Raw genomic sequence first — 57,384 nt, forward strand, 5'->3', positions numbered from 1 at the left:
AGCCCTCCAGCGCCGATGGTACTTGGACCGAAGGGTCCTGGGAGAGTAGGACGCCGCCAAGCAAAGAAGAAAGAGCACTGCCGTTTATTCGGCGGTGCTTTTTTGTGTGCGAAGAAAAAACTGCAAAAGTGCAGGCTTTTTGGGGGCGTGGGGGCATAATGAGCCAAAACCTGCAAAAGCGCAGGTATTTTTAGGGTTATGGGGCTAAAGTGAGAAATGGGCTCCCAAAGCCTACCTTTTTGCAGGTTTTTGCTCAAAGGCCCTTGAATTAGGCGCTCGCTTTAAGAACCAGGTAAGCACGGATTGTAATTTCCGTCCATCCTATCTCCATTAAGGGCATCCATAGGGTAAATACAGGGCCTTCAGTTCTACTGTCCGAGTAGAATTGAAGGCCCTTGCCCTTGATGCGCATCAAATACTTTGGCTTATTCTTATTGACTGTAAGCCCTTACAGTATTGCCGATGGCCTGCAGTAAGCTTTTGCCGGAATCCGTAGTATCCTGAGTCAACTCCCAGGCCATAATGCCTCCAAGTTGCTCTAGCGCATATTGTGTCTTTTTCTGAATGGTTGGAATTCCGTTATAATAGGCTTCCATCCCGTTGATCATAGAAATGTCAGTGTTATAGGCATTGGGATTGGCTTGCAAAATGGCAGCATAGGAAGCCCAGGAAGGTCTGCCGTAGAAAGGAACGCCCAAAACGACTTTATCCGCTGGCATTTTTCTCGTTTCCTTCCAATACTTGCCGCAAAGCACAGCGAAGTCATAGGTGGAGTGCCTATTCCCGTCGCCTCCGTCATAGGCCATGACATTAAACCAGTCCACGGCACGGATAACCTTATCGGTGTGGGCCGCCGAATCCCAATAAACCACTCCTTCCGGCGTTACACCGCTGAGGACGGCTGAGGTTAGGAGCATATTTTGCTTTTTAAGCTCCGTGCTTAAATACACCATAAGATCCTCATACTGCTGCTTGCTTGAGCCGTCGGTTCTTGGGTGCTCCCAGTCCATATCTACGCCGTCAAACCCGTATTGCTTGGCCATCGCGATGATGGCATTGCCGAATTTCTTAATCTTTTCCGGCGAATTGGTCGCCGCCATGAAGGTGTTCTCCAGAGGAGTTCCGTTGTAAGACCAGCCGCCTACCGCAAGCAGCACTTTCACGCCATTGGCATGAGCCGTCTGAATAATTTGACTGGCGGCATCGGTATTCTCCAGCGGAAGAAGCGAGCCTTCACTGGTTGGAATGGCAAACGCATAATTAATATGAGTCAGGTTATGATATTGAATCATGTTAATCTTGCCAGGCTCCCAGCTAGGGTAGTATCCCACAACTTTGAAGCCGCTTGGGATGGGATCGGTTGGATCTGTGGGGTCCGTCGGATTGGTTGGATCGGTCGGGTTTGGATTGCCCGCCAGCAGCTCCCAAACGGCAGCCACACCAGGTATTTCCCCCAAAGTCCACCATTTGGCTTTGTACAGTTGACCATTGTAAGCAACGGTGTCTCCGCCAATGTAGGCTTTAGCGCTGTCCCATGCCGGATAGGTGCCATCGGATGGCGTAATCAATTCCCAGACCACTGATGTACCGGGGGCATCCCCCTGTGTCCACCATTTGGCCTTATAATCCTGACCGTTATAGGATACGATGTCTCCGCCAATATAGGCTTTAGCGCTATCCCATGCAGGATAGGTGCTGGCCAGTACGACCCGGCTAGTGTCCAGTTCAATCGCAGGATCGCCGGCAGCCGCCTGGGATGATTGCACATCAAACAAAAATGGAGTGAAAAGGGTAATCAATAGTGCCAATACAGCCAGAAAAGAAAATTTCTTCCTATGATTTTGCATTATGATTCAGTCCTCTCTTAGAAATAGAATAATCTAACGATAGTTCCTTCGGATCTCCAACATCCGGTAAGCGGCTTGTCCGTTCACGCCATCGTAGCAAAAGCCAGTGGCCACCCGTCACTCCATTGTCCGTTAGCCGAGTTTATGCCGATAACTCCCCATCATGTCAAACAAAGGGGAATGGACGGTTCACTCCTTTCTGTCGGATTGTATAATTTGCCTTAAAATCTAGTGAATTTATTTTTGCTATTTTGTAAAATACAGGCAAAATATACACTTTATACTTTGCTTAGAATGTTAGGTATTGTCAATGGCATTTGGTTATTTATCATATATTTGTAAAAGTTTAGACTATGAATATTCGCACAGTATCCCAGTCACTTCATATATGGGGGCCGATGGCGTCTTTGAGCTAATGGTCTAGGGTAGAATCAGGATGAGCAGAGATGCTTATCCTTTTTTTTGCAAGGAATTAGAGCACACAGTGCCGAATAAAAATAGGTGTAAAGGCGGCAAACATCAAAATAGGAGGATTTGTATGAGCGGTATTGCCCAAACGCCAGAACCACCTTACTATGCGGTGATTTTCTCTTCCGAACGGACGGAAGGGGATCATGGTTATGCTGAAATGGCTGATGAACTGGTGAAGCTTGCCTCAATCCAACCCGGATTTTTGGGAGTAGAAAGCGCGAGGGAAGGTTTAGGCATCACGGTGTCTTATTGGGATTCTCTCGAAGCTATTCAAAAATGGAAACAAAACGAGAGACATCTCATTGCCCAACGCAAGGGAATGTCGGAATGGTATCTCCAGTATAAAACGAGAGTGTGCAAAGTCGAGCGGGATTACGGATATGAAGCAGCAAGTAAGATTTGAATCCTTACTTCAGGCAGGAAGTTATAAATCGAATCTATGAATGAAAGGGGAACCGGCATGGAAAAACGGCACGAAGTACTGTTCGAACAGCTGAGAACATACAGGAACGAATTGCTTGAAACGGTGGAGGGGATCTCGGAAGAGGAGGCGGACTTCATCCCCGAGGGGTTCAACAACAATATCCGCTGCCGGCACATTTCACCCCGGGAACCCCTACGCTGCAGGAATTGATTTCGTTTCTGAAACAACAACCCGACATCATTTTCGAACAAAACCGGTATCGCTTGGAACAGGAGTTCCCGCCAACCGAAATGGGCATGCATACGATCGAACAAGTGCTGGTCAGAACGATTTTTCATGAAGGATTGCATATTGGGGCAATTCAGGCCATCAAGCGCCAGCTTCGCGCTAACGCTGTTCATCGGATTCCTTCCGCCCCTCCACTTTGAAAATGCCGCGCCACAAAAATACTGTCTCCCCACGGCGTACGATTTCCGTCACGCATATTCCCCTCTATTTCATGTACAATAAGAATTGAAATTTTCAATAGGATTTCCATATGAGTTGCAAGAATGAGATGGCTGGAGGTAGCTAACGGGAATGAAGCCGATTATAGAGGTGGCCGAATCGTTTGGTATTGCGGAAAAATATGTGGAGTTGTACGGCCGTTACAAGAGCAAGCTGGATTTAAGCCTGCGCCAGGATTTGCAGGACCGGCCCGACGGCAAACTGGTGCTGGTGACGGCGATGAATCCGACGCCGGCCGGGGAAGGCAAAACGTTAACGACGATCGGGCTGGCTCAGGCGCTGAACGCGATCGGCGTACCGACGATCGCCGCGCTGAGGGAGCCGTCGCTAGGGCCGTGCTTCGGCATGAAGGGCGGTGCGACGGGCGGCAATAAGGCGCAACTTATGCCGTCCGAGGACATTAATTTACATTTTACCGGGGATTTGCACGCGATTACCTCGGCGCATAACCTGCTTGCCGCGATGATCGACAATCATATTTTTCAAGGGAACGCATTGCAAATAGACACCAACCGGATATTGTGGAAACGCGCGATGGACATGAACGACCGGAGCTTGCGGCAAATCGTCGTCGGACTCGGCGAAGGGAACGGGAGCGTGCATGAATCCGGGTTTATGATCACGACGGCCTCCGAGGTGATGGCGGTGCTGTGCCTCAGCGAAGATGCGCGGGATCTCAAGGAGCGTTTGGGGCGCATGGTCGTGGCTTACAGTATGACCGGCGAGGCGGTGACCGCGTCGCAAATCGGTGCCGTGGACGCGATGACCGTACTCCTGAAGGAGGCGCTCAAGCCGAACCTGGTGCAAACGGCAGAGGGAACGCCGGCGATGGTGCACGGCGGGCCGTTCGCCAATATCGCCCACGGCTGCAGCAGCGTCATCGGCACGAAAACCGCGCTGAAGCTGGCCGATATCGTCGTCACCGAAGCGGGATTCGGGGCCGACCTTGGCGCCGAGAAGTTCTTCGACATCAAATGCCGGCAAGCCGGGTTAAAACCGGATGCGGCCGTCCTGGTCGTCACGATCAAGGCTTTGAAATATAACGGCGGAATCCGGAAAACGGAGCTGGACAAGCCGAATCCCGGGGCGCTTCAGGCCGGAATGGCCAACATGAGGCGCCATCTGGAGAACCTCCGCAAATTCGGGGTGCCGGCGATGGTGGCGATCAACCATTTTACCGGCGATGCGGAAGAGGAAATCTCGCTGGTGAAAGAGGAGTGCGGCCGGTTGGGCGTGAAGGCGGAGCTTTCCGACGTGTGGGCCAGGGGCAGCGAAGGCGGGATCGAGATGGCGACTACGCTGCGCAGCATGCTGCAGCAGGAAACCTCCCGCTATGCGCCGCTGTATGCCGACGAGTTGGACGTGAAGTCGAAGATCGAAACGGTCGTGCGGGAAATCTACCGCGGCGCCGGCATTAAGCTGAACGCCAAAGCGGAAGCTAAAATGCTGGAACTTGAGCGTCAGGGCTTCGGCCGCCTGCCGGTTTGCATGGCGAAGACGCCGTACTCTTTTTCCGATCAAGCGGGCTTGCTGGGAGCGCCCGAGGATTTCATCGTGCAGGTCAAGGACATTGCCTTGTCCGCGGGAGCCGGCTTCATCGTCGTGCAGACCGGCAATATCGTCACGATGCCCGGACTTCCGAAAACCCCGGCGGCGGAGCGGATCCATCTCGACGAAAGCGGCGAAGTGGCCGGTTTGCTCTAAGTCGTTCCAATTGACACCTCAGGTAATTTCTGACACACTCTTCATAGAAATTCCGCATCAACCGCGGAAGCGAATTCTATGAAAAAGAGGTGGACTTGTGGATATCAGACAATTAACGCCCGGGGAGTATGACGTCAGCCTAAATTTATCCGAATATGCGTTTCAGTATAAGCTTTCGCCGGAAGACCGCGAGAAAAATCGGGCTTCGTTCAAGCCCGAACGGTTCTGGGGAGCGTTCGAGGACGGCGAGCTGCTGGCGAAGCTGACGTTGCTGCCGCTGCAGCTGTACGTCCAGGGGCGTTCCTTTCAGATGGGAGGCATTGCCGGCGTGGCGACCTGGCCGGAGAAGCGGCGGAGCGGACTCGTCGGCCGGCTGCTGGCGACGGCGCTGAACCGCATGAATGAGCAAGGGCAAATCCTGTCTTGTTTGCATCCCTTCTCCATCCCTTTTTACCGGAAATTCGGCTGGGAAGTATACACGGATTATAAGAAGTACACCCTCAACGTGGATAATTTCCCTTCCAAAACTCGGGTTCCCGGCACCGTCAAACGGGACGTGAAGGACATCGAGCTGCTGGACGGCATCTATCATGCGTTTGCTCGGCGCTACAACGGGACCCTTGTCCGGGACGCGGATTGGTGGAAGCAGAGCGTGCTCGGCGACGAGGACCATACCGCCGTGTATTTTTCCGAGGCCGGGGAACCGGAGGGCTACGTTCTCTATCAGGTGAAAAATGGCGAGCTCCTGGTCGACGAATTCGTCTTCTTGAACGAAACGGCGCGCCAAGGCTTATGGACGTATCTGGCCAACCACGACTCGATGGTGAAACAGGCGATTATCAATCATGTGCCGGCCGACGATCTGCTGCCGTACATGCTGCGCGACCCGCGCTGCAAGCAGGAGACCGTGCCTTACTTCATGGCCCGGATCGTGAATGCGGCGGCGTTTGTCCGCGAATATCCGTTTAACGCTGCGGCGGCGCAAACAACCCGCATCAACCTGCAAATCCAAGATGGATTCGCCCCTTGGAACGAGGGCCAATGGCTGCTTGAGGTCTCCCCGGAAGGAGCAGGGATGCTGAATCCCGCGGAGTCTGCTCCAGGGGAAGGCATCCCCGGGCTGACCTGTGACATTCAAACGCTGACGGCCATGCTGCTGGGATACAAACGGCCGCGGGAGATGTTCGCATACGGCAAGCTAAGCGGTTCGGAAGCCGACGCAGAGACGCTAGAGCGGCTGATTCCCGTTAGCAAAACGGCTTTGCTGGACTTTTTCTGAACCTTATATAACCGGACGCTAATGGCCGATCCTTCGCTTGCTTAAGCGGAGGACCGGCTTTTTTTGTGCTAGGGGCAGGCGTGATGATCGTATTGCGGCTGTGGCTCTAACGAACCGTGGAAATGCTGAACAGCTCCAAATAAGCACTCCGGAATTTGTGACGAACTGTGGTAACCTTATTAACCGAAAAACGGCTCCCAAAGCACCGTATTTGAGCCAATTAGCGATATCAGGATTCGTTACATCAAGACACGTCCGGAAAATGAGAGATTAGCAATATCGGAATAATTCCAACCACAAATCGCAAGTTTGCCTCCTCAAAAAATGTATCCGTTTTCGTTAGACTGAAAATGTAAAATACGGAATACGGAAAGGGGTACATTTTGCAATGAAGAGAACAAAACCGTGGGCTCTCGTGCTGGTTGCTGCCATGATGATTTCTTTATTGGCTGCTTGCGGCGGGGGCAACAATGCGGCAAATAACGGCGGAGCGGGCGCTCCGGCCACAACCAACGAAAGCGAAGGCGCCTCCAACGCCGGAACCGAACCGGCCGAGAAGGTCGAGCTGACGTTCTGGTCGCTGGGCACGACCAACTATGAAGACCTCGCCAAGGAATATACGGCGGAGCATCCGAACATTACGTTCAAGTTCCAAAACACGTCGGACCAAACGGCGCATCACAACAACCTGACGACGGCTTTGTCCGCAGGCTCGGGCGCGCCAGACATCTTCATGTTGGAAATCGCCTTCATGGAACGGTTCATTAACGCGCAAGACAAGTTTTACAACCTGTACGATCTTGGCGCAAAAGATATCGAGAGCAACTATCTCGATTGGAAATGGAAACAAGCGACTTCGATCGACGGCTCCTTCCAGCTCGGCCTGCCTACCGATATCGGCCCGACGGTTGTCTACTACCGCACGGACCTGGCGGAACAAGCCGGACTCCCTACCGATCCGGACGGCTTCAGCGCCGCGATCGATACATGGGATAAATTCGCTACGGTAGCGAAGCAGTTCAAAGACAAAACCGGCAAACCGTTTGCCGATTTGACGGACCTGGTTTACAACGGTTTGCGCGACCAATCGCCTGACCAAATCTACTTCAACAAAGAGGACGGCGCTTTCATCGGCGATACGAATCCTCAAGTGAAGAAAGCTTACGACTTTACGGTAAGAGGCATTCAAGAAGGCTGGATCGGCAACTGGATCCTGTGGTCTCCCGAATGGCAAAACGCGATCAACCAAGGCGATTTCGGCGTAATGCTCGGCCCGGCTTGGATCGCAGGTACGATTCGCAACGCCAAAGACTCCGCAGGGAAATGGCAAATCGCCCAGCTTCCCGAAGGTGCCGGCAACTGGGGCGGTTCCTTCCTGACGCTGCCGAAAGAAGGCAAACATTCGAAAGAAGCTTTTGAATTCATCTCCTGGCTCGTGAACAAAGAGAACCAGTTGAAATCGTTCAAAGACAGCGGCTTGTTCCCATCGATTCCGGCCGTGTACGACGAACCGGCATTCAGCGAAACCAAGGACGAATTCTTCAGCGGCCAAGTCATTGCCGAGGCGTACGCCAAATCGGCGGAACGCGTTAAACCGGTCTACTACGGACCGCTGCATGACCAAGTCGATACGATCATCAAAAACGCGCTCAAAAACGTGCTTGAGAAAAAAGCGGATCCGCAAAAAGAATGGGACGACGCTATGAAACAAGCCAAAACATTGGTTGAGCGCAGCTAAGGCTGGCTTGACATAAATCCGCTCGAATGGAGCGGGCATGATATCCATTTACCTATCCGGATTCGCAAGGAGAAGCCATTCTTCTTGCGAATTTGGATTTGCCTTAGCATGCTTAGCATGAATATTCAAAAAGTCAGGTTTGAAGCACTGAATGACTTTTTGAATTACCTATATCTTGGAGGTGCGTCCATGGCGGACACAGCAGCTACAACAAGCCCGTTCCAGCCCGTTCCAAAGAAAAAGCCGTACTGGAACGAGACGAGGCGGAGCCGGCTTACGGCGTACACATTCATTTCGCCTTTCTTTATATTGTTTGCCATTTTCGGCTTGTATCCGATCCTGTTTACGATTTACTTGTCTTTCTTCAAATGGGACGCGCTCGGCCCGATGAAGTACGTCGGTTTCAAAAACTATGAGCTGATCACGACCGATCCGACGTTTTGGATCTCTTTCAGCAATACGCTGATAATGGGCCTTATGGGCACGCTGCCGCAGTTGATCGTGGCGCTGTTCGTGGCGGTTATGCTCAACTCGGCCCTGAACAAATACAAGAATACGTTTCGCGTTTTGTATTTCATGCCTAACATCACCTCGATCGTCGCCGTAACGCTCGTGTTCAGCACGATGTTCGGCAACAACGGGATGGTGAACTGGGTCCTGAACAGCTTCGGCCTCGAAAGCGTGCCGTTCAACTCGGGCTGGTGGGGCGTGAAAATCGCCATCTCCACGATGGTCATGTGGCGTTGGATGGGGTACAACGCGATCATCTTCCTGTCCGGCCTGCAAAGCATTCCGACCGATATTTACGAGGCTGCCCGCATCGACGGTGCCAACCGCCGGCAGCAGTTGATCTACATTACGCTGCCGCTTCTCCGGCCATTTATCCTCTTCGTTACGCTGGTATCCACCATCGGTGCCCTGCAGCTGTTTACTGAACCGTATGTGTTCCTCGGCCAATCGGGTACGGGCTCCACGCGTCAGGAAGGGGTCACCATGGTTACGTATCTGTACAATGAGGCGTTCAAGAACGGATTCTTCGGAACGGCTGCCGCAACAGCGGTGTTGTTGTTTGCCGCCACGATTATTTTTTCGCTCCTTAATATGCTGCTGTCAAGCCGTATGGGCGGAGATACAGGAGGGAAGAAGGCATGAGTACCGCTGTCATGAAAAAAAGAAAACCCGACGACCCGGGCGTCGTAGCCAAAACTTTGTTCTATCTAGCCATGATCGTTGGCGCTATTCTTTCTGTGTTCCCGTTCTACTGGATGTTTGTCGTAGCGACGAACGAGAAGGATGCGGCTTTCCATATTCCGCCGCTCTTGACGCCGGGACTGGAGTTCTTCAACAACTTCGAACGCGTGCTGGAACGGACGGAATTTTTCCGGGCGATGTTCAACTCGATCGTCGTCTCGTCGGCGGTAACCGTGTCCGTCGTATTCTTAAGTACGCTGGCGGGTTATGCTTTCGCCAAATACGAATTTCCGTTGAAAAAGACGCTGTTCGTATTCGTTATCGCCACGATGCTCGTCCCTGCGCAGCTTAGCGTGCTGCCCCAGTATGTGATTATGGCCAAGCTGCATTGGATCGACAGCTATAAAGCGCTCATCGTTCCGGCGATGGTGAACGCGTTCGGTATTTTCTGGATGCGGCAGTACATTACTTCGGCCGTCCATTCGGAACTGATCGAGGCGGGGCGGATCGACGGAGGCGGGCATTTCCGCATTTTCTGGAGCATCGCGATGCCGGTCGTTACGCCGGCGATGGCTACGCTGGGCATTTTGAACTTCATGAACGTATGGAACGACTTCTTCTGGCCGCTGGTCGTGTTGAAAAACAAGGAGAACTATACGCTTCAGTTGGCCCTGCAGCAGTTGTTCACCAACAAGGACGGCCTCGACTTCGGGATGATCATGTCGGCAACCTTTACGGCGACTTTGCCGTTATTGATCGTGTTCCTGCTGTTCAGCCGCTGGGTCATCGCCGGTCTGACCTCGGGCGCGATCAAGAGTTAAATACGAATACGATCTTTATATCAATAGCAAAGGAATATCCAACATGACGAAGAATAATAGAGTGAGGAGATGCTTAGGAGGACGCCCGTTATGAAGCTCCGTCGAAAAATCTTGCTGGCTATTATTCTTCTTGTGTTTATTCCCGTTATCTTGATGGGTTCCATATCGTATTACAGTTTCTCGAACGCGATGGAGAATAAGTCGAGCAATTTCTATTGGGTTTCGCTGCTCGAAACCGATCGCAAGCTGAAGTTTGCGCTAAACGAAGTCACGACGGTGTCCAATTCGGCGATTACGCAGCCGCTGATTCAGAAGCTGGTCAAGCAGCCGAATTTTTCCGTGACTTATGAGCAAAGGCAAGACATCAACAACCTGATCAATCATCCGATGATTACTTCCTTCGGGTTGTACTCCAAGGAGAAATTGCAATACCAATTCAATGAGGCGATGTCCTTTGAGGACTTGGGGAAGCAAAGCTGGTATGGAGCGATGAAAGCCGCCGAAGGACGCCCGGTCTGGGTAGGTCCCGGCGAGAACGGGTCCGCTTCCATGGGGAAACCGGTTTTGATTCAAGCCCGCCTGATTAAGGACTATTACTCGCTGGAGGATATCGGCGCTTTGGTGATCTCGGTGAAGCCCGATATTTTGGATCAAGTGTTTTGGGACGCCGCCACGTTGAAACAGGGGGATATTCTGCTCGTTAACAAACAGGGGAATATCGTATTCGACAAGTCCGGCGAGCATATTGGGGAACGGACGGAGTTTCCTTTCTTGACCGACGAGGATTCGGGCGGCAAAGGATACTACACCGACAAATACCAAGGCGAAAAGTCGCTGATTACCTATTTACCCTCGCACAACAAGGATTGGTATCTGGTGGCCATCACGCCGAGCAAGCTGATCGCTTCGGAATCGCTGTCGATCCGCAACATCGCGGTCGTGCTGGTGCTCGTGTCTTTAATATCGGCCTTTCTGTTCGACCGCTTCTTCGTGCGCCGGCTGGTTCGAAGCATTATCAGCGCGGTGAACGGGATGAAGCGGGTGCAGCAAGGGATTTTCGTGCCGATTACGTCCACCGTGCGGAGCGAAGACGAAACGGATTTGCTGGTTGACGGCTTTAACCGGATGAGCACGCAAATCACCGAGCTGATCGAGCAGGTGCAAACGGAGCAGGCGCGAAAGAAAGAAGTCGAGCTGCAGGCGCTGGTAGCCCAGATCAATCCGCATTTCATCTACAATTCATTGGAGTCGATCAATTCATTGGCGGTGCTCCAGGGCAATAAAGATATCAGCAAAATGGTCATATCCCTGGGCAAGCTGCTGCGGATCAGCATCAGCGAAAACCAGCAGTTGATCCCGCTATCCATGGAGATGGAGCATGTGCGGCATTATCTGGATATTCAGAAATTCCGCTTTGAAGATAAATTCGCCTATCATATTGAAATTCCCGAGTCGCTCAAGTATTTCAAAACCCAGAAGCTGATCGTCCAACCGATCGTGGAAAATGCGCTATACCATGCGATCGAGCCGATGGAGGATAGCGGGTTCATTTCCATTACGGCCAAAGAGGACGACCGGGATATTCTGATCGACGTCATGGATAACGGCCCGGGCTTCGATTCGGATAAGCTCATGCATTTGTGGAGCAAGGATTGGGGCAATTTGAAAAAGTACCGGGAGAACGGCGTGGGGCTCAAAAACGTGCACGAGCGGCTCCGTATCCGGTTTGGCGGCTATTACGGCATCATGATTTGTTCCTCCCCCGGCTACGGATCGATTATCCGCATCCGTATTCCGAAAATCCTACATGAGACCGCAACGGCCAAACGATAAGGGGGAGCATGCATGAAAAAGTGGTTTCTGAACTGGGGATGGATCGCCGTTTATGCGCTCGTGCTTGCCATCTCGGTACTGATTATCGCCGCGGACGGACATGAGCCGATCGAGGACAGCCAAACCGAGAAGATTACGCTCACGTTCCGCCATTTCTGGATCAAGGAGCATGACAGCCAGATGCTCGACATCGTCGAGGATGTCGTGGAGGAATTCCAGAAGTCGCACCCGAACGTCAAGGTGAATTTTGAAGGAATGGACCAAACCGTCCACCGCGAACAGAAGTTGAAAAGCGAAATGGTGACCGGTACGCCGCCGGATATGTTCGTGTTGTTCGGCGGGGCCGAAATCGAACCGTATGTCCGCTCCAACCGGCTGATGGATTTGACCGAATTCGTGGAGCAAAACGGACTCAAGGAAGAATTTCAGGATCTTCATTTGTGGACGTACGACGATCATATCTACGGCCTGCCGATCGAAGGAAATGCGGAGCCGCTTTATTACAATAAGGAAATCTTCCGCGAGCTTGGCCTTGAACCGCCGCAGACGCTGGAGGATTTGAACCGCGTCGTGCGCGTGCTCGGCGCGAGCAGAATCACGCCGTTTGCGCTGGGCAATGAGGAACGGTGGCCGGCGGCCATTTTCGCCCATTACCTGATGGACCGGTATGCCGGACCGGCGCTGATCAATGCGTTGGTGCAGGGCGAAGAGTCCCGGAACTTTCGAAACCCCGGCTATTTGCAAGCGTTCAAGCAGCTGGAATCTTGGATCGGGCAAGATGCCTTCAGCCTGCCGGCCAACGATCTGTCGACCGAAGAGGCCATCGAGCTGTTTACGGGCGGCAAAGCGGCGATGTACCTGAACGGGAACTGGGATATCAATTTGTTTCACAACGAGAAAGCTCCGGCCGATTTTCAGAATCAGGTCGGGGTCATCCCGTTTCCTTCCCTGGCGGAAGGCGGGAGCCAATCGATCGCCGGAGGATACACGATCGGGATCGGCTTGTCCTCCAATTTGGAGGAGGCCAAATGGGAAGCCGCCCAGGATTTGCTGAAGGTTTTTTACACGGAGGATATCCAGCGGCGCATCGTATATGAAGCATTACGGATTCCTTCGATGAAGATTACCTATGACTCGGATAAAACGGGGCCGGTGTTCGCCCAAGTCGTGGAATTGATGGAGCAAAGCCCCCAAAGTTTCGTACCTTACGATAACGTGCTCTCTCCGGAAGTCAACAAGACCTTTCTGAAGGTGCTGGAGGAAATGATCGGAGGGCGGGTCTCGCCCGAACAAGCGCTCGACCAGATTCAGCAAACGTCGGAGCAATATTGGCAGCTGCGAAGAAGCTCTCTGCCCAATTAATCGCCTGGAGGTGTCAATATGGTAGCTAAGGAGGAGAAATACCGGGTTATTCTCGTCGATGACGAGCCGGTCATTTTGCGGAGCCTGAAAGTTGCGGTTCCCTGGGAGGATTTGAACCTGGAGATCGTCGGGGAGGCGCGGAACGGCGAGAAGGCGCTGCAGCTCGTCCGCGAGCTGTCGCCGCATATGATCATCAGCGATATCCGCATGCCGGGCATCGACGGGATCACGCTGATGAAGGAAGTGCTGGCCGAAGACGCCAAAAGGCTGTTTATTTTTATCAGCGGGTACGGGGAATTCGAATACGCTCGCGAAGCGCTGCGGGAAGGCGCCTTCGACTATCTGCTGAAGCCGATCGACCATGACGAGCTGATCGAAATGATCCGGCGGGCCAAGAAGACGCTTGAGAAGCAGACGGAGAACGACAAGCTGCTGCATTCCGTGCAGGTGCTGTCGGTGCTGGCTAGAGAGCGGATGTTCGCCGAGTTCATCGAAGGCAATCAGAGCCAAAGCCCGATGCAGCATATGCGCTGGCTGGAGAACAGCGAGCTGTCGCAGGAATATTTCATGGCGGTGATCCAATTGGATCATTACCTGAAGCTGAACGAGCAGTGGACGCCGGAAGAGCGGCGTTTATGGCTGTTTGCGATTCGCAATATTCTGGGCGAATGGTCGGTGGCGCATGGCGCGCTGACCGTATTTCCTTTTCACGGCGGAGAATGGGTGCTGCTGTTCCCGAGTACGCTGAGCGATCAGAGGGAAGAGCTCGGGAATGACGTGATTCGCCAAGTCAAGCTGAACACGAAATTGTCCTGCTCCATCGGATTCAGCCAAACGGCGGCCGGCATGGAACAGTTAAGCGAGGCGTACCAAAGCGCGGCCAAAGCTTTATATCAACGGTTTTACAGCGACCGGGAAGGCGTGTTCGTCGACGATTCCGGCCTGGAGCCGGGCGCCCGCGAACTGAAATATCCGAAGCACCTGGAGGCGGCGCTGCTGGACAGCATACGGACGTTGAACCGGGAGCGGATGCTGGCCGCTTTTGACGAGACGAAGCTGTATATCGAGGGGCAGGCCTTTACCAAGGAGATTGCCGAGCGGATCATCGTGGAATTGACGGTGGTGCTGTACCGGCAATACGAGCATATGAATTTGCTGCTCGAATGGTCCTTGGAGGGATTGCTGCAGGAGCTGCACTCCATCGGCACGCTGAACGAAATGATCGGAACGTTGAAAGCCAATTTCGGCAAATGGATCAGCGAAAGCCGGGAGAACCAGTCCAAGGAGAACGTCCAAACGGTGATCGCCAAAACGCAGGAATACATTTTGAACAACTACCACAAGGACCTCAGCATCGAGGAGGTTTCCGAGCTGGCCGATCTGAGCATCAGCCATTTTTGCCTGCTGTTCAAGCAGGTGTCCGGGTATACGTTCCTCGAGTACCTGACCCAATGCCGGATCGAAAAGGCCAAATACATCCTGATGAACAGCCACGTCAAGGTATATCAAGTGGCTCCGATGGTCGGATATCAGGACCCGCGCTACTTCACCCAGGTGTTCAAGAAGGTCACCGGCATGACGCCGACCGAGTTCCGGGAGGAAGGGGCGTGAAGAACTAAATTACTTCAGGCCGGCAGTGGCTTCAATTGGAACCTAGAGAGATAATTGTCTCAATATTTGCAACTCAAAGTGAGGAGACATAGGTTGGCGGGTGTTTTAATCGATGAATTATCGTTTTCAAGTACTTTATTAGCGAACTATAATTATGGAGTATTTGCTGAATTGATGGATTTCAGCAATTTATACACAAAATTTGGATATAATAGGTATAACGTGGTAATATATGTATAGTGAAAATCACAGGTACTAAAGTAACTCTCTTCTATACTACTTCCAGCAACATTTTGTTGCCTAATTTATATGTAGTGAGGAGGTAGGCCATTTTCATATTCTATAGTATTGGATATAATGTAGTTTTTTCATTTTGTGCGAAATCCTATAGACTTAATTAATTATGAGTATTTAATAGTGTTAGAATCTTACTGTAGGATAGAGAGGTGTTCTATGAAAAAACGTTATAAATATATTACTTTGGGAATAATTTTAATTATATTAGTTGGTGTTGCCGCATTCTTTTATCAAAATTCAAAACATACTACATTTAACAAGGTGGTTCTTAATAAATTCAATGTAGAAGAAATAAGCTCATTGAATATTATTAGTCGATTATATGACTCTGTAGATGAAGATGAAATATCTTTATCTGACCAGAATCAAATCAATAAAATTGTAGATTATTTTTCACATCTTGATTTAAAAGAATCAAATTTATCAAACATCAGTTATACTGAGTCCTACTGGATAACCATAAGAGTTAATGAGAAGTTAGCGTTTGGATTAACCCTCTACGGTAACAGTTATATCAGTATTTTTGATTATAATAGAAATATAACTTCATCATACCAAATAACAAACAAGGTTGATCCCCCAGTAGTTATTCGGGAGTTATTCAAAAAGTAAGTTCTTTCAGGAGAGTAGGAAACGCAGCCCTTTACCCATTAAAGGGCTGCGTTTTCTCTATGAATATTACAATATTTGCCAACCTCCACTCTTTGAATGAACCCGAGTTACTACACCGTTGCCTGTGATGAATCGAACACCTGCTGTTTCGTACTCAATAAAAGGAAAGTTAACTTCTAGTAAATCAAAGTTTGGATTGTCAACTAAAAAGTCTTCGAGGTATCCCAAATGCCAATATCCATCATATACCATATCTTTGAGAATCTCTTTTTCGTTTGGAATCAAATCGGTAACAATGCCAAGCACAGCTGTTGCTAAACCAGTTGCCGTACTTTGAAGAAAAACGAGGCCTAATACAGTAGCGGATGCACTCAATACGTCTGCAAAAGTGCTAGAATCAGTAGGATTTACTATGCCCTTGTCATATATTTCCCTTTGTGCTCTTTCAGTTTTTTTGCTGCGTACTCCCTCGTAAATGCCATAAACTTATTCATCTCCTTTTGAAATTGTTGAGAGCTAGGCGCCTTTCTTGCTTCTCAACTATAAAGGGATTCTCAAGAGTTTCTTGAAAAATACCCTCATGGCTTTAAGTTATGAAACTGTAAAGGGGATGATTGGACTTTTTAACAAGGTTAATATATTTCAAACTTTTGACAAAAAGTAGACTACTAGTTGCATGGTTAGGAGGGGCCAAATTTCTTCTGAATGATAAAATAAAGCGTTGAAGGTCTCCCTTAGCCATTTGAAGTACCTTAATCATAAACGATTTACGAGGGAATCAACGAATTCTAAGTGAAGCTTGGAAAGCAAAACAGTTGCTGGGCTAAAAAGTTGCTATCGTAAAGGATGTATCCTAAGTATCTCTTTTTATAGCCGTTTTCGGCAGAAGAAGACGACGAAAACGGCGGCGAGCAGGAGCGCCAGCAGGGGTACGTCGGTGGCGATCGCTTCGCCTTGGCCTCCACCGGAGACGTTTACCTTCTTGAATGTAACGGATTCGCAAGGGGAGTCGGAGGCGGATTTCAAGCTGTGGGGGCGCACGTTGGACAAGGCGTTCGCCATGTTTCCCGATGCCCGCTTCATTGTGCACAACGGAGATTTGACGGAGGACCCGGCGAATGAACGGGGCTGGGACGCCTTTTTCCGACAAGCGGCGAAGTGGCTGGACCGGGTGCCGCTGATGCCGGTCGCGGGCAACCATGACGAAGTTCCCGGACAAGCGGAGCGGTTTGCGTCGCATTTTTACGTGCCTGATACCGGGGCGGATGGGGCGACTCCGGGAACCGTTTATTCGTTCGACTACGGCTACGCCCATATCATCGCGTTGAACACGGAATCGAACCTCAAGCGGCAGACGGAATGGCTGCGGAAGGACCTGAAGAAGAACGGCAAGCCTTGGACGATCGCGGCCATTCACCGTCCCGCCTACGGAGGCAATCAATACGAGAAAATCGCCGATTGGATCGAAATCTTCGACGAATTCGGCGTGAATCTGGTGCTGCAGGGACATAACCATGAATACTCCCGGTCCTATCCTTTGCGGGACGGGGAAATCGTTCCGGAGGGACAAGGAAAAGGGACCGTCTATGTCGTTGTCAACACGGCCGGCCCCAAATTCAACGTTTTGAAAAAAGACAAGTTTTATCACGCGGTACATACGCAGCCGGGCAAGCAGACGTTTGCCGGGATCACCGTAGGCGAGCATGCCTTGACTTATGCGGCTTTCGAGGTGGACGGCGCCAAAGTGGACGAGTTCTCGTTAAGCCGTTAGTGGCTGACGCTCTCCCTGCTTGCAACGGGCCGCGCCGTTTCCTGCGGTTCTTCCTTCGCCGGACGGTTGCGCCGCAGCAGGAGTCCCAACGCGGCGCCGCCCATCGCCACGAACATCATGATAAAGAACGTATCGTCGAATCCTTTGGCCAGCACGGTGGCGGCCGCCTGCCGCATCGCTTCGGCCGAGCCTGCCGCGGCTTGCGAAACATCGCCTGCGATTTGGGCCGCACCGGCCGCCGCTTCTTTCATTTCCTCCGCGCGGAAGGTCGTTCTGGAACTCAGAATCGTCACCAGCGTGGAAATCGCCAACGAATTGATCACCTGCTGCATGGAGTTGGTCAGCGATGTAACGCGGTTAATGAGCGGCTTTGGAGCCTTGTTCAGCAAATGGTTGTTCATCGGCATCGTCATCATGCCCATGCCGGCGCCGCACATGATAAGCGGCAGGATGATCTGGTGGCTTTCGGTCGTCAAGTCCACGTGCGAATATTGGTACAATGCGCCGGAGACGAGGCTAAGTCCCAGCACGACCAGCCAGCGTACGCCGATTTTATCGAACAGGATGCCGGCGATCGGCATGACGAGTCCGGAGGCGATGGCCTGCGGCAGCAGGGTCAAGCCGGTCTCGAACGCTCCGAAGCCGCGCGCTTGCTGCAGGAACTGGGGCAGCAAGAAAAGCGCTCCGTACAAGCCGAACTGCCCGATCCATTGCACGATGATGCCGGCGCTGAAATCGACCGAACGGAAGATGCGCAGTTCCAGCAGCGGGGTACGGGTTTTGAGTTCGGCCGCGACAAAAGCGATCAATGCCGCGCCGCCGACGGCCAGGCCGAGGATCGTTTTGTCGGAGCTCCAGCTTTCCGCCCCTTGGCTGACGCCGTAGGAAAGGGCGGCAAAGGCCAGCGGTCCGAGAACCATGCCCCATTTGTCGATGCCGGCCACCTGGTTCCGTTCCACCTTAGGCAGCTTGAAGATACCGATGGCAAGACAAAGGATCCCCACAGGAATGTTGATCAGAAAAATCAGCCGCCAGGAGTGGTATTCCACCAGCCAGCCCGACAGAACGGGGCCGATCGCCGGGGCAAACAGCACGGGAATGCCCATGATGCCCATGACGACGCCTACTTTGCTTGCGGGGCTAAGCTTATAAACATAAGCCATCGCTACCGGCAGTACGCAGCCGCCGCCCAGCCCTTGAATGACCCGGAACACGATCAGCCATTCCGCTTGATTGGGCGTGGCGCACAGCAGGGAACCGATCGTAAACAGCACGACGGCGCCGAGAAAAATCGTCTTGGCCCCGAAGCGGTCGGACAGCCAGCCGGACAACGGAATGACCGACGCCTGCGCCAGCATATAGCCGGTGACGACCCATTGCAGCGTCTTAAGATCTGTATCGAAGTCCGTGACCAGCGTAGACAAAGCGACGTTCATCGCCGTGTTGTCCAATACGACCATAAATACCCCGGCGATGATCGCCAGCAGCGGCACCAGGATGCCGGACAGCTTAAAGTTGGCATGCGGGTTGAGGGTCTGCTCCATATATCTTTCTCCTCCTAGGTCGGCCGTTCGGGGGCAGCCGGTACGTTCCGGAATTGCCCCGCGGCCGTTTTCTCTATATAATGTTGGGTATAGATGCCGGACAATTGTCCGGCGAATTACGATTCTTAGTTTACGGACAATTGTCCGATAAGTCAATTGCGATTTTCGAATGAATGAGGGGGGCCGGGTCATCGATGAACCAGGACAGGCGAGCGCGCAAACCGGAGCAAGCGGGAGAGGGACAAGCGGGCAAGACGAGAGGCGGGGGAAATAGGCGGGATGCGGCACCCGCGGGACAGGCCCGGAACCGCGATCTTTACCGGGAACGCATATTGGAGGCGGCGCAGCAGCTATTCCGCGAGTTCGGGCTCGAAGGGGTCAGCATGTATATGATCGCCAAGACGGCGGGGATCGGCCAAGGCTCCCTGTACCGGCGGTATGCCGATATCGGCGAGATTTGCTCGGATTTGCTGAAGGAGAATACGGAGCAGCTGCTGCTTGGGCTGGAGGAGCTGGCGAGCCGTCTGGCACGCGGTAAGGCCAAGGTTGAGGCTGCCGGCGACGCCGAATCCGCCGTTGCAAGCGCCGCGGCAAATCCGGAGAACGGAACAAGCCCCGCGGCAAATTCCGATGCGGAGCCCCAAGCTGCCGCGGGAGAGTTCAAGAAGATGATGGATTATCTGCGCTTGGCCATAGCGCGGATCGTCGATTTCATCGATGTACACGCCGAGCTGCTGCTCCGGATCAAGTCCGAGTTTACGGGCAAAAAGCAGCTGACCCAGTTCGAACATCCCTTTTTTGAACGGTTGAATGCCGTATTGACGGAGCTGATCCGCCAGGCGGTCCTTACCGGCGAGATTCGTGGAGTGGAGCCGCAGTTCATCGGCAGCGCCCTGGTCGCAGTGCTCAGCCCGGACTTGTATCTGTACCAGCAAAAATACCACGGGGCCACGAAGGAGGAGAACCTCCGGGGCGTGCTGCGCCTCGTCGAGGCGCTCGCCCTTTCCGGCGACTCCCGAACCGACGCCTAGTTTAAGGCGCGCCAAAGAAGCCCTCCGGCCTGCGGATGTTCCATCCGTAAGCGGGAGGGCTTTCCTATTGCTAGGGCGATCGCCGGATCAAACCGTGACCTTGCCGTCCCGAACCAGCGTTCCGGTCAAATCGGGCAGCGTCGTCCGCTCGGCCTCCGCCCCGCAGAGGCCGGCGCATTCGCGGAAGGCGAAATGCTTGCAGCCCCGGCACTTGTCCTTGTTGATTCGGCTGAGCGCGTAGGTGAGGGCGTCTCCGGTGCTTTCAAAGAAATGCTCCTCGCCAATCATCCCGTAGCAGCCGGTTTTGCGCATCAGCTTATGCGGCTGCACGCGCAGACCGGAGACGACGACGGTAATCCCGGCTTTTTGCAGGCGCTTGATCAGGCTGGCGAAATTGGCTTCGCCGGTCGTGTCCATAAACGGAACCTTGCCCATCCGGATCAGCACCGCCTTTAACGGCCCGTCCTGGATTTGCGCTACGAACTGGTCAAAGACTTGTGAAGCGCCAAAGAACAGCGGACCGTCCACGGTGAAAATCGATAATTGCGGGCAATCGTGTTCCTCGGTGACCATATGCGCCTTGACCTTCTCTTTGGCAGAGGAAAGGTCGGGCAGTACCTTGTCGACGGTCATCAGGTCGCCCATTCTTTTGACGAACAGCACGACCGCGAGGATCAGGCCGACTTCAACGGCTGTCGTCAGCGTGGTGAACACCGTCAGCAGGAACGTCACGAGCAGGACTAGCGAGTCGCTCGTGCGCGTTTTCAGCATATGGGCAAACGCTTTGCGTTCGCTCATATTCCAGGCGACCACCATGAGGATCGGGGCCATGCTGGCCAACGGGATGTTGGAAGCGTATGGCGCGAACAACGCCACGATCAGCAGCACGACGACGCCGTGAATGATGCCGGAAAAAGGGGAGACGGCCCCGTTCTTGATGTTCGTCGCCGTCCGGGCGATCGCTCCGGTCGCCGGAATGCCGCCGAACAGCGGCGCGGCCATGTTGGCGATGCCTTGGCCGATCAGCTCGCGGTTGCTGCTGTGGCGGGTGCCGGTCATTCCGTCCGCCACCACCGCCGAGAGCAGCGATTCGATGCTGCCGAGCAAAGCGATGATCAGCGCCGGCTGCAGCATCGGCACGACGCTGTCCCAGGACAGCGAGATCGGGTGGAAGTTTGGCACGCCGCCGGGAATGACCCCGTAAGCCGAGCCGATCGTCGTCACCTTGCCGGGGAACAGCCAGGCCGCGGCCAGCGTGGAAACCAGGATGCCGACCAAGGAGCCCGGGATCTTCGGCAAGTATTTGGGCGTCAGCAGCAGGGCGGCGAGACAGATGCCGGCCGTCAGCACGCTGTACAGGTTCAGGGTCGGCAGCTGCAGGAAGACCTCCTTCATGTTTTCGTGAAAATATTCATGCCGATGCATGCCGATTAAGCCCAGAAAGTTCCCGATCTGTCCGCTGAATATGGTCACCGCGATGCCGGCGGTAAAACCGATCGTCACCGGCCGCGGGATAAATTTGATGAGCGTTCCGAGCCGAAGCAGGCCCAGTAAAACGAGGAAAATCCCGGCGAGAAAGCCGGCGATCAACAGGTTTTCATATCCGTATTGAAGCACGATGGCAAGCAGGATCGGAATAAACGCGCCGGTCGGACCGCCGATCTGAAATCGCGATCCTCCCAGCAGCGAAATCAGAATCCCGGCGATGATCGTCGTATACAGCCCGTATTCCGGCTTCACGCCGGAGGCGATGGCAAAGGCCATCCCGAGCGGAATCGCCACGATCCCGACGATACACCCCGAAATCAAATCTTTGCGTAAAGATGCCGCATCATAGTTCTTGAACCGCCCAGTCCACTTCATCCATTAAAACCTTCTTTTCTGAATAATCTGCATTGTCCTGCAGCCTGACCTTACCCGGAAACAAAAAAGATCCCCCGCAGCCCGGCGGGGAAACTTGAGGGTTCCTTATTTTTGTTTACGGATCCCTTGCAATAAGGATATCGATTCGACCAAATGATTATCGAAAATTTGCCGGGCTACCGCGAGCAAGTCCTTAAGCAGCGGATCCCGCAGCGAGTAAACGACCGTCGTGCCTTCCTTGACCGTGTTGACCAGATTTTTGGCGCGAAGAACGGCTAATTGCTGGGATACGGCGGACCCTTCCGATCCGAGTATCGCCTGCAGCTCATTCACATTGCGCTCGCCTTCGCTCAGCACCTCCAAAATACGAATTCGCATCGGATGGGCGAGAGCTTTGAAAAATTCCGCTTTAAATTGCTGCAGATTCACGTCCATCAACTAAACTCCTTAAAATCTGAAATTTCATATCTCTAAATCTTTGCATATTTAACATGATAGCACAGGTACCGTCGAGGTGTATAGGTGAAAAATGCCGGACATACGGAACAAGACGTCTTACGCGGTTTCATGATTCGGGCCGACGAAGGTAGGTGGATGACGGGCAGTTAATAGGCGAATGGCTGGCAGCAGATTCCCGATTGAGACGGAAGAGAAGTCATGTTATACTTAATAATGATAATCATTATCATTCACATGCCGATCATGGGGATTCCTATGTTCCGCATTCATATCGAATCACCCGCTGCTGCTTCACGGAGTTTAACGGACGGCAGCTTTTTAATATAGAAAGAGTGAGGAGCAGATAACATGGACCATCTATTGGAAGTGAAGGACCTGGCCATTTCGTTCAAAACCCGGGAGGGCGAGGTGCAGGCCATCCGCGGCGTCAGCTTTCACGTGGACAAGGGGGAGACGCTGGCGATCGTCGGCGAGTCGGGCTCGGGCAAAAGCGTGACCTCCCAAGCGGTGATGCAGCTGGTGCCCCGGCCGCAAGGCCTATATAAACGGGGAGAGATTTGGTTCGACGGTCAGCAGCTGATCGGGAAAACGGAGAAGCAAATGCAGCGGATTCGCGGCAAAGAGATCGGGATGATCTTCCAGGATCCGATGACTTCGCTGAACCCGACGATGAAAGTGGGCAAACAGATCACGGAGGTGCTCCATACCCACGAGCATATGTCGAAAGACGCCGCGTACCGGCGGGCGGTCGAGCTGCTGGACTTGGTCGGGATCCCGGCGCCGGAGCGGCGGTTCCACCAGTATCCGCACGAATTCAGCGGCGGCATGCGGCAGCGGGTGGTGATCGCCATCGCGTTGGCGGCCAATCCGAAGCTGCTGATCGCCGACGAACCGACCACGGCGCTGGACGTTACGATTCAGGCGCAAATTCTGGAGCTGATGAAGGAGCTGCAGCGCAAGATCGGCACGGCGATCATTTTCATCACGCATGACCTGGGCGTCGTAGCCAAAATGGCCGACCGGGTCGCGGTGATGTACGCCGGGCAAATCGTCGAAGCGGGGACGGTGGAGGAAATCTTCTACGATCCGCGGCATCCGTACACTTGGGGGCTGCTGGCCTCGATGCCGAGCCTCGACGGCCAAGGCGGCGGGAAGCTTACCGCGATCCCCGGCACGCCGCCCGATCTGATTCGTCCGCCGCAGGGGGACGCTTTTGCGCTGCGGAGCCCGTACGCGATGAAGATCGATTTCGAGCAGGAGCCGCCGGTATACCGGGTGTCGGACACGCATGCGGTGAAATCGTGGCTGATGCATCCATATGCTCCGTCGATCTCCCCGCCCGAAGCGGTAAGCCGGAAACGGCGCCTTTTGGAGGGCGTCTATGATCAGCCGGTGCTGGTCGAAGGGTAGGGACTATTTATGATGAGGGAGGGAACGCGATGTTCGTCATGACAAGAACGATGCTGATTGAGAAAGGAAACAGCGACAAGGTGCTGGCCCGATTTAGCGCGGAGAGCCCGGTCGACCAGATGGAAGGGCTGGTGGACATCAGCGTGATGGTCAATCGGAAGAGCCAGGAGTACGAGGAAGTGATCGTCGTGATTCGCTGGGAATCGCAGGAAGCCTGGAGAAACTGGGAGAAGAGCGATGCGCACATCCAGGGGCACAAAAACAGCCGGGGGCAGCCGCCGCCTTCGTTTATCGTCAGCACGTCGGTCAACATGTACGAGGCCGAGGTCGTCAAGAAGGGTAAGGCTTATATGAAGAGCTAGGTTGTAACGCGCCTGTGTTGCCCTGATCCGGATCAACATCCGTTCTTCGATAGTCGGGCACCTGCGTTCATTTTTGTTTGATGTTTTGCCGGGGAGCGCGTCGATTCGGCTTTGGATGAGTGGCCAATAGATAGAGTTGACGGACTCCAGAGACCTTAATTGGCTTAAAGGGCGGGTCCCGAAATGGGTAACGGACTGAGAGGACGTTATTTGCTTCAATTCAGCGATAAGGTCCTCGTTTGGGGCTGAATAACGTCCCTGGAGTCCGTTAACAAATACCCGGGAAATGGGTGATTAGCGTCATTACGGTCCGTTAGAAGTGTGGGGGTAGAGCCATCGTGCGGTCTTCGATATAATGTTGCCTGTTCCTGTAACTGGCACACGATTTGCGGCAATAGGCATCAGAGCTTAGCCTATACCGTCAGGCGATTCTCTACCGCCGTGTGATATACTGACAGAAGGATTAATAGAGTCCGATAATAAAAGGCAAGGATTAAAGGAGAAGCAAGATGAAGCTGGTTTCATGGAATGTTAACGGATTGCGGGCCTGCGTGGGCAAAGGATTCATGGATTATTTTAAAGAAGCGGATGCGGATATTTTTTGCCTTCAGGAAACGAAGCTGCAGGAAGGGCAAATCGAGCTGGATCTTGGCGGCGATTACGAGCAGTACTGGAATTACGCGGAGAAAAAAGGGTACTCCGGCACCGCCGTCTTTACGCGGGTCAAGCCGTTGTCCGTGCGTTACGGCATGGAGGAGGACTCCGAGCCGGAGGGGCGGATCATCACGCTCGAATTTGAGGGCTTTTACCTCGTCACGGTGTATACGCCCAACGCGAAACGCGACCTTTCCCGGCTGGATTACCGGGTGGAGTGGGAGGATCGGTTCCGTGCCTACCTGAAGCAGCTCGACGCGGTTAAGCCGGTGATCGTCTGCGGCGATATGAACGTGGCCCATAAGGAGATCGACATCAAAAACGCGAAGTCGAACGAAGGCAACTCCGGCTTCACCCCGGAAGAACGCGGCAAAATGACCGACCTGCTGGCGGAAGGGTTCACCGATACCTTCCGGTATTTGTACCCGGATCGCGAAGGGGTGTACAGCTGGTGGTCGTACATGCCGAAGGTTCGTGAGCGGAACATCGGCTGGCGGATCGACTATTTCCTTGCGTCCTCCCGGCTGGAGCCGCAGCTGAGAGAGGCCGGCATTGACTGCCACGTGATGGGCAGCGACCACTGCCCGGTGTCGTTGACGGTGGAATGGTAAAATAATTCAAGCTAGACGAAGAACCTCCTTTTTGCCGCACGAGTTGCGGGAAAAGGGCGGTTTTTTATTTTGTGGAAATTTGTGTCCACAACAAAAACACCTTCAAGGAGGTCGACAAGTCTCTCTAATGACATGGCCGAAGGTCTTGAAGGTGTTTTATAAATCATCTGAAGTAAAGCTGTTTTATTGAAACTCCCGTGGGTGACGCCTCATCAGTTCGGGGATTGCCTGAGCGCGTCCGGTCTCCTTTAAGCGTTGAGCATATTGCTTGAGCTGTCCTTTGGCGTGGTAGGGTCCGCCTTCCTTCATTACAGTCCATAGCGGATCCGTATCGTGAGCCATGTTGCGCATCATCTGATCATGCCATTCATTGAGGAGATAGACCGCTTCACGGCATATATCTGGATGAGCATCAGCAACATTTACCTGTTCATGCTCGTCCTCCTGCAAATTGAATAGCATTTCGGTATCGAAAAGATGATAGCCGTCATGATAGGTGCGTATATACAGCCATTCGTCAAAACGGACACTGCGTTGGCAGACATGGGCGCATTGCGAGAGAACTAAATAATCCCTGCCACATTCCTTGCCGGACCTTAGGACGGATGCATAGCTTTGTCCGTCCCAGCTTGGCATTGATTTCCTTCCCATCAAATCTGCTAATGTAGGGCCTAGGTCTAAATGATAATGTAAGCCGTGATCTACATGGTTTTGCATCATGCCTGGGTATCGGATGATCATCGGAATCCGGCAGGTGCCCTGGTCGGCGGTACCGTGTTCTCCGTAAATCCCGAGCTGGCCCATGTTCTCTCCGTGATCTGCCGTGATAATAATCACGACTTCGTCCATCACCCCTTGCATTCTTAGTGCTTCAAAAATTTGACCGATATGTTCGTCCATGTAACGGATACCGCAGTCATAACCATCGATCATCTGCTTGAGATCAGACAAATCGGCGATCTTGCCGGGAAGCCGTGGGTATTCTTCTTGCACTTCGTCGTCGTACATATTAATTTCGTTCACACTATGAGGACCTACTTTTTGCTTGTGGACTTCCAATACTTCATCTGTCAGCCAAGATGGCAGTGGTTCATTGGCAAACGGGTTACCAAAATCCTCGGGAGCTCTATAAGGCGTATGAGGGTCCCAATAATTTACATATAGCATCCAACTTTCCTTATTTGCATTCTTTTCGAGCCAGTCTAGAACGATGGGCGTGACCTCCTCGGCGGATTCCGCACCGCTTCGGCCTGTGTTGTGCATCTCATTAAATCCGGCATAGAAAGGCCAGGAGGAGTGTCGCTCACCGAAAGGACTGATCAATGCGGTGTACATTTCCTCAGCTCTGAATAGAGCCGGAAGAGATTCTAGGGTTAAACGGCTTTTAAATTCCCGTTGCTCCCCTTCATGACGCATATCTGCCGCTGTTCCACCGTGGCCGACCACACCGGTATGAATGCCGAAGCGACCTGTCATGAGAGCTGTACGTGATGGCAGGCAGGGGGCATCAGAGGTATAATAATTCGTAAATCGCACGCCTTCCCGGGCTATTTGATCAATATTGGGCGAAGTATTGCGTTGATAACCGTAACATCCAAGATGGCTTGGCGATGTTGAATCCAAATCGAGCAGCAAAACTTTCATATGGTGATCCATCTCCTTCAAAATATCAGTATGCGCAGCAACAAGCACCTGATTCTATTCTCTAGTGCAGGGTAGAGGTTTAACCTTTCACAGCGCCGGCCATTCCATCAACAAAATACCGCTGCAACATTATAAAAATGAGAATGATCGGGGCGAGAGCAATCGCTCCTCCGGCAGCAATTCCGGTCCAATCTACGATATTCTCTCCCCTCAAGGCGTACAGGCCAACTGCCAATGTGCGCAGACTAGGCTCGCTCAAGGTTAGTACAAGCGGCATCAGAAATGAATTCCAGGTCCAGATAAATTGCATGATGATGACACTGCCCATCACTGGCTTGGAAAGGGGCAGGATGACGCTGGAGAAGGTACGAAAGAATCCTGCACCGTCGATGAGAGAGGCCTCCTCCATTTCCTTGGGCACTTGTCGGAAAAAGCTGACGAACAGCAAAACGAATAACACATGTCCGCCACCGGCTTCCGTGAGAATAACGCTAGTTCGAGTACCAAGCAAACCCATATTTTTGATTAGCTCAAAGATAGGGATAACCGAGAACTCAAGCGGCACAAACATACTGGCGGCAAGCACAAGCATAATTGCTGTTTTGCCTGGAAATTCATAGCGTCCAAGAGCATAGCCACAAGTTGCTGTGATGAAGAGAACAATAATTATGACGGTTATGGTAATAATGACTGTATTGAAAAAATAATATTGGAAGTTCCCCACATCCCAGGCACGTCTGTAATTGTCCCATTCCCAGGAAGCAGGAATCAGGGACAGGCTGTCTGTGAAGAACTCATTGGTATCCTTTAATGATGCCGATACCATCCAAATAAACGGGTAAACCCAGATGACTCCGAATAAAAGAAGAAGCAAATGTATCGGCAGTCGGAGCAGTGTCCTCATTAGGCCACTCCTTTCGTATCTCGGCCTGCGGCGAGCTTGCGAACAAGCGCTTGCAAAAGGCCTACCAGAATGATGCTGAAAGCGAAGAAGATACCTGCAGCCGAGGCATAGCCAAGACTAGGAAGTCCCATTTCGCTTGAGAAGGCGAAACGATAGATATAAGTGGATACCACATCCGTGGCGTAGAATGGGCCTCCATCGGTCATCGTTTTCACCAGGTCGAATACCTTCAATGCCCCGGCGGTGTTAAGCAGCAGAATAACCAGTCCTATGGGCAAAATCAGGGGGAACGTAATGGAGTAGAAGGTTCTGGCTGGACCAGCTCCATCAACCCGAGCAGCCTCGTACAATTCGCGGGGAATGCCCTGCAGCCCGGCAAGCCAATAGATCATGTTCATCCCGATGTTTTTCCAAACATAAGTAACAATTACCGAGATCATCGCCATCCCCGGTTCGCTCAGCCAATTGATTTCATGCTCAATCAGATGCAGGCGGGTCAACAAAAAATTAATCGGACCATCAGAACTCCAAATAAACACCATGATAATGCCGATAACGGAGGTCGTGGTGATCACGGGAATAAAGAATAGCGTCCGGTAAAACTTGGCTAACCGCAGCAACGGGTTGTTAAGTACGACGGCCACCAGAAGCGATAATAACCATAAAATCGGCACGGTGCTGACCATAAACAGAAAACTATGGCCAAAGGCCTTCCAGAAGTATGGATCCGCCACTAGATGCCGATAGTTATCCAGGCCAACAAAGGTTTTATTGGAGCTGATACCCGACCAGTCCAGGGTGGAGTAATACCAGTTGATCACAATCGGCCAACCTTGGAACAAGGCATAGAAGATCAGGTTCGGCAGAACAAACAGATAGCACCACCAGAGCGTACGTTTTTTTTGATTTTTGTTCCTCTGAGTAGCAGGACTCGAAAGTCCTGCAGTTGATTTCGTCATTTGGTAACCCCCTAAGTGAAAAAGACGGAGTTCTCGAAAACGGAGGCCTGCCAAAGTAAATGCAGGCCATGTATGGGATTCCGTATTTGATGATTGCAATTATGGAAGTTCAGCGTAATTCTCTGCAGTGTAGTTCTCCATTGGATTCCAGTTCGGAAAGATGAAATCCTCGGCCGCTACCTGATTTCCTGCGTTTTGAGCAGCTTCGATGGAACTGGACCACGCCATGTCTACCTTCTTGGAGTACTTGTCGAGTTCCTGAGCATAGTCCTTGATGGCGCCTGCGACGGTTCCGGCCATTAGTTGACCTGGATCGGGCTGAATGTCTTTATAGTATTCAAACACAGAGGTTGCCGCTGGATTACGCACGGCCGCGTCAGGAATCAGCTTGCCGTATTGCTGAATGATATCGTAGTATTCTTGGAGCTGAGGCACACTAATATTTGCCTCATTAATTCCCTTGACAATGGAGAAGCTGTCCCCTGAAGCCACGCGAGCTTGCTGATAATAATCGCCAAGATAAAGTTCTTGCAAATATAAGGCAGCTTCCTTTGGATGTTTGGAATCAGCGGAGATACCCATCCATGCCCCACTAGGTCCAATACCGATGGAGCCCTTGATTCCGGTATCCGGTACGGCAGGTGCGATTACCCCATAGTCTAACTCTGGATTCTCCTTGTTCCATACGCCGATACACCACGAGCCCTGGATGATAAATGCGGCTTGACCTTGACTAAATAAAGCTCTAGCTTCCGGTGCGGAAATGCTCATCGTTTTGGGGTGAAAACTACCATCCTCGGCCAGTTGCTGAAAGAGGCTATAGACTCCCAACACCGCTTCAGAATCATAGGTAGTTTTGCCATCGGCGAGATTTACAGGGGAATTTCCATTTAGTCCCGCTCCGGCCATAGAGGCCCAATCCCGTACAGTGATCAACCAGCGATTAGATTGTTTTCCACCTTCCACGATACCGTAGTACTTTCCTTGGCCTGCGGCGGTCACTTTGGCAGCTGCTTCTCGGAATTCACTATAATTAAGCGGTTGTTTCGTGACATCAACGCCGGCCTCCTTCAGCAATTTCTTATTGTAAAAAATGAGACTGGAAGGAATCGAAGGGTTTTCGGGAATGCTATAAATTTGATTGTCGAACATCGTAATTCCGTTCTGGAATGTACCTTCAATAAAGTGATCCTTGAAGTCGGCCTCTACATAAGGATCTATGGGCTGGAACCAGCCTTCGTTAACGGCCGTTGCCAGCTTTACGGTCGATGGAATCGGGAACAAGTCAGGCGCATTTCCGCCCTTGATCGCCGTCAAAATGGTGTTCTGGAATTGGTCAATCGTAAGTTGGGTGTACTCGATTTTGATATGAGGATATTTCTCCATAAAGCGCTTGTTGAATTCTTCACGAATTTCCTTGACGCTATCACTCCAATCCATGATTTTCAAGACGATCTGCTCTTCCGAAGAGTTTCCCGGGTCTACTGAAGCCACCGGATCTGGGCTTTCTCCTTTAGAATTGCAGGCCGCGAGTGATACAACAAGTAGTAGTAGGATAGCGACTTTAGTAAACACATGGCATCGTTTCAAATTAGTTCCTCCCTTTTGTTACGATCATTTTTCTGTAATCGTTTTCTTTCTGCGCAGTGTCAATCTTAAGATCGCTTTCATTATAGAATTGGGAAGGGAAACAAGTCGATGTATGTTATTACGATTTGGTGTACAATTCTATTATTATCTAGAGAGGGAACTCCAATAAAACCAGGAAGACACGGAGTGTAGCCCATATATTCCATGTATTTTTTCCTAGCTAAAAGTGTGAAATAAAGGAGGGCAAGGGTGCGTGTTTCAGGTAGATTCGGTTCATCATGATAAAATGATTCCGGGTTGGTGTACGTCGCAGGAACGCATTAACTTTAATGTGCTTGTGCTTGTCACCGAGGGTAAGGTCGTCTATGAGGTAGACCAGAAGCGACTTATCGCGGAGAAAGGCGATTTACTGATTTTACCCAAGCTAATTACCCGTGCCGGGGTAAATCATGAAAGCGGGCCTCACCAGAAATACACCATTTTGTTCACCTGCAACAAAGAGGAGACGCTGCTTCCTTTTCTTCAATGTTATGAACAAACATTGATCAAACCGCGAAATTTTGAATCGTTGAGGCGACGTTTCGAGAAGTTATTTCTGGAGATGCGGGGGGCCAGAAGCTTTCGTTCTATGATTTGTCAAGGTATCCTTCAGGAGTTGTTGGGTATCATTGCTCGTGAAATGGAGCAACCGGAAATGGCTCCGATGAAGATCAAATATGCACAAACGATTCAGAATTACCTTGTTGAGCATTATCGTGAGCCAATAGAGATCGGACAACTGGCCAAACTCATCGGTCGCTCGGAGAATTACACCATTTCGATCTACAAAGAGGTAACGGGGCAATCGCCCATTAAGTACTTGCATCGACTCCGAATTATGGAAGCTTGCTACTTGTTGCTCAATACCAAAACGTCGGTAGCCAGCGTTTCTCAATACTTAGGATACTACGATACTTCCTATTTTTTTCGTATGTTCAAGCAGTTGACCTCCATGTCGCCAAGTCAGTTTATTGCAATGGGACAACCGCTGGATAACGATGTTTTTTGGGGAAGTTGATCTTCTCCGGAAAGGATTTAGAGGTTGAAATTGGGAAGGAAAAGAGCCACTGGCCCGCAGTAGATAGCGCGTCAGTGGCAATTAAGAACTGTCGGGAATTCGATTGCGGATTGAGTGATTACTCACTTGACAATCTACCTGCAAAGGGAGTATCTTTATTTTATCGATCTGAAATGAGTGAGTACTCACTTTAGAATATTCTGCCACAGAGGAGTGAACCCGAAAATGAATAAACCGGAAATTTGCCTCCGTGCCCGAGAGGTCACACGAGCTTTTGGCGACAAAGAGGTGCTGCACGGAATTAGCTTGGAGATGCGGCGAAGCGAGATATTCGGGCTGCTCGGACCGTCGGGGTCGGGCAAAACGACGTTCGTGAAAATGATCGCCGGGATCGACGAAGCGACGAGCGGGGAGATCGAAGTGCTCGGCACGCGGATGCCCAAGCTGTCCATGATGAACCGCATCGGTTATATGGCCCAATCCGATGCTATGTACGCCGAGCTGTCGGCCAAAGAAAACTTGGAGTTTTTCGGGGCATTGTTTGGTCTTAAGGGGGCCAAGATGAAGCGGAGGATCGAGGAAGTCATGGCGCTCGTCAATTTGACAGATCACCTGAAACGCCCGGTCGGGGCTTACTCCGGCGGGATGAAGCGCCGCTTGTCGCTCGCGATCGCCTTGATGCACGAGCCCGAGGTGCTGATTCTGGACGAACCTACCGTCGGGATCGACCCGGTGCTGCGCAAATCGATTTGGGACGAATTCGATAGCCTTAGCCGGCAAGGCACCACGATTCTCGTAACGACCCACGTCATGGACGAAGCCGACAAATGCCATCGGCTCGGCATGGTCCGCGACGGCAGCTTGATCGCCGTAGGCACGCCGGAATCGCTGAAGCAGGAGACCGGCAGCGCGACGATCGAAGAAGCATTCCTGTACTACGGAGGTGTCCGCGCATGAGAATCCGGGCTCTGATTGTTCGTATCATCCGTCAGTTCATTCACGATAAACGTACGATGGCCCTGTTGATTGCGGCTCCGCTGCTGGTCTTATCCCTGATGTATCTTGTTTTTAACGGCGACGCGTACCAGCCGAAGATCGGTGCCGTGCAGATGCCGCCCGCCATGGCGCAAAGCTTAAGCCAAGCCGATGCGGAAGTGACCGTTTTCGAGGCGGAGGGAGAAGCGGAAGCGGCCCTCGCCGGCCAAGACATCGACGCGATCATCCGCTTGCAGGACGGCGTGCCGCACATCAAGCTGGAAGGCAGCGATCCGTCCAAGAACCGCGCGGTCATGCTGCTGATCCAGAAAACGCTGCAAGGCCCATCGGCCATCCCGGGACAGTCGGCACAAGGTCAAAACGGGGAGGCGGTTGGGGCTTCGGGGCCTGCCAAGGCTCCGGTCTTCGAGTACCTGTACGGGTCCGCCGAGATGTCTTCCTTTGACAGCTTCAGCCCGGTATTGATCGGTTTGTTTGCCTTCTTCTTCGTGTTCTTGATCGCCGGCGTTTCCTTTCTGCGGGAGCGAACGAGCGGCACGCTCGAACGGCTGCTTGCCACCCCGCTACGCCGCTGGGAAATCGTTGTCGGCTACATGGCCGGATTCGGCATCTTCACCAGCCTGCAGGCGGTGCTGATCGCCGGGTTCACCGTTTATGCGCTTGGCAGCATGATGATCGGCTCCTTTGGGTACGTGCTGCTGATCATGCTGCTGCTGTCGATCACGGCGCTCAGCTTCGGTACCCTGTTGTCGGCATTCGCCAATTCGGAGTTCCAAATGATCCAGTTCATTCCGCTCGTCATCGTGCCCCAGGTGTTTTTCTCCGGCTTGTTCGACCTGGAAAACATCTCGCCGTGGCTCCGTTGGATTACCCACATTACGCCGCTCAAGTACGGAGCGGACGCGCTGCGGAGCGTGATGATCCGCGGGGAGGGCTGGAGCGCGATTGCCCTCGATATTTACGTGCTGGCCGGTTTGTCCCTCGTCTTTATGGCCGCCAATGTGCTCGCGTTGCGAAAACACCGCAAAATATAGTACGCTGAAGGAAGACTTGCATTCGAACTTGAAAGGGGAGAGGCCTCTATGTCGGATCGGAAAGAGCAGTGGCTGGAGGACCTAATCCGGTTGTCGGAAGAGGACACGGAGAAAAAAACGGAGAAGCAGCTTAAGATTCTTGAGGCGGCGACGGATATTTTCTCGGAAAAAGGCTTTGCGGCTACCTCTACCAGCGAAATCGCGCAAAAGGCCGGGGTCGCCGAAGGGACGATATTCAAGCATTACAAGACGAAAAAGGACCTGCTGCTGTCCATTGCCGGACCGATCGTCATCAAGCTGGTCGCGCCGTTTCTGCTGCGGGACTTCGCCAAGATGATCGATATGCCTTATGAGCGGGCGGACGATTTTTTTCGGGCGCTGGCCAAAGACCGGCTCAAATTCGTCCGTGAAAATATGCGGATCATCAAGATTCTGATTCATGAAGTGCCGTTTCAACCGGAATTGCTGGAGCAGGTCAAAAACCTGGCTTCGGAAATCGTATTTCAACGGATTCAGAAGGTCATCGTGCATTTTCAGGAAAAAGGCCAATTGGTCGATGCGCCGTCTTGGCGTATCGCCCGGGTCGGAGCCAGCGTGATGATCGGCATGATCCTCGTTCATGTGTTGATCCTGCCGGATTTCCCCTTCGACGAAGACGAGGAAATCGAACGAACGGTGGATTTGCTGATGAACGGCATCGCCCATCGGACGAACTAGAACAGGCACCGAAACGAAAAGGAAGACCCGTTCCAGGCATAAAAAGCCTGGGCGGGTCTTTTGTTTTCCGCAAAAGGATCGGCGAAGGTTATCCATCCCGGAGAGACGCTGGATTTTCCCTCCCTTTCGGGCCGACTAATCCATAAAAGAGCAGGCTGGTCAGTTCCTTGAACAAACGCCGATTTTTATCCTTATCTTTGAAAAGCTCAATTTTGCCGCTGACCTCGGCGAGAAGGTTCATGTATAACCAAAAGGTTTCGGCAGATACGTCCGCGTTGATGTATCCCGCTTTTTTTCCTTCCTCGAAAAAGCCCATCATGGGGGGGAGATACCGCTTTACGATATCCTCCGTCAGCGCTTTTATTTCCGGATTGCCGGACATGATCGTCTTCAAAAACTCGGGGTCGACCTTTTGCGCAAAATCCGCCGTCTCGAAAATCATTTTCTCGATTTTCTCTAGGAAGGGCAGATCGCTGCGGATCAATTGAAGCCGCTCTTGCCAGGCTTCCTCCAGCATTTCGGTCACAACTTTGACGAAAAGCTCGTCTTTCGTGCCGTAATAATTGTATATCGTCACAGGAGAAACGCCGGCTTGTTTCGCGATCTCAGCCAGGCTGACTTTGTCTGAACCGTATGCCGTAAACAATTCGACGGCCGCGCGTTTTATTTTTTCCTTTTTTAGCTCCGTACGGCGTTGATATCCATTCATTCTGCATTTCACCTCTAGGACAAGCATACGTTAAGTTTTGTATGATTTCAACTTGATCCATTCAAAATGTATTGACTTTATAGGGGCGACGCTATATATTATGAATGAAATATATAAATATTATTCATAACATTCATAAAAAGAGGTGTTCCTCGAAATGAGCATTCGCATGGAAGGCTTAACGAAGACGTTTTCAAACGGGAAGGGAATATTCAACCTCTCCTTCTCCGTCCAAAGAGGAGAGATACTGGGGTATTTAGGGCCAAACGGCGCGGGCAAATCAACCACAATCCGGCATTTGATGGGGTTCTACAAACCGGATCGCGGAAAAGCTTCGATCGACGGTTTGGATTGCACGCGGCAAAGCGCGGAAATTATGAAGAAAGTGGGTTACCTACCGGGGGAAATCGCCTTTCCGGAGGGGATGACCGGCCTGCAAATTCTTGAGCTGCTTGGGGGGATGCGCGGCATGAAAAACGCATCCCGGCGAGACCAATTGATCGGGCGGTTTCAATTCGACGTCAAAACGCCCATCCGCAAAATGTCGAAAGGGATGAAGCAGAAGGTCGGCATCGTTGCGGCATTTATGCATGACCCGGAAATTCTGATTTTGGACGAACCGACATCGGGCCTCGATCCGCTAATGCAGCAATTATTTATAGAATTGGTGCTGGAAGAGAAGGAACGCGGCAAAACGGTGCTGATGTCCTCTCACATTTTCGACGAAATCGAACGGACTTGCGATCGCGTGGGGATCATTAAGGACGGAAAGCTGATCGCCGTCGAAGAGGTTGGTAAAATACAGGCGGCGCAGCGAAAGATCATTGCGATCACTTTCCGGTCGAAGGAGGATATGGACGCTGTCAAGCAAAGCGGGCTGGAATGGGTCAAAGAAGAGGGCTTGAAGTTGCATATCTCCGTACAAGGCAATTATGAGCGGTTGGTAGCGGCGCTGGCCGGACGCGGTATCGTCAATATGGACGTTGAATCGCAGAAGCTCGAAGACGTATTCATGCATTTTTATGGCGGTAAGGAGGAGGTTTCGCGATGAACAAGGCTTTATTCGTATCGACTTACAGAAGAAATTTGAAGCTGTTCGGGGTCTTTTCGGCAATTATTATATTTTATTTCCTCGCTACGATGGGGATGTTCACCGGCGGTGGCTCCGATCCGTTTGAAGCCATGCCGGAAGCGATGAGAAACGCCTTCGGGATGCAAGGAGGCATGGAGACGTTGACCGGATTTATGGCGACGGGGTTTTACGGTGCGACCTTTATTATGTTTCTGATGATTTATTGCGTAGTCGTCGCGAATGGGTTGATTTCTCATTTGGTGGACCGGGGGGCGATGGCGTATTTCTTGTCGACTCCGGTGTCGAGAGGGCGGATCGCCGCGACGCAAGCGGCGGTGCTCGTCGTCAATTTGTTCGTGATTTCATTGCTGACCACGGCGGCCGGTTTCGCGTTGGCTCCGGTTCTTCTGAAGGATGCAGAGCTGAACGCATCGGCATTCGTTCAGATGAATCTCGTCGGATTTTTACTGTTTTTCGTCATCAGCGGCTACGCCTTCTTGTTCTCCTGCCTGCTCAATGACGGCAAACAAACGCTGGCCGCTTCCGGGTTGCTCTCCGTGTTGTTCTACGGGTTTCAGATTGTGGCGAATATGAGCGGCGACTTGGATTGGCTGCGCAGATTAACGGTTTTGTCCGTGTTCGAGCCGGTGAAGATAGCCGCAGGCTCTTATGACGTGCTTCCGGCTGCTTTGGGTCTGGGAGCGGCGGGCATCGTAATGTACGGAGCGGCCATTTGGATCTTTTCGAAAAGGAATTTACCGTTGTAAGAAAGACGGCACGTTCGTATGTTGCGTTCCATTGGATGGACCACGGATGTAATACTTTCGTAATCCTTTTCTAATGCTTTCGCAAGCGGTTCGTTCTTGGATGGTTAGCATTGTTGGTTATGATGGGTGACGGATAAGGCGAAAACCATTCATTACGAAACGGGAGGACGAATGTACATGAAAAAAATCGGGGTAGTATTATTGTTGGCAGGCATGTTGACTTTAGCCGCTTGCGGCGCCAAAAACAACGACATGAACGGCGAGAACATGACTGGCAAAGAGAACATGTCGACGGAAACGAGCGGGAATATGCCAGGCGATGATATGTCTTCCGGGGGCGAGATGGACAATAATTCGGACATGATGAAGGAAGAGATGAACGGCGAAGGGATGATGACGGGCGACATGGGCGGGAATATGGGCGACAGAGAGATGAAGGATGCGAAAAAATAATGGATGCGAAGTCATGACGGATAGCATGAAGGAGGATGGCCAATAAGGCCATTCTTCGCGTTTGCCTCGCCGGTCGGCGGCCGATATCGTAACCGGGGCGTAATCGCGTTATAATGTGATTAATGTTATGGAAAGTTTTGCCCGATAAGGAGGACCCGCGGTTGAGCGCCAAAATTATTGTAGCCGACGACGAACGAAATATTACGGACGTATGCCGCCGTTACTTGGAGCGCGAGGGATGGTCGGTCTGGGTTGCCGCCGACGGGGAGGAAGCGTTGCGGTATTGGAGCGAGCACCATCCCGATTTGCTGGTGCTGGACCTCATGATGCCGAAGGTTGGCGGACTCGAGGTGTGCGACCGGATCAGGCAGCAGGAGGATACGCCGATTATCATGCTGACGGCCCGCGGCGAAGAAGCCGACCGTCTGCTCGGCCTGACCATGGGGGCGGACGACTATTTGACCAAACCGTTTAGTCCGCGGGAGCTTGTGCTGCGCATCAAGAACATTTTGCGGCGAACCGGCGTTCCAACCGCCGCGCTCGCCTCTCAGGAGCCTCAGCCTTCGGCGGCGGCCGGAGACGCCGGGGCGCCGATCGTCTTCGACGGCCTGGAGATTTATCCTCAGGAACGGCGGGTGTTGATCAAAGGCGCCGAAGCCGACTTGACGGTCAAGGAATTCGATTTGCTGCATTTGCTCGCCTTGTACCCGGGCAAGGTGTTCTCGCGCAGCCAGTTGCTGAACCAGGTATGGGACGTCGCTTACGACGGCGATACGACGACCGTGACGGTGCATATTCGCCGCCTGCGGGAGAAGATCGAAGAGCGTCCGTCCGATCCGTGCTGGATCAAGACCGTTTGGGGGATCGGCTATAAGCTGGACGCCAAGGGGCCAAGCCGATGAAGCTGCGTTCCTATTTGCTGTTGGCCAATTTCATCAGCATCGCGTTCGTCATCATTTTGCTGGTGGCCTTTTACCGGTACATGCTGCTGACGATGGAGCAGTTCCTTTGGTTAACGCTTGCCTCGGTCGGCGCGGGGATTGCTTCGGCCCTGCTGCACTTTGTGCTGGTGCGGCCGCTGGAGGCGTCGGTTCGGCGGATCGGCGAAGGGGCCCGGCGCATTGCCGAAGGCGACCTGCAGGCGCGGGTCGAGCATACCGGACTGAAGGAATTCCGGCAGCTGGCCGATCAATTCAACCACATGGGTGCAAGCCTGGAAGCCAGCTTCCGGCAGGTGTCGGCCGCCGAATCGGCGCAGCGGGAACTCGTCGCCAATATGGCGCATGATTTACGGACGCCGCTGGCGTCGGTGCAATCTTACGTGGAGGCGTTGGAGGACGGCGTGATTCAGGACGAGGAATCGTTCCGCCAGTACCTCGCCACCATTCGTACGGAGACGGTCCGGCTCGGCGAGCTGATCCAGGACTTGTTCGAATTGTCCACGCTGGAATCGGCTAAGCACGAACCGCAGGAGCTGCGGCTGTCGATCGCGGAGAATGTGCTGGTCGACTTGCTGCCGCGGTTTGCGATCCCGTGCGAAGCGAAATCGCTGCAGCTGAAGGTGCAGCTTCCCGAACATCCCCTTAAGCTGCGCGTCTCCCCAAGGCATCTGGAGCGGGTGCTGCAAAATTTGCTGGAGAATGCCGTTAGGCATTCGCCGCGAAACGGGACGATTACGTGCGCGGCCGAGGAGCTTGCCGGCGGGTCGGGGACGGGTCTGGTCCGGTTTGCCGTTTCCGATGAAGGACCGGGAATTCCGCCGGAGGAAAGGGAGCGGATTTTCGAACGGTTCTATCGTTCGGACCGCTCCCGAAGCCGGGAGGGAGGCGGAGCCGGCCTGGGCCTTTCCATCGCGAAGAAACTGGTGGAGCAATACGGCGGGCACATCGGCGTTCGGCAGGCCGCCTCCGGCGGCAGCGAATTTTGGTTTACATTGCCGGGAGCCGAGGGGCAAAGCGGTGCTGGAGCATATAAACAGGAATAAGGAGGAGGCAGGCCATGGGCGGATTTCTGGAACGCGTACGCAAAGGATATGGCAAAAAGCTGGTTTCGCTGCACGCCTTGAACGGCTGGATCGTCGTCGTCCTGGCCTTGACGGGCCTGGTTCTGGTCGGCGGGTTTTGGCGCGGCTTTCTGGGAGAGGGCCGGGTCTGGCTGAAATGGCTGCACATCGCCGTGGGCATCGCGTCGATCCTCCCGGTCATTTATTACCTGCTGCTGGCCGGAAAGCACTGGAAGCAAATCCGGCAAAAACCGTGGCAGAAATTTAACGTGATCGTCGTTCTGGTATTGCTTTTAGGCTGGTTCGGATCGGGCGTGCTGCTGTGGCAATTCCGGCTGGCGGGTCCCCGGGTAGCGAACGCTGCGTTAGTCGTGCATGATTTGCTGACCTGGATCGGGCTGCCGTACATCATTTACCATTCCCTGACCCGGGCGAAATGGCTGAAGGAACCCGCCAAGCGTTCGATCAAAGCCGAGGAAAAGGCGGCCTCCCGGGGAGGCCGTCCCCGGGAGGCGGAGAGTGCGTCCATGGGAATGGAGAATGGCGCGAAACGCCAGGGTCCCGCAACCCCGCAGCCGGTGTATACGCGAAGAGCGTTTATCCGCGGCGCGATCGGCGTGGGGCTGGCGGTCACGGTGGGACCGACCTTTGTGAAGTGGATCGGGAGCTCGCTGGGCAGCATCGGCGGATCGCAAACGATCGACCGGCTGATCGAGGATAACGCCAACCGGCTGGTCCCGAATCCGGTACCGCTGCCGGCTTCCGCGCAGGTGATCGGCGGCGGCGCCCAGGGGCATTTCCGGGTGTACACGGTGACGGATATCCCGAGCTTCAACAATGACAACTGGTCGTTTACGATCGACGGCCTGGTGGACCGCAAATTCAAGTGGAGCTGGGAGCAATTTCTGCAGCTGCAGCGAACGGTACAGGTCAGCGATTTCCACTGCGTAACGGGTTGGTCGGTTTATAAAAATACGTGGGAGGGCATTCCGTTGCGGATTTTGCTGAACCAGGCGGGCGTGAAGCCGAATGCCGCGACGGTGAAGTTTTATTCCGGCGACGGGGTCTACACGGATACGCTTACGCTGGACCAGGCGGACATGGAGGATGTCATGGTGGCGGTCATGCATGACGGCAAGCCGATCCCCAGCGATCTCGGCGGTCCGGTCAGATTGATCGTGCCCAAAATGTACGCTTACAAATCGGTGAAGTGGCTGACGCGCATCGAGCTGATCGAAGGCGAACACGTGGGATATTGGGAACAACGCGGTTATTCCAACGATGCGTGGGTGTGAGGTCCACGCAGCAAGGAGTTTGCAAGCATCTGCAGCTTAAGTTTGCGGCGCAAGCCGTTTGATGCGATAGGCCGGGGTCTCCCCAAAGGGGCGGGAGATCCCGTTTTTTGCGTGTTCCGGACGGATGCGGACGCTCCTAACAACAGTTATAATTGACAATGAGAATCATTATCAATTATACTTCGTTATATCAAGATCCTGACGGGAGGAGATGAAGGGATTGAGCAAAGTCATCATCGTCTATGCCAGCTTGACCGGCAATACGGAGGAAATGGCCGAACTGATCGCCGAAGGCGTCCGCAGCACCGGGGCGACCGCGGATTTGAAAATGGTGGAGGACTGCAATGCCGTCCGTCTGCTGGAATATGATGCCTACCTGCTGGGGGCCTATACTTGGGGAGACGGGGAGCTTCCTGATGAATTTACGGATTTTGTGGACGAAATGAAGGAGTTGGATCTGCAAGGATCCCGTGGCGCCGCCTTCGGAAGCGGAGACACCACTTACCGGCTGTACTGCGCCGCCGTCGATGAATTGGAGCAGCGGCTCAGGGATTTCGGCGCCGTAGTCGTGCAGGAGTGCCTGAAGGTGGAATACGGCCCAAGCGCGGAAGAGAAGGTGTTATGCCGGGAATTTGGGGCGAATTTCGCCAAAAGTCTGGGAGCGCTGCATCAGCCATGACGAAGCGGATCGTCGATTATGAGCTGGAGGGGTGGATCCGCTCGCTGACGGCGGCTTCGGGCGGCCAAACGGGCAGCGAACCGAAAGTAACCTGGCAGCAGCGTGTTCAGTACGCCGTAGGTCATGCCATCAACGATTACTACACGCTGATCCCGGCGGTCCGGCTGCACACGCCGATTCAGGTGCTGTTGAACCGGCGCTGGCCGCGAAACCAAGATGATTTTCCCGATCCGTGTGTTTACTGGCAGGTTTACAACCGGATCGTTTCTCAATTAACTCTGATCACAGGAATGATGGTTTACGATTATCCCGTGGCATTGTACGAGAAGTGGGGGACGCACGCGGCCGGGCTCGATCTGCACCTATCCGTCATTTTTCAAGCGGTGTGGCAGCAGCGGGGCAACCCCGACCGGGTGACGGTGCAGAAATTTCTGGTGGAGGACAATGAGGAACTGGTCAGAGCTTTTTCGCATATGACGAACGTGTTTTGGCATAGCGCTTTCGGCCGGCCGCCAGGTGCCATCGAGGTCTATGCCCTGCTGGACGACCGGAGGCATGCCATTGCCGGGGAATCGCTGGACCTGCAGGCGTCGCAGGATTACGTTCAACTGCTGGCGGAGGCCTGGGAAAGCGAATGCCGAAGCGCAAGCGAGAAGGAACGGGAGTCCGGCGAAGCCAAGTCCCCGGCTCTTGGCGAGCCGTGGCGGCTCGGATTTTCTTAAGCCGGCTCATGGTGGGGAACAAAGACCGCGCGGTTTTGCGGTCTTTTTTGAGTTTCCGGGGCCCCGCAAGGTACCTGAATGGACTTCTGGGCAAGGCCTCACTTTGTGGGGGATTTTGTGCTTGCTTCACAATTCTTTCGATTCGCGCTTTATGTTCCGCGCCGTGACGGCTACAATAACATAAAACGAAAGAAAGCGACTAAGGAGTGCGAGATCTATGAACATCCAGGAATTAAGGGAGCATCGGCAGTACCCGGACAATATCGGACATGAAACCAACCGGGCGACGTTTGAGCGCGATTATTCGCGCCTGATCCATTCTCCGACCTTCCGCCGGCTGCAAGGGAAATCCCAGGTGTTCGGGGCCGGAACGGGCGATTATTACCGGACGCGGCTGACGCATTCGCTGGAGGTGGCGCAAATCGCCCGGGAAGCGGCGCGGAGCCTGCTGCGCTCCTACCCGGAGGTGGCTGCGGAAAAAGCCGGGCATCCCGGGCTGATCATCGATCCGGAAGTGGTGGAGTGCGCCGCTATTTGCCATGATTTCGGACACCCTCCGTTTGGACATAAAGGCGAAGAGGTATTGGATCAAATCCTGGAGAAGCTGGTCGAGGATCAAATCAGGCAGGCCTTGAAGGGAACAAATCCGACTCCGGACGAAGAACGGCGCACCCGGGAAGCGATCCGGCAGAAATACGAGCATTTCGAAGGCAACGCCCACAATTTCCGCCTGATGATGTTCCTGGAGAAACGGGAAAACATCGACGGCCTTAATTTATCGGACGCGGTACTGCTTGGCACGAACAAATACCCTTATCCGGGGACGGCGAACAAAAAAGGACTGTATCTTCACGAATGGGAGTATATCTCGCATATTCGCGGCCGTTGGGGCATCCCGGAGGGCAAAAAGACGTTTGAAGCGCAGTTGATGGACCTCTGCGACGACATCGCCTATTCGGCCCATGATCTCGAGGACGGCATCAAGGCGGGCAAAATCGAGGTGCATGAGCATTTCCTCAAGGACTCGAATATCCAGCGGCTGATCGTCGAGAAAATCATGACCCTGGAGGATCCCTTCTGGGACGGCTGGATGCCGGATAAAGTGCAGGTTAAGGTCGGGGAAGTACTGGATGCGTTCCTGCGGATCTGGAACACGAAAATGCCGATTTGCGACCAGGATTATTCGCGGACCCGGCGGGAGGTCAAGGCCTATTGGGTCAGCCTGTTCGTCGGCAGCCTGGGCGTGGTCGCGGACGGGAACTGGCAGAAGGTGACGTTCGTGAAGGACGGGCAGGAGAACGAGGACATGCTGCGGACGGTGAGCGTGTTGAAAAGCTTCGCCTGGGTCACGATGATCCGCGACCTGCGGGTGCAGCGGCTGCAAAAACGCAGCGCTTGGGTCATCAAGCGGCTGTGGGACGCTTTCGTCGATCCCGAAACGTCGAAGTCGATCATCCCCGGCGACTGGCTGCGCCGCTTCGACCGGGACCAGGCGAAAGCGAAGCCGATCTGGACCTGGGAGCATATGATCATCGATTACATCGCGGGCATGACCGACGCCTACGCGGAGAAAATCTACAATGAGCTGTACGGGCTCAAGGTCGGCACGATTTACGATTTGGATTGACCCGCAAAAAAAGCACGATGGGCAAAGATACACTCCCCTGCCATCGTGCTTTTGCCTTGTCTTGCGATCCCAAAATAGATATGGATTATAGCGGCGGATTCGCGTGGCATTTGCGGCAAACCGGGTAATACGATTCGCTGCCGCCGATTTGAATTTGCTCGCCCGTATATACGGGTTTGCCGTTTTCCACGCGGAGGTTCATCGTCGCCTTGCGCGCGCAGAACCAGCAAATCGTCTTCATTTCTTCGATTTTGTCCGCGTAAATCAACAGCATCCGGCTTCCTTCGAACAGCTGGTTCTGGAAATCGTTCTTCAGGCCGAACGCCATGACGGGAATGTCCAGCTCGTCAACGATCCGGACCAACTGCTTGATGCCGTTCTCGCTTAGGAATTGGCATTCGTCCACGAGCACGCAGTAGAGCTTCGGGGTATGGTTTTTGACGATATCGAAAATATTCGTATCTTCGTAAATCGCGATCGCCTGCCGGCGCAGCCCGATTCGCGAGGATACGTAGCCGACCTCGTCCCGGTTATCGATGGCCGAAGTAAAGAGGAGCACCGGTTTGTTCTGCTCTTCGTAATTGTGGGCCACCTTCAAAATTTCGATCGACTTGCCGCTGTTCATTGCTCCATACTTGAAAAATAATTGTGCCAAACGATGACGTCCCTTTCTCTAGTTCATATCGTCAAACATGATGCTATTTATTCTATCATAAATTTGTCGTCCGGATGGATGAACAAATGCGGATTTTGACGAATGAAAGGCGGGCCGCCGTTCGTTTAATTTGTCGATGCCGCCTCCAGGAATGCCCGGATCAACGGATGCACGAGGTTTTTGAAGGAGGAGCGCTCCGGCTGGAACAACATACCTACGTAAAAAGGATGCCCGGCAAGCTCCATGATGCGGGTTTCCCCATCCAGGTCCACGCCGGCGACCTTCAGCCCCTCTTCTTCGAGCCGCGCAACGTATCCCCGATTTAAGCCGTAACGGCAAGTGCCGTATTGTTCCGTGATTTCAGGATGTCCATAGATGCGGGCGACTTTCGAGCCCGGCGATAACCGAAAAACATGCGTGGTTTCGTTGACCGAGCAGGCGAGCGGAATGATGAACAGCTCCGATGCGTCCGGGTTCATTTCCGCATGATCCGCCTCACGGAAGCCCAGCACGTTTCTGGCGAACTCAAGCACCATGTGCTGAAAGCCGCCGCAGGTTCCGATAAAAGGGACCCGATGCGTCCGGGCATATTCGATTCCGTTAAGCGCGCCTTGCATACTGGCATAAGGGCTCGCTGGCACGCTCCATATCGCCTGATAACCTGCCAGTTTTCCCTCTGCGTCCCGCTCGAGCGCAGGCGTTGCGATCCAATCAAACCTAGCTTCAACCCCTAATGGTTTGGCAGCCAGCCGAATGGCTTCCGGGATGGCGATATGGGCTTTAACCTCCGGGCGATAATCTCCGATAAGTCCAATACGAATCATTCCTGCATCGCTCCTTTTTCGGCACATTTTAATATGGCGCAAAATCTAACAAGATTCCAATTTATGACATGAGGGGCGGGTTTGTCAATAGCCGTTCCGTTGAAAGAAACATGAAAAATCCCTTGAACCGCCGCTGTAGGGAGATTCAAGGGATTTTGACCGGGGTTAAGCCGCGGCTCTGGCGGAACTGGCTTGGGTTTTGCGGATTTGCACGGCCATGACGGCCGCGACGAAGCAAATGAAACCGGCGATCACGAACGCCTGCGAATAGCTGCCGAGCCAGTCGCGCAGGACGCCGGCGCCGTAAGCGGCGGTCGATGCGCCGATTTGGTGAGCGACGACGACCCAGCCGAAGATCATGCCGGATTTTTCCCTTCCGAACGTTTCTCCTGCCAGTTTCGCCGTCGGCGGCACGGTGGCAATCCAGTCCAGGCCATAAAAGACGGAAAAGACGACGAGCATGGAAGGGGACGCGGAGCTCAGCGCAAAGGGCAAGAACAGCAGGGACAGGCCGCGCAATCCGTAATACCAGAACAGCAGCTTGCGGCTGTCGAAGCGATCGGACAGCCAGCCGGAGATCGTCGTGCCGAACAAGTCGAATACGCCCATCATCGCCAGCAGTCCGGCGGCGGCGACCTCCAGCATTCCGTGATCTCCGCAGGCGGCGATCGGTGCGTGCCGATCAGGCCGTTCGTGGAGAAGCCGCAGAAGAAAAAGGTTCCGGCCAGCAGCCAAAAGGTCGGGTGCTTCATCGCAAAACGCAAATTTTGCAGCGGAGCGATGAAGATGTTGCCCTTAAAGGGCTCCGGTTTGACGAGCTCGCTGGAGCCGTAAGGAGCCGCCCCGACGTCGTACGGATGGTTGCGCATCCCGATTGTCACGGCGATCAGCACGATGAGAATGCTGCCGACGGCGATGTAAACGGCGTACCGCCAGCCGAAATCGGTCGTCAGCTTGGCGAACAGCGGCAGGAACAACAGTTGTCCGGTCGCGGCGCTGGCCGTCAGCAGACCGACGATCAGGCCTTTCCTTTGAACGAACCACTGATTGGCGACGGTAACGCCCAGCACGTTGGCCATCATGCCGGTAGCAAGTCCGGAGACGACTCCCCACAGCATCTCAAACTGCCAAAGCGCCTGGATCAGCGGAGTTACGGCTAAGCTCAATCCCAAAATGAAAAGCGAGGAGACCAGCACTTTGCGGAAGCCGAACCGCAGCAGCAGCGCGGCCGAAAAAGGACCGACCAAGCCGTACAGGAAAATGCCGACGGAGATCACGCTCGAGATGCTGCCGCGGCTCCAGCCGAATTCGTCCTGAAACGGGACGAGCAGCACGCTGGGCAAAGAGCGGATTCCCGCGGAAACGAGCAAAGTGGCAAATGTAAGCAAAACAATGATCCAACCATAGTAAAAACGTGATTTTGGCCTGATTTCAGGCGAAGCTTTCCTATCTCTCATCGTATGATTCTCCCTTATAGGAACGGGTTACCGTTCCAATTGTTCGCTGGCCAGTTCCTGCTGCGAGGTGAGCAAGTCGGCCAATTCCTCGCCAAGCACGGCTACGTACGACGCTTTAAGCTTTTTCGAAGCTTCGCGGAGGGAGGACTCCAGGCCGCGACCTTTATCGGTGGGATAAACCAGCACGGTTTTGCCCTGGACTTGGCGTTCGACCAATCCCTTGGCTTGAAGCTTATCGATAAAGCGCGTTAAGGTGGACGGCGTGATGTAAAGCTTCTCCGACAGCTCCTTTTGCGTAATGCCGGGTTGGCCGATGACCAGACGGATCAGGTATCCGTATGCGGGAGCCAGCCCCGTCGTCGCAAACGCTTCGTCGGCGATCCGCGTGATCGCCCGGCTTAAACGGTTGGTGGTGAAATACATGCAGGTATGCAGGAAAGAGTCGTCGGTTTTTGAAGCGGTGGCTGCGGGTTTCGATTCTTTGGACAAGAGAAAGCCTCCTTTGGGAATATGGGGAGATGAATTTATTTTGTATGTACAACGAATATAATGGATTCCCGGCTCGCTGTCAATTCTTTATCACAGAAGCTTTTACAGGCATCGCCAATAATCCGTGAATTTGCGTTCATGCCGCTCTAATGGGTGTATAATAAGGATTGGTGCAACACCCAATGAAGGGAGAGATGGAAATGTCCATTCGCACGGAGAAATCGCTGCCTAGAAAAAACCTGAAGGAGCTGGGGATATCCGCTCGGAACGTGATCGGTTTTTTGGAATATCTGAAAGCGCATTCAATTGAATTGCATAGCTTGATACTGGTGAGGCATGGGCATGTCGCGGCGGAGGGCTGGTGGAAACCATACGGGCCGGAGTTGCCGCATATGTTGTTTTCGCTCAGCAAAAGCTTTACTTCCACCGCCATCGGCATGGCCGTGCAGGAGGGGAAGCTCAGCGTAGATGATCCGGTCGTCTCCTTTTTCCCGGAGGACGCGCCGGACGAGATTTCGCCGAATCTGGCCGCCATGCGAATCCGGCACCTGCTGACGATGGGCACGGGCCACGCCTTCGATACGATGGAGCCGCTCGCCAGGGCGAAGCACGGGAACTGGGTAAAGGCGTTTTTGAAGCAGCCCGTGGAGCATGAGCCGGGAACGTTTTTCCTGTACAACACCGGTGCGACCTACATGCTGTCGGCGATCCTGCAAAAGGTCACCGGGGAAACGCTGCTGCATTATTTGCAACCGCGTCTGTTCGAACCGCTGGGCATCGCGAATCCAACTTGGGAGAGCTGCCCGCGCGGCATCAATACCGGGGGATTCGGGCTCAAGGTGACGACGGAGGATATCGCCAAATTCGGCCAGCTCTACTTGCAGAAGGGCCTGTGGCAGGGCAAGCGGCTGCTGGAGGAGAGCTGGATCGATGCCGCTACCTCCAAGCAGATCTCCAACGGAGACGGCGGCGACAGCGATTGGGCGCAGGGCTACGGTTATCAGTTCTGGCGCTGCCGTCACGGGGTTTACCGGGGCGACGGAGCGTTTGGACAATTCTGCATCGTCCTGCCGGAGCAGGATGCGGTCATCGCCATGACGTCCGGGACGAACGACCTTCAGGGCGTGCTGAACGGCGTGTGGGATCATTTGCTGGCCGCGTTTGCGGACGGGAGTGCAGGCGGAGAAGAGGATGCAGCCGCGGAGGAGGAGCTGAAGCGGGCTCTGGAAGGTCTGCATCTGGAGCCGCCTCGGGTGCAGTCCGGTTCCGAGCGGGAAGGCGAGCTTGGCGGGAAGAACTATCGCCTGGAAAAGAACGAACTGGGCCTGCAAAGCCTGGGCATCGGAGTGCAGGGAGAGACGGCGATCCTGACGATCAAGGATAAGCGGGGGGAGCACCGGGCCGAGCTGGGCCGGCAAGCCTGGATTTTGGGGCGGACGACGTTGTTCGAGGAGGAGGAACGGATCGCTGCCTCCTATACCTGGAAGTCGCCGGAGACGCTGCTGCTGAGCGTTCAGCGGATTGAAACGCCGTTTCGCTTGAGCGTCGAGATCGAGCTGCTGGAGGACGGGATCGAAATCCGCAGCGAAGTAAACGTTTCGTTTGGGGAGCCGGCCCAGGCTCCGATCCGGGGGAGATTGGCGTAAACACGCAAAATTGAGCGTGGGCAGGCTGCCGACAATACCCAAAAGGGCTGCAACAGGCCGATCCCTGGCAACCTGCTGCAGCCCTCAAGCTTTTTCGGCGCGACTTCCCGGCTCTCCGGGGTGCGATCGATTATTTTTATATTCAGCGCATCACGAACATCCCGCGCAAAGTTTAACGGTCGATCCTTCTTTTCGAAATGGATATACCAAATGTTAGGGTTGGTAAAAAGCCAGTGGTTATGAAGAGCGGTTGGGCTTGCCGCCCATAGAGCTTTTGCCAACGCGCTGATGACGTATGCCTGGGACGACAACTTCGCGCCTTATCTCAATGCGATGTGCAATTACAAGCAATACCTCGACCGGCAGTATGCCGTTCCCTTTTTTTACGATAACGGCAGGGACGATCTGGCCCGGCAGTACGAAAGGATCGCCGAGCTGTCCCGCTTGTTGGGGCGGCTTATTCCGCAGGATTTTTCGGCGGAGGGGTTGTTTGACGACCGGGAACGGTTGAAGCCCTATTGCGATATTTTGCTGGAGATCGCCGGATTGGAGGAAGACGCGGCGAGAAGGATGTAGGCTGCCGATGGATGGTCCGGATTGGGGAGGCGGGGCGTTCGGTTTCCCTCATACGCGGTCCGCGCAAGGGAGTTATCCCGGCGTTGCCGTTTCCCGTTCCCGGTCAATAGCCGCTCTCTTCAGCAGATGATGGGTAAGCCCTTCGGCAAGTCCCGGATGATTGACTCTAACGCTGATAATAAAGTGTTATGAGTGGGACTGCTTCGAGAAAAAGGACCTCATCCCGCACTTTGCAGTGGGAATTTGAGGTCCTTTCGTGTGTAAAGTGGGGCGTTCCCATTTCATGAGGACTCCTTTGGACAACCCCTTTTATTCGATATCGGCAAGCCGATCACGGCTGCGCTTCTACTTCGTTGCGCCAAAAATGGGTAGGCTGCCATCCGAGCAGTTGCTTGGCCTTCTCGTTGCTGAGCAGCGTCTCGAACCCTTCCAGCGGCGTTCTGAGGTCGCTTACCTCAGGATAACGGGCGGCCATCAGTTCGCGGCTGCGGATCGCCATGCTGGAGTCGTCCGCCGCGAGGTTGAGGGCCACTGCGCCGAGGCCATCCGCTTCGACGGCAAGGCGGCAGGCGACGGCCGCGTCGCGCGTATCGATGTAGCTCCACAGAATACGGTCCCGTTCGGCCGGATCGTGAACGAACGACGGAAACTGCGCGTACCGTTCCGGCGGGATGACGTTGCCCAGACGGAGCGACACGATTTGCATCCCGGTCCGGCGGTGGAACATCTCCGCCGTCAACTCGTTCACCACCTTGGACAAGCCGTAGCTGTCCTCGGGAAGCTGAGGATGCGCCTCGTCCACCGGCACGTATTTCGGTGCGGGCGGATGAACCGCAAAGACGATGCCGTACGAGGATTCGCTCGAGGCGATGACCGCTTTGTTGATGCCGAGTCCCGCCGCCGCTTCCAGGATATTATAGGTGGACATGACGTTGTTGCGGAAGGTGACCTCCGGCGTGCGGATATGCGCTGCCGGAATGGCGGCGAGATGAACGACCGCGTCCGCGCCGGCCAGCGCGCCGTAGCACTCGCCAAGCTGTTCCAGATCGGCAATCAACGTCGGGCAATCCGGCTCTTCCGGCTGCCGGACATCCACGTTCAGCACGTCGTAGCCGCGTTCTGCGAATTCGCGCACGACCCAACGTCCCAACATGCCGCTCCCGCCGGTAACGACGATTTTAGTCATGGCTGCGCCCCCTTATTTCAAAATCTCTTCGATGCGCGTCAGCACGTCTTCGCTGAGCGTGATGCCCGAAGCCTTCGCGTTCTCCGTCACCTGCTCCGGACGGCTGGCGCCGACAAGCGCGCTCGCGACGTTATCCTTGCGCAGGATCCATGCCAGCGCCAAGTTGCCGACGGAGATGCCGAGCTCGGCGGAAACGCCTTCCAGCTGTTTCACTTTGGCGATTTTCTCCTCCGTAATGCCCTTGCGCATCCAATCCAGCTTGGCGGCGCGGCTGTCCTGCGGAATGTCGGACGCCGACGTATATTTGCCGGTTAATAGGCCTTGGGCCAACGGGGAGAAAACGACCTGGCCGATGCCCGAACGCTCGCTGACCGGGATCACTTCTTTCTCGATGTAGCGGTCGAACATGTTGTAGACCGGTTGATTGACCACGATGCGGTCCAGCAAATAATGATCGGCCACGCCTATCGCTTCCGCGATTTGGGACGCCTGCCATTCGCTCACGCCGGCATACAGTACCTTGCCCTGGCGAATCAGATCATCGATCGCGCGCAGCGTCTCGTAAAGCGGCGTCTCCGGATCATGGCGGTGGCAATAGAAAATGTCGATGTAATCATGGCCGAGGCGCTTCAAACTAGCGTGAGCCTGTTCCATCACGTGCTTTCGCGACAGGCCGCGGTCGTTGGGGCCGTCGCCCATCGGCCAAAACGCCTTTGTGGCGAGTACGTAAGATTCCCGCGGGTAGGCCTTGAGCGCTTTGCCCACCAACTCTTCCGCCGCGCCCCGTTCGTACACGTTAGCGGTGTCGAAGAAGTTGATGCCGAGATCGTACGCGGTTTTGATCGATTTCTCCGCGTTTTCGCGTTCGACGTAACCTCCATAGGTAAGCCAGCTTCCCAAGCTGATTTCGCTGACCTTCAGTCCGCTCCCGCCTAGTCTTCTATAGTTCATGGTTTCTTCCTCCTCGAATTTGTGGTTAACCATTTTCATTCTATTAAAGTTCGTATACAATTTGAAGAAGTGAAAAGTCTTTCACTTAATTATAAGGACTATATATACTATACAAAGTATAGCTTCATTCGAAGGAGGAAGTTCGCGATGACCACCGTCAAAAAGGCAAGCAATTACGTTCCGAAGACGCCGGAGCATATCGAGTGCAACATCGAAAAAACGCTGGATGTCCTGGGCGGGAAATGGGCTTTTCTCGTCATTCGGGAGCTCTTCTGCGGGACCCTTCGCTTTGGGGAGCTGCAGCGCAAAATTCCTCAAGTCAGCCCTCGCGCATTGACCAGCACGTTGCGGCATCTGGAGGAGAAGGGCGTGCTGGAACGTACGGTATACCCGACCGTACCCGTGACGGTCGAGTACACGCTCACCCCGAAGGGCATGGATCTTCATGTCATTTGCCATGAAATGAAAGTATGGGCAGCGCGGTGGACTTAACTGTAATCGGGTCGGGTGATTCTCCATGCTTAAGCTATTAGGCAGAAGTATTCGCGACTTTCGCAAGTTTTCCGCCAAACTGCTGCTTTTCCAATTGATGTACATGCTGGTCACGAGCGTCGTCGTTATTCCGATCATTACGTTTTTGTTCAACCGGATTCTCCGGGTGATCGGCTCCGGCTCCCTGCTCAACGGGGAGGTTTACCGGATCGGATTGAGTTATAAGGGCGTGGCCGGGCTTCTTATTATCGGGCTCGTTGCCTCCTTTACCCTGCTGATCGAATTGTTTGCGCTTATCGTTCTCGTCCAACAACAGTATTTCGGCAAGGAGATCACGATCGCGGATGCGGTGCTGACTGCGCTGCGCAAAATTCCAAGACTGCTCGGATTCGGCGTGTTCCAGCTCATGCTGCTGCTGCTGCTCTTGATTCCGTTTGTCGACTCGCCGCTATCGGCCTCGTTCTACGCGCTTTTTAACGTTCCGATCTTCTTGAACAATCAAGTGCTGGACGCTTCCTATACCATGACCGTTGCCTATGTTCTGCTTCTTGCAGGAGTTTTGTATACGTTGCTCCGTTGGATCTTCGTACTGCATTGTATCGTGCTTGAGGATCTGACGCTGAGGCAGGCGGTACGCAGTAGCCATGTCCTGACGCAAGGCCGGCGATGGAGGCTGTTCGGTTCGCTGCTCCTGTTCAATGCCGTTATACTCGCGGCAACCTCCGCTGCGGTGTCCGCGCTCGGCCGCATCCCATCATGGCTGGATATGGATGTGCTTGCACTCGTGTCCCAACATTACTCCCTGATGTTTTCCACCTTGCTTACGTATTTGTTGGAGCTTCTGCTTTTGCCGATCAATATGTTCGTGCTGACGAGACTCTATTACGCGCTGAGCCGGTTAAAGGGGATAAGGGCGAGAGACCAACTTAACGTTAGCCGCAGCAGAGTAGGCAGATTCGAAAACCTCGTCGGGGCCTGGTGGAAGGGGGTAAAGCGGAAGGGCGTGCTGTACGTCTCGATCGCCGCCGCCTACATCGCCCTGTCGGCATTCATCGGCTTGCGGATAAACGATAGCCTGGTATACGCGAAATGGAACGTACAAATCGCAGCACACCGCGGCGACACAGCGAACGCGCCGGAGAATTCGCTCCTCTCCATCGTCTCGGCGATCGACAAAGGCATTCAGGTGGCAGAGGTGGATGTTCAGCTGACCAAGGACGGGGTTGCGGTGCTAAATCACGATCCCGATCTTAGACGTTTGACCGGCTCACGAGCGCGCGTCGCCGATTTGACTTTCGCGGAACTGCAGCAACTGTCCATCGGCATGGACGAGAACGGTTATCCGTTGCACATTCCGACCCTGTATAATGTACTCTCGGAGTCGCAGGGCCGCATCAAGCTGCTGCTTGATCTGAAGCCGAACGGCTCCGGCGAAGCGCTTGCGGATGAGGTCGTCCGGCTGGTCAAGGAGGCCGGAATCGAGGAAGAGGTACGCATTCAGTCGTTCGACGGCGATGCTCTCAGGCGGATTCGGGAGCTCGCGCCCGATATCAAAATCGGGAGAATTCTGTACTTCGCGCTTGGGGACTTATCGAAGCTAGACGTCGATTTCTTTACGATCGGGCAAGTGATGTTAACCGATCAATTCGTGAATCGAGCCCATGCCGACGGACGCGAGGTGTGGGTCTGGACGGTCAACGCCAGACGGGATATGAAGGAAGTGCTTAAGTTCCGGATCGACGGCATGATTACCGATTATCCCGAGACGGCTCAGTCGATGGTAGAGGTAGACCTGTAAGCGCCCGAGAGAGGCATAGGGTTCCGGAATCACAAGCGGGCAATAGCCGCAAAAACAGCTAGCGCCAAGAAAACGATATTAACGCCGATGTCCCGGTATTCTTTGCGCACCAGATGAAAGACAAATCCAAACAATACGACGGCGGCAAGCGCTATGGCGGCGGCCGGCGTGAGCCAAGGGGCGATCCCTGTCGCTTGCGGCAAAGTCAGCCCCAGAGCTCCAAGCAATTCGGCGATTCCGATAAAAAATACGAACCCTCTGGACACGTCTCCCGTTGCTCTTAACCCCAATTTGTGGCACACTATGAATATCAAGCAGTAGCCAAGCGGCAAAGAATGCCCCGTTTCCTTTCATCTATTGAAAGGAGGCGGGGCTTTTGCATTTAGTGGACAATCCAAGGGAGAGAGGTTGGACGGATATGAGTTTCCAAACCGAGCACGATCAATGGATGGACGATCATCTAAGACGAAGAAGAGGGGAGCGGCGCGACGCGCTAAAACGCGGCCACGGTTACGGAAATCGGGTGTTCGTTGAACAGATTTGGTGGCCGCTTGCCGGACATTTGAACGGATTGCATCCCGAATACGAGGTGAAGGATTGGCGGGGGAGATCCTATTTTGTGGATTTCATGTGGATTGTCGGAGCCGCACGCATCGGTTTTGAAATCATGGACTTTGGCTCCCACGGTATGGATCGGACCAAGTATCGGATGGATTTGAACCGGGGGCTTTTTCTTCAAGCTCAGAACTGTACGCTCTATTATCTCTCGCTGGACGAGTTAAAAGAGAATCCCTCGTTCATTCTCTCCGCCTTGCGGAATATTCTATCCCCTTATTTGTGGCAGAGTCCGGAGCCGGAACCGGTACAACGGCTAGCCGGCCTTATTCCAAAATCGAACGAGACTTGATGCGGGCGGCCATCCGCCACAATCGCGTGATACGCCCAACCGAGACGGCACGGGAATTGGAAATGCACACGATGACTGTCATTAAGTATTGCCGGCTACTGGTGGATAAAGGAAAGTTTCGGGCCGTTGCGAGGGGAGTATCCGGTCGCGTCATTTACTACGAATATGTGGGTTCCCTCCAGAGTCTGGATTTGGTATGAACGAGGGATACTGCCGAGGGAAGGTGTGGCTGGGTGACCGTTCGGTAGTATGACTGAGCGAGTGAATGTCTGGTAGTGCAATTATATATGAAAATTCATATAGATTTTGCCTTAAGGAAGGAAAGGGGATCAATCTATATGAAAAATCATATAGATTTGGTCCTTAAGAAGGCGTAACGCATGATTCTATATGAATAATCATATAGAATGGATCATTTTGCGCTATTGTGGACGATTCTATTCGAAAAATCATACAGAATTAACGGGTAGGCGATGGATTGAGCAATGATTAAGGTGATCGGCAAGCGATGGGAGAAGGGATCGTTATGAATGGCAGCGGCGAACGAATCCGTAGGTAAACAACAGCAGGCCGCAACATTCCGTTGCAGCCTGCCGGACGGTTTCTTGTACAATTATTGACCTGCCAGCCAGCGCTTGGGGAAGATCATTCGACGCGCTGCTGCTATTTTAACATATTCCTTCCCACTTTCAGGTCATCGTCAGGTTAGGGATTCAATTTAACGAGACGATGATACGGGTGACGTTGGCTCCTCCCATGCCGCCGCTCAGCCGAATGACGTTATTCGTGCCCGGGTTCAAATCGATGGGAAGGCTGACGCGGCCGGTGTAAGCGCTCCAGCCTCCCGTGCCGGGCAGAGTAAGAGAATAACCGTTCCCGGACGGGTCGCCGCTGGCATTTACTTGAAAGGTTGCCTGGTTGTCCGCGGAGGCGTAGACGACGGTAAGCAGCGCCTGGCCGCCCGCGCCGCCGTTAATGCCGGTCAACACGAAGTAGGAACCCGGGATATGCATGTTTTCAATGCTTTCGCCCGATCGGACCGCTCCGCCACCGACGGACACATTGTTTCCGGTGACGGGATATTCCGTTTCCTCGGTAGATCCCGATTCCGGGATCAACGAGACGATGACGCGGGAAATATTGGCTCCTCCCATGCCGCCGCTCAGCCGAATGACGTTATTCGTGCCCGGGTTCAAATCGATGAGACGGTTGGTTCGGCCGGTGTAGCTGCCCCAGCCGCCCGTGCCGGGCAGGGAAAGAAAATAACCGTCACCGGACGGGTCGCCGCTGGCATCCACCTTAAAGGCGGCTCCGCCGTCGGCGGAAGCGTAAAGCACGGTAAGCAGCGCCTTGCCGCCGTTGCCGCCGTTGATTCCGTTCAACTGAACGTAGGAACCCTGGGTATGCATATTTTCAACATTTCCGTTCGAAAGCGTCGCCCCTCCTCCGATGGTTACGTTGCCGCCGTTCATGGCATATTCCGTTGTCTGAGTGTATTCGTCAAAGTTCTCGTTGATCAAATCGTAATACTTGATCTCCGTCGCATGGGAACGCGGCCCGACAGCGGGGACGCCCTCGGACGTCTGGATGACCTTTTGAAGGGTCCCGTCCGGATTGAAGGTTACCCGATCTACGCAGACGGAGCGTAACGTACCGTTGGAGGAGATTTTTGCGTTATGATAGAACAGGTACCATTCGCCCTTATATTGTACGATAGAGCCATGGGACGTCTCGCTGTTTTCTACAGGATCCAAAAGGATGCCGCGGTTCGTCCAGGGGCCGAGCGGACTGCTGCTGGTGGCGTACCGCATCCGGTTTGCGCCCGGATTATTGTCGGAATACATTAAATAATACAGGCTTCCCCGCTTAAAGACCCAGGTGGCCTCATGGAAGTCCGCCAGCTCGCTGAACTGCCGGACCGCTCCGTCGATCGACACCATGTCGTCAGCCAGCTTGACGCCGTAGCTGACTCCGCCGCCGCCTGCATAAAGGTAATAGGTTCCGTCGTCATCGCGGAACACGCTTGGATCGATCAGGTTGCTGCCGGGAAGTCCCTCGATATAGCCCTGGACGGCAAAATCCGCGGCGGGCTTATCGCTTGTCGCTACGCCGATCTTCCAGGTATCGTTCCAATTCGTCCCGCTGGGATGGGGGAAATAGAAGTAATAAGTTCCATCCTTGTAGGCGGCGTCGGGAGCCCACATAAAGCCGCCCTCCGGCCGTCCCCACGGCACGTCGTCCGCGCCCAGAATTTCTCCTTCGTCCACCCAATCCACCATATTATCCGACGAGAAGACGTGATATTTGTCCATTAAATCGCTGCCCCGGGAAGGAAAGATATCGTGCGACGGGTACACGTAAATACGTCCGTCCTCCCACACATGCGCAGAAGGATCGGCGGTGAATATACTCGTGAAAATGGGGTTGCCGGACAGAGTGACGGCTCCCTCGGCCGCAGTAGAGGACGCGAACCCGAAAAGTGCGGACAGCAGCATGATCCCTGACACAAATAGGTTCAAACCTTTTTTTCTCATCATTTTACCTCCTTGATACATGAATTCAGGTTATATCCTGGAATGCCCTTGAATGCCTCCCATGTATTCCGCTTCGTCGCCGGACAGCGTAGATGCTCAAGACGTCACCTCCTGTATTTAGATGGATAAAAATGTAAAATCCAAGGAGTAATACTAGCTTAACGCATAACTAACCTGTTCTGTAGTGAGGCATTCTTAAACTTTCCCTGTCTTTCTTAGCCTCATGGAAGGACCGTCAGT

53 protein-coding genes and 2 pseudogenes are annotated in these 57,384 nt (G+C 53.6%); 35 read left to right on the forward strand and 20 right to left on the reverse strand.

Features of this window, described 5'->3' with window-relative positions; genetic code table 11:
* On the forward strand, positions 1-194 hold a 194-nt coding region (locus tag ACQ4N8_RS18295; protein ID WP_430705792.1), incomplete at its 5' end, for a hypothetical protein.
* 237 nt (positions 195-431) lie between these two features.
* Here ACQ4N8_RS18295 and ACQ4N8_RS18300 read toward each other — a convergent pair.
* Positions 432-1,847, reverse strand: coding sequence for a glycosyl hydrolase family 18 protein (locus tag ACQ4N8_RS18300; protein WP_430705793.1), 1,416 nt, complete (start codon positions 1,845-1,847; stop codon positions 432-434).
* Positions 1,848-2,385: 538 nt separating this feature from the next.
* Between ACQ4N8_RS18300 and ACQ4N8_RS18305 the strand changes: the two genes are divergently transcribed.
* The 11 genes and pseudogenes from ACQ4N8_RS18305 (at position 2,386) to ACQ4N8_RS18355 (ending at position 15,697) form a co-directional block, all read left to right on the forward strand.
* The gene (locus ACQ4N8_RS18305; protein ID WP_430705794.1) at positions 2,386-2,721 is read left to right on the forward strand and encodes an antibiotic biosynthesis monooxygenase family protein; all 336 of its coding nucleotides are present in this window, start codon (positions 2,386-2,388) and stop codon (positions 2,719-2,721) included.
* Positions 2,722-2,778: 57 nt separating this feature from the next.
* Positions 2,779-3,170, forward strand: a pseudogene (locus tag ACQ4N8_RS18310) (DinB family protein).
* A 151-nt stretch (positions 3,171-3,321) separates the two neighbouring features.
* The gene (locus ACQ4N8_RS18315; protein ID WP_430705795.1) at positions 3,322-4,953 is read left to right on the forward strand and encodes a formate--tetrahydrofolate ligase; all 1,632 of its coding nucleotides are present in this window, start codon (positions 3,322-3,324) and stop codon (positions 4,951-4,953) included.
* Positions 4,954-5,050: 97 nt separating this feature from the next.
* Complete coding sequence (locus tag ACQ4N8_RS18320) at positions 5,051-6,232, forward strand: GNAT family N-acetyltransferase (protein WP_430705796.1); 1,182 nt, start codon at positions 5,051-5,053, stop codon at positions 6,230-6,232.
* A gap of 388 nt (positions 6,233-6,620) precedes the next feature.
* The gene (locus ACQ4N8_RS18325; protein ID WP_430705797.1) at positions 6,621-7,970 is read left to right on the forward strand and encodes an extracellular solute-binding protein; all 1,350 of its coding nucleotides are present in this window, start codon (positions 6,621-6,623) and stop codon (positions 7,968-7,970) included.
* A 189-nt stretch (positions 7,971-8,159) separates the two neighbouring features.
* Positions 8,160-9,122: a carbohydrate ABC transporter permease gene (locus ACQ4N8_RS18330; RefSeq protein WP_430705798.1), complete on the forward strand. Its 963-nt coding sequence runs from the start codon at positions 8,160-8,162 to the stop codon at positions 9,120-9,122.
* The gene (locus ACQ4N8_RS18335) at positions 9,119-9,982 is read left to right on the forward strand and encodes a carbohydrate ABC transporter permease (protein ID WP_430705799.1); all 864 of its coding nucleotides are present in this window, start codon (positions 9,119-9,121) and stop codon (positions 9,980-9,982) included. Before ACQ4N8_RS18330 ends, ACQ4N8_RS18335 begins: the two co-directional genes overlap by 4 nt.
* Positions 9,983-10,072: 90 nt before the next feature.
* Positions 10,073-11,815, forward strand: coding sequence for a cache domain-containing sensor histidine kinase (locus ACQ4N8_RS18340; protein WP_430705800.1), 1,743 nt, complete (start codon positions 10,073-10,075; stop codon positions 11,813-11,815).
* A 12-nt stretch (positions 11,816-11,827) separates the two neighbouring features.
* Positions 11,828-13,177: an ABC transporter substrate-binding protein gene (locus ACQ4N8_RS18345; protein ID WP_430705801.1), complete on the forward strand. Its 1,350-nt coding sequence runs from the start codon at positions 11,828-11,830 to the stop codon at positions 13,175-13,177.
* A gap of 18 nt (positions 13,178-13,195) precedes the next feature.
* Positions 13,196-14,788: a response regulator gene (locus ACQ4N8_RS18350; protein WP_430705802.1), complete on the forward strand. Its 1,593-nt coding sequence runs from the start codon at positions 13,196-13,198 to the stop codon at positions 14,786-14,788.
* Between the two features lie 453 nt (positions 14,789-15,241).
* Entirely contained in the window at positions 15,242-15,697 is a 456-nt protein-coding gene (locus ACQ4N8_RS18355; RefSeq protein WP_430705803.1) for a hypothetical protein, read from the forward strand.
* Positions 15,698-15,763: 66 nt separating this feature from the next.
* Here ACQ4N8_RS18355 and ACQ4N8_RS18360 read toward each other — a convergent pair whose 3' ends face one another.
* Positions 15,764-16,072: a hypothetical protein gene (locus ACQ4N8_RS18360; protein WP_430705804.1), complete on the reverse strand. Its 309-nt coding sequence runs from the start codon at positions 16,070-16,072 to the stop codon at positions 15,764-15,766.
* A gap of 562 nt (positions 16,073-16,634) precedes the next feature.
* Between ACQ4N8_RS18360 and ACQ4N8_RS18365 the strand changes: the two genes are divergently transcribed.
* Positions 16,635-17,468 carry a metallophosphoesterase gene (locus ACQ4N8_RS18365; protein ID WP_430705805.1) on the forward strand — a complete coding sequence of 278 codons (834 nt, stop codon included), beginning with the start codon at positions 16,635-16,637 and terminating at the stop codon, positions 17,466-17,468.
* Here the strand turns inward: ACQ4N8_RS18365 and ACQ4N8_RS18370 are convergent.
* Complete coding sequence (locus ACQ4N8_RS18370) at positions 17,465-19,012, reverse strand: DHA2 family efflux MFS transporter permease subunit (protein WP_430705806.1); 1,548 nt, start codon at positions 19,010-19,012, stop codon at positions 17,465-17,467. The genes ACQ4N8_RS18365 and ACQ4N8_RS18370 overlap by 4 nt on opposite strands.
* A gap of 194 nt (positions 19,013-19,206) precedes the next feature.
* Between ACQ4N8_RS18370 and ACQ4N8_RS18375 the strand changes: the two genes are divergently transcribed.
* A complete protein-coding gene (locus tag ACQ4N8_RS18375; RefSeq protein WP_430705807.1) occupies positions 19,207-20,043 on the forward strand; it encodes a TetR/AcrR family transcriptional regulator in 837 nt (278 codons plus the stop codon).
* Between the two features lie 87 nt (positions 20,044-20,130).
* Here ACQ4N8_RS18375 and ACQ4N8_RS18380 read toward each other — a convergent pair whose 3' ends face one another.
* Both ACQ4N8_RS18380 and ACQ4N8_RS18385 read right to left on the reverse strand, forming a co-directional pair.
* Positions 20,131-21,906, reverse strand: a complete 1,776-nt coding sequence (locus ACQ4N8_RS18380) for a SulP family inorganic anion transporter (RefSeq protein WP_430705808.1) — start codon at positions 21,904-21,906, stop codon at positions 20,131-20,133.
* A gap of 105 nt (positions 21,907-22,011) precedes the next feature.
* Positions 22,012-22,341 carry an ArsR/SmtB family transcription factor gene (locus ACQ4N8_RS18385; RefSeq protein WP_430705809.1) on the reverse strand — a complete coding sequence of 110 codons (330 nt, stop codon included), beginning with the start codon at positions 22,339-22,341 and terminating at the stop codon, positions 22,012-22,014.
* 372 nt (positions 22,342-22,713) lie between these two features.
* Here ACQ4N8_RS18385 and ACQ4N8_RS18390 point away from each other — a divergent pair, with 372 nt between their 5' ends.
* The 3 genes from ACQ4N8_RS18390 to ACQ4N8_RS18400 all read left to right on the forward strand — a co-directional run bounded on the left by ACQ4N8_RS18390 (position 22,714) and on the right by ACQ4N8_RS18400 (position 25,402).
* Positions 22,714-23,775 (forward strand): ABC transporter ATP-binding protein, encoded by a 1,062-nt coding sequence (locus ACQ4N8_RS18390; RefSeq protein ID WP_430705810.1) that lies wholly within the window; start codon positions 22,714-22,716, stop codon positions 23,773-23,775.
* A 29-nt stretch (positions 23,776-23,804) separates the two neighbouring features.
* A complete protein-coding gene (locus ACQ4N8_RS18395) occupies positions 23,805-24,137 on the forward strand; it encodes an antibiotic biosynthesis monooxygenase (protein WP_430705811.1) in 333 nt (110 codons plus the stop codon).
* A 509-nt stretch (positions 24,138-24,646) separates the two neighbouring features.
* The gene (locus tag ACQ4N8_RS18400; RefSeq protein ID WP_430705812.1) at positions 24,647-25,402 is read left to right on the forward strand and encodes an exodeoxyribonuclease III; all 756 of its coding nucleotides are present in this window, start codon (positions 24,647-24,649) and stop codon (positions 25,400-25,402) included.
* A gap of 183 nt (positions 25,403-25,585) precedes the next feature.
* Here the strand turns inward: ACQ4N8_RS18400 and ACQ4N8_RS18405 are convergent, their stop codons facing one another.
* From ACQ4N8_RS18405 to ACQ4N8_RS18420, 4 genes are all read right to left on the reverse strand, one after another.
* A complete protein-coding gene (locus ACQ4N8_RS18405) occupies positions 25,586-27,046 on the reverse strand; it encodes a sulfatase family protein (protein ID WP_430705813.1) in 1,461 nt (486 codons plus the stop codon).
* Between the two features lie 79 nt (positions 27,047-27,125).
* Complete coding sequence (locus ACQ4N8_RS18410) at positions 27,126-27,950, reverse strand: carbohydrate ABC transporter permease (protein ID WP_430705814.1); 825 nt, start codon at positions 27,948-27,950, stop codon at positions 27,126-27,128.
* The gene (locus ACQ4N8_RS18415) at positions 27,950-28,909 is read right to left on the reverse strand and encodes a carbohydrate ABC transporter permease (protein ID WP_430705815.1); all 960 of its coding nucleotides are present in this window, start codon (positions 28,907-28,909) and stop codon (positions 27,950-27,952) included. Before ACQ4N8_RS18415 ends, ACQ4N8_RS18410 begins: the two co-directional genes overlap by 1 nt.
* A 99-nt stretch (positions 28,910-29,008) precedes the next feature.
* Positions 29,009-30,499 (reverse strand): ABC transporter substrate-binding protein, encoded by a 1,491-nt coding sequence (locus ACQ4N8_RS18420; RefSeq protein ID WP_430705816.1) that lies wholly within the window; start codon positions 30,497-30,499, stop codon positions 29,009-29,011.
* A gap of 253 nt (positions 30,500-30,752) precedes the next feature.
* Between ACQ4N8_RS18420 and ACQ4N8_RS18425 the strand changes: the two genes are divergently transcribed.
* From ACQ4N8_RS18425 to ACQ4N8_RS18440, 4 genes are all read left to right on the forward strand, one after another.
* The gene (locus ACQ4N8_RS18425) at positions 30,753-31,556 is read left to right on the forward strand and encodes an AraC family transcriptional regulator (RefSeq protein ID WP_430705817.1); all 804 of its coding nucleotides are present in this window, start codon (positions 30,753-30,755) and stop codon (positions 31,554-31,556) included.
* Between the two features lie 225 nt (positions 31,557-31,781).
* Complete coding sequence (locus tag ACQ4N8_RS18430; protein ID WP_430705818.1) at positions 31,782-32,513, forward strand: ABC transporter ATP-binding protein; 732 nt, start codon at positions 31,782-31,784, stop codon at positions 32,511-32,513.
* Positions 32,510-33,586 (forward strand): ABC transporter permease, encoded by a 1,077-nt coding sequence (locus ACQ4N8_RS18435; RefSeq protein ID WP_430705819.1) that lies wholly within the window; start codon positions 32,510-32,512, stop codon positions 33,584-33,586. The genes ACQ4N8_RS18430 and ACQ4N8_RS18435 overlap by 4 nt, the downstream gene beginning before the upstream one ends.
* A gap of 48 nt (positions 33,587-33,634) precedes the next feature.
* Positions 33,635-34,303 (forward strand): TetR/AcrR family transcriptional regulator, encoded by a 669-nt coding sequence (locus ACQ4N8_RS18440; RefSeq protein WP_430705820.1) that lies wholly within the window; start codon positions 33,635-33,637, stop codon positions 34,301-34,303.
* 88 nt (positions 34,304-34,391) lie between these two features.
* Here the strand turns inward: ACQ4N8_RS18440 and ACQ4N8_RS18445 are convergent, their stop codons facing one another.
* Positions 34,392-35,012 (reverse strand): TetR/AcrR family transcriptional regulator, encoded by a 621-nt coding sequence (locus ACQ4N8_RS18445; protein ID WP_430705821.1) that lies wholly within the window; start codon positions 35,010-35,012, stop codon positions 34,392-34,394.
* A 157-nt stretch (positions 35,013-35,169) separates the two neighbouring features.
* Here ACQ4N8_RS18445 and ACQ4N8_RS18450 point away from each other — a divergent pair, with 157 nt between their 5' ends.
* From ACQ4N8_RS18450 to ACQ4N8_RS18490, 9 genes are all read left to right on the forward strand, one after another.
* The gene (locus ACQ4N8_RS18450; protein ID WP_430705822.1) at positions 35,170-36,063 is read left to right on the forward strand and encodes an ABC transporter ATP-binding protein; all 894 of its coding nucleotides are present in this window, start codon (positions 35,170-35,172) and stop codon (positions 36,061-36,063) included.
* Positions 36,060-36,851: an ABC transporter permease subunit gene (locus tag ACQ4N8_RS18455; RefSeq protein WP_430705823.1), complete on the forward strand. Its 792-nt coding sequence runs from the start codon at positions 36,060-36,062 to the stop codon at positions 36,849-36,851. The genes ACQ4N8_RS18450 and ACQ4N8_RS18455 overlap by 4 nt, the downstream gene beginning before the upstream one ends.
* A 177-nt stretch (positions 36,852-37,028) precedes the next feature.
* Positions 37,029-37,304, forward strand: coding sequence for a hypothetical protein (locus tag ACQ4N8_RS18460; RefSeq protein WP_430705824.1), 276 nt, complete (start codon positions 37,029-37,031; stop codon positions 37,302-37,304).
* Between the two features lie 161 nt (positions 37,305-37,465).
* The gene (locus ACQ4N8_RS18465; protein ID WP_430705825.1) at positions 37,466-38,206 is read left to right on the forward strand and encodes a response regulator transcription factor; all 741 of its coding nucleotides are present in this window, start codon (positions 37,466-37,468) and stop codon (positions 38,204-38,206) included.
* Positions 38,203-39,288, forward strand: a complete 1,086-nt coding sequence (locus ACQ4N8_RS18470) for a sensor histidine kinase (protein WP_430705826.1) — start codon at positions 38,203-38,205, stop codon at positions 39,286-39,288. Before ACQ4N8_RS18465 ends, ACQ4N8_RS18470 begins: the two co-directional genes overlap by 4 nt.
* A gap of 14 nt (positions 39,289-39,302) precedes the next feature.
* Positions 39,303-40,601: a molybdopterin-dependent oxidoreductase gene (locus ACQ4N8_RS18475; protein WP_430705827.1), complete on the forward strand. Its 1,299-nt coding sequence runs from the start codon at positions 39,303-39,305 to the stop codon at positions 40,599-40,601.
* 211 nt (positions 40,602-40,812) lie between these two features.
* Entirely contained in the window at positions 40,813-41,280 is a 468-nt protein-coding gene (locus ACQ4N8_RS18480; RefSeq protein ID WP_430705828.1) for a flavodoxin, read from the forward strand.
* Positions 41,277-42,002 (forward strand): hypothetical protein, encoded by a 726-nt coding sequence (locus tag ACQ4N8_RS18485; RefSeq protein WP_430705829.1) that lies wholly within the window; start codon positions 41,277-41,279, stop codon positions 42,000-42,002. The genes ACQ4N8_RS18480 and ACQ4N8_RS18485 overlap by 4 nt, the downstream gene beginning before the upstream one ends.
* A 217-nt stretch (positions 42,003-42,219) precedes the next feature.
* On the forward strand, positions 42,220-43,629 hold the full coding sequence (locus tag ACQ4N8_RS18490; RefSeq protein ID WP_430705830.1) for a deoxyguanosinetriphosphate triphosphohydrolase family protein: 1,410 nt from the start codon (positions 42,220-42,222) through the stop codon (positions 43,627-43,629).
* Between the two features lie 85 nt (positions 43,630-43,714).
* Here ACQ4N8_RS18490 and ACQ4N8_RS18495 read toward each other — a convergent pair whose 3' ends face one another.
* From ACQ4N8_RS18495 to ACQ4N8_RS18515, 5 genes are all read right to left on the reverse strand, one after another.
* On the reverse strand, positions 43,715-44,284 hold the full coding sequence (locus ACQ4N8_RS18495) for a thymidine kinase (RefSeq protein ID WP_430705831.1): 570 nt from the start codon (positions 44,282-44,284) through the stop codon (positions 43,715-43,717).
* A 125-nt stretch (positions 44,285-44,409) separates the two neighbouring features.
* Positions 44,410-45,108, reverse strand: a complete 699-nt coding sequence (locus tag ACQ4N8_RS18500) for a CTP synthase C-terminal region-related (seleno)protein (protein ID WP_430705832.1) — start codon at positions 45,106-45,108, stop codon at positions 44,410-44,412.
* 165 nt (positions 45,109-45,273) lie between these two features.
* On the reverse strand, positions 45,274-45,753 hold the full coding sequence (locus ACQ4N8_RS18505; protein WP_430705833.1) for an MFS transporter: 480 nt from the start codon (positions 45,751-45,753) through the stop codon (positions 45,274-45,276).
* Complete coding sequence (locus tag ACQ4N8_RS18510) at positions 45,717-46,565, reverse strand: MFS transporter (protein WP_430705834.1); 849 nt, start codon at positions 46,563-46,565, stop codon at positions 45,717-45,719. The genes ACQ4N8_RS18505 and ACQ4N8_RS18510 overlap by 37 nt, the downstream gene beginning before the upstream one ends.
* 27 nt (positions 46,566-46,592) lie before the next feature.
* Complete coding sequence (locus ACQ4N8_RS18515; RefSeq protein ID WP_430705835.1) at positions 46,593-47,054, reverse strand: MarR family winged helix-turn-helix transcriptional regulator; 462 nt, start codon at positions 47,052-47,054, stop codon at positions 46,593-46,595.
* A 200-nt stretch (positions 47,055-47,254) separates the two neighbouring features.
* Between ACQ4N8_RS18515 and ACQ4N8_RS18520 the strand changes: the two genes are divergently transcribed.
* Complete coding sequence (locus tag ACQ4N8_RS18520) at positions 47,255-48,700, forward strand: serine hydrolase domain-containing protein (protein WP_430705836.1); 1,446 nt, start codon at positions 47,255-47,257, stop codon at positions 48,698-48,700.
* Positions 48,701-48,852: 152 nt separating this feature from the next.
* Here the strand turns inward: ACQ4N8_RS18520 and ACQ4N8_RS18525 are convergent.
* Positions 48,853-49,011 (reverse strand): annotated as a pseudogene (locus ACQ4N8_RS18525) (DUF1259 domain-containing protein); the annotation flags it as partial.
* Here ACQ4N8_RS18525 and ACQ4N8_RS18530 point away from each other — a divergent pair.
* Entirely contained in the window at positions 48,989-49,276 is a 288-nt protein-coding gene (locus tag ACQ4N8_RS18530) for a hypothetical protein (protein WP_430705837.1), read from the forward strand. The pseudogene ACQ4N8_RS18525 and the gene ACQ4N8_RS18530 overlap by 23 nt on opposite strands.
* A 331-nt stretch (positions 49,277-49,607) precedes the next feature.
* On the opposite strand, the gene ACQ4N8_RS18535 is transcribed toward ACQ4N8_RS18530, so the two are convergent.
* Together ACQ4N8_RS18535 and ACQ4N8_RS18540 are read right to left on the reverse strand one after the other, a co-directional pair.
* Positions 49,608-50,462 (reverse strand): NAD-dependent epimerase/dehydratase family protein, encoded by an 855-nt coding sequence (locus ACQ4N8_RS18535; RefSeq protein WP_430705838.1) that lies wholly within the window; start codon positions 50,460-50,462, stop codon positions 49,608-49,610.
* Between the two features lie 12 nt (positions 50,463-50,474).
* On the reverse strand, positions 50,475-51,413 hold the full coding sequence (locus ACQ4N8_RS18540; protein WP_430705839.1) for an aldo/keto reductase family protein: 939 nt from the start codon (positions 51,411-51,413) through the stop codon (positions 50,475-50,477).
* A gap of 147 nt (positions 51,414-51,560) precedes the next feature.
* Here ACQ4N8_RS18540 and ACQ4N8_RS18545 point away from each other — a divergent pair, with 147 nt between their 5' ends.
* Complete coding sequence (locus ACQ4N8_RS18545) at positions 51,561-51,905, forward strand: winged helix-turn-helix transcriptional regulator (protein WP_430705840.1); 345 nt, start codon at positions 51,561-51,563, stop codon at positions 51,903-51,905.
* A gap of 25 nt (positions 51,906-51,930) precedes the next feature.
* Entirely contained in the window at positions 51,931-53,703 is a 1,773-nt protein-coding gene (locus ACQ4N8_RS18550) for a glycerophosphoryl diester phosphodiesterase membrane domain-containing protein (RefSeq protein WP_430705841.1), read from the forward strand.
* Positions 53,704-53,732: 29 nt separating this feature from the next.
* Here ACQ4N8_RS18550 and ACQ4N8_RS18555 read toward each other — a convergent pair whose 3' ends face one another.
* Complete coding sequence (locus ACQ4N8_RS18555) at positions 53,733-53,969, reverse strand: DoxX family protein (protein ID WP_430705842.1); 237 nt, start codon at positions 53,967-53,969, stop codon at positions 53,733-53,735.
* 152 nt (positions 53,970-54,121) lie between these two features.
* Between ACQ4N8_RS18555 and ACQ4N8_RS18560 the strand changes: the two genes are divergently transcribed.
* Positions 54,122-54,610, forward strand: a complete 489-nt coding sequence (locus tag ACQ4N8_RS18560) for a hypothetical protein (RefSeq protein WP_430705843.1) — start codon at positions 54,122-54,124, stop codon at positions 54,608-54,610.
* Positions 54,611-55,323: 713 nt separating this feature from the next.
* Here ACQ4N8_RS18560 and ACQ4N8_RS18565 read toward each other — a convergent pair.
* A complete protein-coding gene (locus tag ACQ4N8_RS18565) occupies positions 55,324-57,144 on the reverse strand; it encodes a family 43 glycosylhydrolase (RefSeq protein WP_430705844.1) in 1,821 nt (606 codons plus the stop codon).
* Between the last annotated feature and the right edge of the window lie 240 nt (positions 57,145-57,384).

Origin of the sequence: Paenibacillus macerans (assembly GCF_050565405.1) — a bacterium.
Taxonomy (GTDB): Bacteria; Bacillota; Bacilli; order Paenibacillales; family Paenibacillaceae; genus Fontibacillus; species Fontibacillus macerans_B.

Excerpts from the sequence above, each read along its gene's own strand:
- ACQ4N8_RS18510 (WP_430705834.1), bottom strand. The coding sequence starts at position 46,565 with ATGAGAGATAGGAAAGCTTCGCCTGAAATCAGGCCAAAATCACGTTTT.
- ACQ4N8_RS18400 (WP_430705812.1), top strand. The coding sequence starts at position 24,647 with ATGAAGCTGGTTTCATGGAATGTTAACGGATTGCGGGCCTGCGTGGGC.
- ACQ4N8_RS18410 (WP_430705814.1), bottom strand. The coding sequence starts at position 27,950 with ATGAGGACACTGCTCCGACTGCCGATACATTTGCTTCTTCTTTTATTC.
- ACQ4N8_RS18395 (WP_430705811.1), top strand. The coding sequence starts at position 23,805 with ATGTTCGTCATGACAAGAACGATGCTGATTGAGAAAGGAAACAGCGAC.
- ACQ4N8_RS18550 (WP_430705841.1), top strand. The coding sequence starts at position 51,931 with ATGCTTAAGCTATTAGGCAGAAGTATTCGCGACTTTCGCAAGTTTTCC.
- ACQ4N8_RS18430 (WP_430705818.1), top strand. The coding sequence starts at position 31,782 with ATGAATAAACCGGAAATTTGCCTCCGTGCCCGAGAGGTCACACGAGCT.
- ACQ4N8_RS18560 (WP_430705843.1), top strand. The coding sequence starts at position 54,122 with ATGAGTTTCCAAACCGAGCACGATCAATGGATGGACGATCATCTAAGA.
- ACQ4N8_RS18520 (WP_430705836.1), top strand. The coding sequence starts at position 47,255 with ATGTCCATTCGCACGGAGAAATCGCTGCCTAGAAAAAACCTGAAGGAG.
- ACQ4N8_RS18390 (WP_430705810.1), top strand. The coding sequence starts at position 22,714 with ATGGACCATCTATTGGAAGTGAAGGACCTGGCCATTTCGTTCAAAACC.
- ACQ4N8_RS18325 (WP_430705797.1), top strand. The coding sequence starts at position 6,621 with ATGAAGAGAACAAAACCGTGGGCTCTCGTGCTGGTTGCTGCCATGATG.
- ACQ4N8_RS18330 (WP_430705798.1), top strand. The coding sequence starts at position 8,160 with ATGGCGGACACAGCAGCTACAACAAGCCCGTTCCAGCCCGTTCCAAAG.
- ACQ4N8_RS18565 (WP_430705844.1), bottom strand. The coding sequence starts at position 57,144 with ATGAGAAAAAAAGGTTTGAACCTATTTGTGTCAGGGATCATGCTGCTG.
- ACQ4N8_RS18470 (WP_430705826.1), top strand. The coding sequence starts at position 38,203 with ATGAAGCTGCGTTCCTATTTGCTGTTGGCCAATTTCATCAGCATCGCG.
- ACQ4N8_RS18500 (WP_430705832.1), bottom strand. The coding sequence starts at position 45,108 with ATGATTCGTATTGGACTTATCGGAGATTATCGCCCGGAGGTTAAAGCC.
- ACQ4N8_RS18345 (WP_430705801.1), top strand. The coding sequence starts at position 11,828 with ATGAAAAAGTGGTTTCTGAACTGGGGATGGATCGCCGTTTATGCGCTC.
- ACQ4N8_RS18405 (WP_430705813.1), bottom strand. The coding sequence starts at position 27,046 with ATGAAAGTTTTGCTGCTCGATTTGGATTCAACATCGCCAAGCCATCTT.
- ACQ4N8_RS18435 (WP_430705819.1), top strand. The coding sequence starts at position 32,510 with ATGAGAATCCGGGCTCTGATTGTTCGTATCATCCGTCAGTTCATTCAC.
- ACQ4N8_RS18450 (WP_430705822.1), top strand. The coding sequence starts at position 35,170 with ATGAGCATTCGCATGGAAGGCTTAACGAAGACGTTTTCAAACGGGAAG.
- ACQ4N8_RS18300 (WP_430705793.1), bottom strand. The coding sequence starts at position 1,847 with ATGCAAAATCATAGGAAGAAATTTTCTTTTCTGGCTGTATTGGCACTA.
- ACQ4N8_RS18460 (WP_430705824.1), top strand. The coding sequence starts at position 37,029 with ATGAAAAAAATCGGGGTAGTATTATTGTTGGCAGGCATGTTGACTTTA.
- ACQ4N8_RS18355 (WP_430705803.1), top strand. The coding sequence starts at position 15,242 with ATGAAAAAACGTTATAAATATATTACTTTGGGAATAATTTTAATTATA.
- ACQ4N8_RS18455 (WP_430705823.1), top strand. The coding sequence starts at position 36,060 with ATGAACAAGGCTTTATTCGTATCGACTTACAGAAGAAATTTGAAGCTG.
- ACQ4N8_RS18315 (WP_430705795.1), top strand. The coding sequence starts at position 3,322 with ATGAAGCCGATTATAGAGGTGGCCGAATCGTTTGGTATTGCGGAAAAA.
- ACQ4N8_RS18505 (WP_430705833.1), bottom strand. The coding sequence starts at position 45,753 with ATGCTGGAGGTCGCCGCCGCCGGACTGCTGGCGATGATGGGCGTATTC.
- ACQ4N8_RS18545 (WP_430705840.1), top strand. The coding sequence starts at position 51,561 with ATGACCACCGTCAAAAAGGCAAGCAATTACGTTCCGAAGACGCCGGAG.
- ACQ4N8_RS18540 (WP_430705839.1), bottom strand. The coding sequence starts at position 51,413 with ATGAACTATAGAAGACTAGGCGGGAGCGGACTGAAGGTCAGCGAAATC.
- ACQ4N8_RS18350 (WP_430705802.1), top strand. The coding sequence starts at position 13,196 with ATGGTAGCTAAGGAGGAGAAATACCGGGTTATTCTCGTCGATGACGAG.
- ACQ4N8_RS18440 (WP_430705820.1), top strand. The coding sequence starts at position 33,635 with ATGTCGGATCGGAAAGAGCAGTGGCTGGAGGACCTAATCCGGTTGTCG.
- ACQ4N8_RS18475 (WP_430705827.1), top strand. The coding sequence starts at position 39,303 with ATGGGCGGATTTCTGGAACGCGTACGCAAAGGATATGGCAAAAAGCTG.
- ACQ4N8_RS18305 (WP_430705794.1), top strand. The coding sequence starts at position 2,386 with ATGAGCGGTATTGCCCAAACGCCAGAACCACCTTACTATGCGGTGATT.
- ACQ4N8_RS18490 (WP_430705830.1), top strand. The coding sequence starts at position 42,220 with ATGAACATCCAGGAATTAAGGGAGCATCGGCAGTACCCGGACAATATC.
- ACQ4N8_RS18415 (WP_430705815.1), bottom strand. The coding sequence starts at position 28,909 with ATGACGAAATCAACTGCAGGACTTTCGAGTCCTGCTACTCAGAGGAAC.
- ACQ4N8_RS18485 (WP_430705829.1), top strand. The coding sequence starts at position 41,277 with ATGACGAAGCGGATCGTCGATTATGAGCTGGAGGGGTGGATCCGCTCG.
- ACQ4N8_RS18535 (WP_430705838.1), bottom strand. The coding sequence starts at position 50,462 with ATGACTAAAATCGTCGTTACCGGCGGGAGCGGCATGTTGGGACGTTGG.
- ACQ4N8_RS18385 (WP_430705809.1), bottom strand. The coding sequence starts at position 22,341 with ATGGACGTGAATCTGCAGCAATTTAAAGCGGAATTTTTCAAAGCTCTC.
- ACQ4N8_RS18340 (WP_430705800.1), top strand. The coding sequence starts at position 10,073 with ATGAAGCTCCGTCGAAAAATCTTGCTGGCTATTATTCTTCTTGTGTTT.
- ACQ4N8_RS18335 (WP_430705799.1), top strand. The coding sequence starts at position 9,119 with ATGAGTACCGCTGTCATGAAAAAAAGAAAACCCGACGACCCGGGCGTC.
- ACQ4N8_RS18375 (WP_430705807.1), top strand. The coding sequence starts at position 19,207 with ATGAACCAGGACAGGCGAGCGCGCAAACCGGAGCAAGCGGGAGAGGGA.
- ACQ4N8_RS18380 (WP_430705808.1), bottom strand. The coding sequence starts at position 21,906 with ATGAAGTGGACTGGGCGGTTCAAGAACTATGATGCGGCATCTTTACGC.
- ACQ4N8_RS18480 (WP_430705828.1), top strand. The coding sequence starts at position 40,813 with ATGAAGGGATTGAGCAAAGTCATCATCGTCTATGCCAGCTTGACCGGC.
- ACQ4N8_RS18370 (WP_430705806.1), bottom strand. The coding sequence starts at position 19,012 with ATGGAGCAGACCCTCAACCCGCATGCCAACTTTAAGCTGTCCGGCATC.
- ACQ4N8_RS18530 (WP_430705837.1), top strand. The coding sequence starts at position 48,989 with ATGACGTATGCCTGGGACGACAACTTCGCGCCTTATCTCAATGCGATG.
- ACQ4N8_RS18445 (WP_430705821.1), bottom strand. The coding sequence starts at position 35,012 with ATGAATGGATATCAACGCCGTACGGAGCTAAAAAAGGAAAAAATAAAA.